41 protein-coding genes and 2 pseudogenes (1 of these 43 running past the window's edge) are annotated in these 57671 nt (G+C 50.0%); 26 read left to right on the top strand and 17 right to left on the bottom strand.

Annotated elements, in window-relative coordinates; translation table 11 throughout:
- The 4 genes from AXA67_01760 to AXA67_01745 all read right to left on the bottom strand — a co-directional run.
- Positions 1-947: the 5' portion of a primosomal protein N' (replication factor Y) - superfamily II helicase gene (locus tag AXA67_01760; protein KXJ39507.1), read on the bottom strand. It extends 217 nt beyond the left edge of the window; 947 of the gene's 1164 nt are visible here — the first part of the coding sequence; it begins with the start codon at positions 945-947; its stop codon lies off the left edge, out of view.
- Positions 948-1152: 205 nt separating this feature from the next.
- On the bottom strand, positions 1153-2223 hold the full coding sequence (locus AXA67_01755; protein ID KXJ39506.1) for an antifreeze protein: 1071 nt from the start codon (positions 2221-2223) through the stop codon (positions 1153-1155).
- 12 nt (positions 2224-2235) lie between these two features.
- Entirely contained in the window at positions 2236-3372 is a 1137-nt protein-coding gene (locus AXA67_01750; GenBank protein ID KXJ39505.1) for a tellurium resistance protein, read from the bottom strand.
- Between the two features lie 17 nt (positions 3373-3389).
- Entirely contained in the window at positions 3390-4229 is an 840-nt protein-coding gene (locus AXA67_01745) for a hypothetical protein (protein ID KXJ39504.1), read from the bottom strand.
- Between the two features lie 308 nt (positions 4230-4537).
- On the opposite strand from AXA67_01745, the gene AXA67_01740 reads away from it, so the two are divergent.
- Positions 4538-4717, top strand: a complete 180-nt coding sequence (locus AXA67_01740) for a hypothetical protein (GenBank protein ID KXJ39503.1) — start codon at positions 4538-4540, stop codon at positions 4715-4717.
- Between the two features lie 211 nt (positions 4718-4928).
- On the opposite strand, the gene AXA67_01735 is transcribed toward AXA67_01740, so the two are convergent.
- Positions 4929-5519 carry a hypothetical protein gene (locus tag AXA67_01735; GenBank protein KXJ39502.1) on the bottom strand — a complete coding sequence of 197 codons (591 nt, stop codon included), beginning with the start codon at positions 5517-5519 and terminating at the stop codon, positions 4929-4931.
- A 379-nt stretch (positions 5520-5898) separates the two neighbouring features.
- On the opposite strand from AXA67_01735, the pseudogene AXA67_01730 reads away from it, so the two are divergent.
- Positions 5899-6389: pseudogene (locus AXA67_01730) on the top strand (transposase).
- On the top strand, positions 6386-6895 hold the full coding sequence (locus AXA67_01725) for a hypothetical protein (protein KXJ39501.1): 510 nt from the start codon (positions 6386-6388) through the stop codon (positions 6893-6895). The pseudogene AXA67_01730 and the gene AXA67_01725 overlap by 4 nt, the downstream one beginning before the upstream one ends.
- Positions 6896-7143: 248 nt before the next feature.
- Here AXA67_01725 and AXA67_01720 read toward each other — a convergent pair whose 3' ends face one another.
- Together AXA67_01720 and AXA67_01715 are read right to left on the bottom strand one after the other, a co-directional pair.
- Positions 7144-7746 (bottom strand): methyltransferase type 11, encoded by a 603-nt coding sequence (locus AXA67_01720; protein ID KXJ39509.1) that lies wholly within the window; start codon positions 7744-7746, stop codon positions 7144-7146.
- A gap of 189 nt (positions 7747-7935) precedes the next feature.
- On the bottom strand, positions 7936-8721 hold the full coding sequence (locus AXA67_01715; GenBank protein ID KXJ39500.1) for a hypothetical protein: 786 nt from the start codon (positions 8719-8721) through the stop codon (positions 7936-7938).
- Positions 8722-8977: 256 nt separating this feature from the next.
- Between AXA67_01715 and AXA67_01710 the strand changes: the two genes are divergently transcribed.
- A complete protein-coding gene (locus AXA67_01710; GenBank protein ID KXJ39499.1) occupies positions 8978-10792 on the top strand; it encodes a hypothetical protein in 1815 nt (604 codons plus the stop codon).
- A gap of 93 nt (positions 10793-10885) precedes the next feature.
- Entirely contained in the window at positions 10886-13132 is a 2247-nt protein-coding gene (locus AXA67_01705; protein KXJ39498.1) for a penicillin-binding protein 1B, read from the top strand.
- Here AXA67_01705 and AXA67_01700 read toward each other — a convergent pair.
- The 3 genes from AXA67_01700 to AXA67_01690 are packed head-to-tail and all read right to left on the bottom strand — an operon-like array spanning position 13129 to position 14841.
- A complete protein-coding gene (locus tag AXA67_01700; GenBank protein ID KXJ39497.1) occupies positions 13129-13317 on the bottom strand; it encodes a hypothetical protein in 189 nt (62 codons plus the stop codon). The genes AXA67_01705 and AXA67_01700 overlap by 4 nt on opposite strands.
- A gap of 15 nt (positions 13318-13332) precedes the next feature.
- A complete protein-coding gene (hemH, locus tag AXA67_01695) occupies positions 13333-14289 on the bottom strand; it encodes a ferrochelatase (protein ID KXJ39496.1) in 957 nt (318 codons plus the stop codon).
- A gap of 3 nt (positions 14290-14292) precedes the next feature.
- The gene (locus AXA67_01690; protein ID KXJ39508.1) at positions 14293-14841 is read right to left on the bottom strand and encodes a GTP cyclohydrolase I; all 549 of its coding nucleotides are present in this window, start codon (positions 14839-14841) and stop codon (positions 14293-14295) included.
- Positions 14842-14966: 125 nt separating this feature from the next.
- Between AXA67_01690 and AXA67_01685 the strand changes: the two genes are divergently transcribed.
- The 12 genes from AXA67_01685 to AXA67_01630 all read left to right on the top strand — a co-directional run bounded on the left by AXA67_01685 (position 14967) and on the right by AXA67_01630 (position 42123).
- Positions 14967-15527: an aldehyde-activating protein gene (locus AXA67_01685; protein ID KXJ39495.1), complete on the top strand. Its 561-nt coding sequence runs from the start codon at positions 14967-14969 to the stop codon at positions 15525-15527.
- 304 nt (positions 15528-15831) lie between these two features.
- Positions 15832-20277 carry a hypothetical protein gene (locus AXA67_01680; protein ID KXJ39494.1) on the top strand — a complete coding sequence of 1482 codons (4446 nt, stop codon included), beginning with the start codon at positions 15832-15834 and terminating at the stop codon, positions 20275-20277.
- Between the two features lie 97 nt (positions 20278-20374).
- On the top strand, positions 20375-22525 hold the full coding sequence (locus tag AXA67_01675; GenBank protein ID KXJ39493.1) for a hypothetical protein: 2151 nt from the start codon (positions 20375-20377) through the stop codon (positions 22523-22525).
- Positions 22526-22858: 333 nt separating this feature from the next.
- Positions 22859-24880, top strand: coding sequence for a hypothetical protein (locus tag AXA67_01670; GenBank protein KXJ39492.1), 2022 nt, complete (start codon positions 22859-22861; stop codon positions 24878-24880).
- A 249-nt stretch (positions 24881-25129) separates the two neighbouring features.
- The gene (locus AXA67_01665; GenBank protein ID KXJ39491.1) at positions 25130-26890 is read left to right on the top strand and encodes a hypothetical protein; all 1761 of its coding nucleotides are present in this window, start codon (positions 25130-25132) and stop codon (positions 26888-26890) included.
- A gap of 378 nt (positions 26891-27268) precedes the next feature.
- Positions 27269-27643, top strand: coding sequence for a hypothetical protein (locus tag AXA67_01660; protein KXJ39490.1), 375 nt, complete (start codon positions 27269-27271; stop codon positions 27641-27643).
- 48 nt (positions 27644-27691) lie between these two features.
- On the top strand, positions 27692-29455 hold the full coding sequence (locus tag AXA67_01655; GenBank protein ID KXJ39489.1) for a hypothetical protein: 1764 nt from the start codon (positions 27692-27694) through the stop codon (positions 29453-29455).
- Positions 29456-29827: 372 nt separating this feature from the next.
- Complete coding sequence (locus AXA67_01650) at positions 29828-31597, top strand: hypothetical protein (GenBank protein ID KXJ39488.1); 1770 nt, start codon at positions 29828-29830, stop codon at positions 31595-31597.
- A gap of 249 nt (positions 31598-31846) precedes the next feature.
- Entirely contained in the window at positions 31847-34453 is a 2607-nt protein-coding gene (locus tag AXA67_01645; protein ID KXJ39487.1) for a hypothetical protein, read from the top strand.
- A 20-nt stretch (positions 34454-34473) separates the two neighbouring features.
- Positions 34474-35646, top strand: coding sequence for a hypothetical protein (locus tag AXA67_01640; protein ID KXJ39486.1), 1173 nt, complete (start codon positions 34474-34476; stop codon positions 35644-35646).
- Complete coding sequence (locus tag AXA67_01635; protein KXJ39485.1) at positions 35646-38693, top strand: hypothetical protein; 3048 nt, start codon at positions 35646-35648, stop codon at positions 38691-38693. The genes AXA67_01640 and AXA67_01635 overlap by 1 nt, the downstream gene beginning before the upstream one ends.
- Positions 38683-42123, top strand: coding sequence for a hypothetical protein (locus AXA67_01630; GenBank protein ID KXJ39484.1), 3441 nt, complete (start codon positions 38683-38685; stop codon positions 42121-42123). Before AXA67_01635 ends, AXA67_01630 begins: the two co-directional genes overlap by 11 nt.
- Positions 42124-42127: 4 nt before the next feature.
- Here AXA67_01630 and AXA67_01625 read toward each other — a convergent pair whose 3' ends face one another.
- The gene (locus AXA67_01625) at positions 42128-42508 is read right to left on the bottom strand and encodes a pterin dehydratase (protein ID KXJ39483.1); all 381 of its coding nucleotides are present in this window, start codon (positions 42506-42508) and stop codon (positions 42128-42130) included.
- Positions 42509-42607: 99 nt separating this feature from the next.
- Entirely contained in the window at positions 42608-43456 is an 849-nt protein-coding gene (locus tag AXA67_01620) for a dihydropteroate synthase (protein KXJ39482.1), read from the bottom strand.
- Positions 43457-43534: 78 nt separating this feature from the next.
- Here AXA67_01620 and AXA67_01615 point away from each other — a divergent pair, with 78 nt between their 5' ends.
- From AXA67_01615 to AXA67_01575, 9 genes and pseudogenes are all read left to right on the top strand, one after another.
- Positions 43535-44944: a dihydropteroate synthase gene (locus AXA67_01615; protein ID KXJ39481.1), complete on the top strand. Its 1410-nt coding sequence runs from the start codon at positions 43535-43537 to the stop codon at positions 44942-44944.
- Entirely contained in the window at positions 44941-45507 is a 567-nt protein-coding gene (locus AXA67_01610; GenBank protein KXJ39480.1) for a tetrahydromethanopterin synthesis protein, read from the top strand. The genes AXA67_01615 and AXA67_01610 overlap by 4 nt, the downstream gene beginning before the upstream one ends.
- Positions 45504-46187 carry a hypothetical protein gene (locus AXA67_01605; protein ID KXJ39479.1) on the top strand — a complete coding sequence of 228 codons (684 nt, stop codon included), beginning with the start codon at positions 45504-45506 and terminating at the stop codon, positions 46185-46187. Before AXA67_01610 ends, AXA67_01605 begins: the two co-directional genes overlap by 4 nt.
- Positions 46187-47212, top strand: coding sequence for a dihydroorotate dehydrogenase (locus AXA67_01600; GenBank protein ID KXJ39478.1), 1026 nt, complete (start codon positions 46187-46189; stop codon positions 47210-47212). The genes AXA67_01605 and AXA67_01600 overlap by 1 nt, the downstream gene beginning before the upstream one ends.
- Before the next feature lie 282 nt (positions 47213-47494).
- The gene (locus tag AXA67_01595) at positions 47495-47737 is read left to right on the top strand and encodes a hypothetical protein (protein ID KXJ39477.1); all 243 of its coding nucleotides are present in this window, start codon (positions 47495-47497) and stop codon (positions 47735-47737) included.
- A gap of 56 nt (positions 47738-47793) precedes the next feature.
- Complete coding sequence (locus tag AXA67_01590; protein KXJ39476.1) at positions 47794-49566, top strand: oxaloacetate decarboxylase; 1773 nt, start codon at positions 47794-47796, stop codon at positions 49564-49566.
- A gap of 18 nt (positions 49567-49584) precedes the next feature.
- Complete coding sequence (locus AXA67_01585; GenBank protein KXJ39475.1) at positions 49585-50712, top strand: glutaconyl-CoA decarboxylase subunit beta; 1128 nt, start codon at positions 49585-49587, stop codon at positions 50710-50712.
- Positions 50713-50714: 2 nt separating this feature from the next.
- Positions 50715-51092, top strand: a pseudogene (locus AXA67_01580) (chromosome condensation protein CrcB).
- 323 nt (positions 51093-51415) lie between these two features.
- Complete coding sequence (locus tag AXA67_01575) at positions 51416-51718, top strand: hypothetical protein (GenBank protein KXJ39474.1); 303 nt, start codon at positions 51416-51418, stop codon at positions 51716-51718.
- Between the two features lie 114 nt (positions 51719-51832).
- Here AXA67_01575 and trpC read toward each other — a convergent pair whose 3' ends face one another.
- From trpC to AXA67_01550, 5 genes are all read right to left on the bottom strand, one after another.
- Positions 51833-52636 carry an indole-3-glycerol-phosphate synthase gene (trpC, locus tag AXA67_01570; protein ID KXJ39473.1) on the bottom strand — a complete coding sequence of 268 codons (804 nt, stop codon included), beginning with the start codon at positions 52634-52636 and terminating at the stop codon, positions 51833-51835.
- 47 nt (positions 52637-52683) lie between these two features.
- On the bottom strand, positions 52684-53712 hold the full coding sequence (gene trpD / locus AXA67_01565; GenBank protein KXJ39472.1) for an anthranilate phosphoribosyltransferase: 1029 nt from the start codon (positions 53710-53712) through the stop codon (positions 52684-52686).
- Positions 53712-54296, bottom strand: a complete 585-nt coding sequence (locus tag AXA67_01560) for an anthranilate synthase (protein KXJ39471.1) — start codon at positions 54294-54296, stop codon at positions 53712-53714. Before AXA67_01560 ends, trpD begins: the two co-directional genes overlap by 1 nt.
- Entirely contained in the window at positions 54293-55771 is a 1479-nt protein-coding gene (locus AXA67_01555) for an anthranilate synthase (protein ID KXJ39470.1), read from the bottom strand. The genes AXA67_01560 and AXA67_01555 overlap by 4 nt, the downstream gene beginning before the upstream one ends.
- Positions 55772-55931: 160 nt before the next feature.
- The gene (locus AXA67_01550) at positions 55932-56606 is read right to left on the bottom strand and encodes a ribulose phosphate epimerase (GenBank protein ID KXJ39469.1); all 675 of its coding nucleotides are present in this window, start codon (positions 56604-56606) and stop codon (positions 55932-55934) included.
- Between the last annotated feature and the right edge of the window lie 1065 nt (positions 56607-57671).

Here is a 57671-nt window from a genome sequence, read left to right as displayed (position 1 = left end):
TAAGCGGCAATCCAAACCGGCAACAGGCAGTGTTTATAAGTGGTATGCGAATGGCGGGTGCGTTTGTGATGGATTTGCTGGAGGTCACCGCCAATATCAAAGCGGATGTCTTGGTCAATGATTTGATCCATGATTCGCCGGGCTTGATCGAATCCTTCATCTAGTTGGACTTGATAGACTTCACTTTCAAAACCACTGAGATAGCGTGGATCAAAGGGCACCAGGTTCTCCAGATCCCAGGGACTGATTCGGTCCAGTATTTGACGGGGCAGGGTGCGGCTGGCACCGATTAATACATCGTCAAAAAAACGGCTGACCATGCCGCTGACGGGATACCAGCGGATTTTTTGCACTTGCTGCAAGCGCCTGACGGGTCGGCCATTTTCGATGACGGTTACTTCGCGGGTTTCGTAATAGATAATGCCCCGCGCGCCGCTATAAGTGGTTTCGGTGTGGCTGTCGTAGGTCCAAAAAGGAAGGTATAAACCGGCGAGTTGCCCTTCTTCCCGGGCGAATTTCTTAAGGCTTGAAGGGGCAAACCACAGGCTTTTAAGCCAATGTCTGAAATACTGCCGGGCTTCTTTTTGCCCGATTTTAAAAGGCAACAACGATTTTGGGGAGATGGGGCGAAGCGCTTCCGGTTCGATAATGACGGGGCTGTCGCAAAATGGACAATGGCCGGCATGGAGTGATTCTTTGAATTGAAAGGACGCGCCGCAGGCGGTGCATTGGATTTGCGGTGGCGGTGTCTGATCCGGCGTCTTGGCGATGATTTCCAATGCTTGGTGGAAATCATATTCGGTAATAGGTTGAGGATCTTCTTCAATTTGGTTTTCATGGCCACAATGGGGGCAGATTAATAGCCGTTCCCCGGGGGAATAAACCAGCGCCGCGCCACATTGCTGGCAGGGAAAGCGAGTGCCGGTAATTTTGGGTTGGTCAGGCATTCTTAATGGAAATAAAAAGTCAGTTTTTGTTCACTGCAGAGACGCGGAGGGCGCAGAGAAATTTTATATTCGATTTCGTGTCGTCATTCCGAGCGTTAACGGGGAGTCTTGATGTACAGCGATCAAGATTTCCTCTGATAGTTGAAGATTGGAATTAGTAATATTAATAAGCTAATAACTCCGCGCCTCTGCGGTGAAACCTTATTTACGGCAAAGGCGGCGGTTGCCTGGGAAATAACGGGGCAAGTTGGGAGACTTTCCTGGCGGGTGTCCATTCTTCCAAGGATGGCGTCCATACCAAAGTGTCTGGTCGAATGTCTCCGTTGTGGATTTTTTCTGCCACGGTGGCGGCATCCAGTGGCCCGAGACGCTTGCCTTCCTGGGCGATAAAAAAGGTTTCCGAGGTTGGCAGTGGCGGTGGCTGGGTGGGAGAAGACTGGGAAAGTTGGTCGCCCAACTGTTTGCCCATAGCTATGCCCGCACCCATTGCCAGCCCTTCGGAAGCACCGCCTCCGGGAGTCAGGGAGCGGGCGGCTTGAAATTGGGTGTACTGGCGCATATTGCCGACAATACCCATGCTGCTGCGTTGGTCCAGGGCTTTTTCCACTTCGTTTGGCAGGGAGATGTTTTCCACCAGTAGCTTGGTCAGCTCCAGACCGTATTCGGCAAATTCGGGCTGCAGTTTAGCGGTGATGAATTCCCCCAGATCATCATAGTTGGCGGCCAGATCCAGGACGGGGATATTGGCGCTTCCAAGTATGGAGGCAAACCGGGAGGCAATTAAATTACGAAGCTGGCCCGTGATTTCATCGGTTTGAAAGTGGCCGTCAGTGCCGACGATTTCCTTGAGGAAGGTGATGGGCTCCTTGATTCTCAGCCCGTATGTCCCAAATGCCCGCAGCCTAACGGCTCCGAATTCCGGATCGCGCAGCATGACCGGATGTTTGGTGCCCCATTTGAGATCGGTAAAGCGGCGCATGTTGAGAAAATAGACATCCACCTTGAATGGGCTTTTGAAACCGTGGGGCCAGTTCTCCAAGGTGCTGAGAATGGGCATGTTGTTGGTTTCAAGCTTGTACAGCCCGGGTTCGTAAATGTCGGCGATTCGGCCTTCATTCACTAGCACCGCCACTTGGGATTCGCGGACGGTAAGCATGGCGCCGTATTTAATGGCGTGGTCGTGGCGCTCGAAACGGTAAACCAAGGTATCGTTACTGTCGTCAGTCCACTCGATGACATCGACAAATTCACCAAACAGCCAGTCAAACAAACCCATGATGACTTTCCTTTATGAAGACGCGGGTTGGTTGGGAGTGGTATGGGAGCGGGCCGCAGACAGCGCTTGACGTAGCTCGGTTTCGCACTTTTGCAATTCCACCAGTGCCTCGGAACGTTTGCGTTTACCTTCGTCGGCAATTTTTAGACTTTCTTCGATGGTTTCAATCAAGGTGCGGTTGGCCTTTTTCACCGATTCGATATCAAACACGCCTCGTTCCAGTTGTTTGCGGGTTTCCGCATTGGCGGTTTTAAGACTTTCGGCGGTGGACTCCAACAATTCGTTGGTCAAATCCGTGGCCGACTTGAGGGTGCTGGCGGCCTCACCGGAGCGGTAAATGGTAACTGCCAGCGCCAATTGCTGACGCCACAAGGGAATGGTATTGACAATCGTGGAGCTGATTTTGTTGACCAGCCCTTTGTCGTTTTCTTGCACCATGCGGATGCTGGGAAGGCTTTGCATGGCGACTTGGCGGGTCAGGCGCAGGTCGTGGATGCGGCGTTCCAGTTCGTCGCGGGCGGTGCGCAGGTCTTTGAGTTCCTGGGCATCGAGGACTTCGCCGCTGCTGTCGACTTCCTGTTGCTTGGCGGGGATGATTTCCTCGTCCAGTTGCCGCAGTTTTTCCTCTCCCGCCGCGATATAGCGGTCCAATTCCTTGAGATAGCCCAGGTTGGCTTCGTAAAGCCGGTCGAGGGAAGTGATATCAGTGAGCAGGGTGGTTTTGTGTTCTTCCAGTTTGTCCACCGTGCTGTCGATTTGCTTGCGGACTTCTTCATAGCGCTGCAAAAATTTGACCACGGGCCGGGCCTTGCCAAACAGACGGGCGAAAAATCCCGGTTTTTTGTTGAGATTCAATTCATCCAGATCGAAACCGCGCAGGGTGGCGACCATATTATTGAGATCCGCGCCCACCGGTCCGATATCTTTGTTTTTGACCCGTTCCAGCATGTGGTCGGAGACTTCGGTCAGTTTTTCCTGTGCCTGGCTGCCAAAGAATAAAATCGATTTGGTGTCATGGATGTCGATTTCCTTAACTTTTAGCTCAATGGCTTGTTTTTCCTCTGGTGGCGCTGTGGTCAACGTCAGCGGTTGGTCGGTAAAGACTTCGCTGCCTGCCAGGGTGGTGGGGTTGGAAGTGGATTCGTTCATGCTTTCCTCCTTTCGTATCAGGGTTTTAATAACCCTTCCTGTTTTAATCGGGTTTGCAGCACCTCGATTTGTACATCCAGGTCAAACAACTCGTTTTCCAGGAGTTTTTGTTGTTGTTGCTGGAAGACTTGTTCAATGGTTTCCAGTAATTGACGGAAATTTTGTTCCAATTGGGGAGATTCCGCCTGCCGATGGGTTCTGGCATAGCCTTCTGTCACCTTGCGGGCGCCATCCAGATAGACTTTCAAAAACTTTCTCGCCCGTCGCAAATCGGTAGGATCGTGGGCGATTTCATCGAGGATTTGCTGGGCTATCTCCAAAATACGTTCAATACGTTCGTTAAATTCGCGGTTTTGGATTTGCCGGTTTGCCGCTTCAATCTGTTCCAGAAGGGTTTCCGCTTCTTCAATGGCAGCGGCGGCTTCTGCATCCTGGATCCCAAAGTTTTTGGGCAGTCGGGCGCGGGCATCGAAGCCATAGTTTAAATACATCCCCCACAGAGCACCCAGTCCAAATGCGGGAACAATCCACAGTGAATATCCAGCGCCCAGCCATGATAGGGCCGCCGTGGTCCCTGCCACCAAAAGGGCCGCCCGGGTTTTGAATTTCGTTTTTTTACCTAACACCATGTGGCGTGGTTTATGTTCTTCTTCAAGCCCTTGTTGCAACCACCTGGCCGCGAGGCAATATAGAACGTAGCCGGTAGTATTGACAATCACGCCATAAAGATCGCCTCGTACCAACGAGATTAAAGCGCCAGGCACTAGAGGGAAGGGTAATAAGTAGAGTAATAGGCCCCTGGGAATCCTGGGTTTACGGGGTTTGCGAACAAAGATTTCTGGTTTGCTATCAGTCATCGGGCAGTCAAGGGATTTATCGGGGCATTCTCAACTCGTGCTTCCAGCATGGTTTGGCAGCTGACAGTGCTGATTGTTGCAAATAGAAGCAACAAACCCAACAATTTGCGCAATGTTTTTGGTGGATGCATGTCTAATGTTTTGTTAGTAAATTTGAATATTGGTCATTCTAACATCCGCTGTCTAGTCTCTGGAGGGAAAGGGGATAATCACAAATCAGACTACCCTGAATTTAAGGATGTCAGGTTTTGGAAAAGTAAAACCCGGTAATAGAATAGATCTTATTTTGATAAATGGGGTTGAAGCTTATGTTTTGGCGTGTCATGACTTCAATTGCCTTGCTGGTAGCCAGCTGGATACTCATGGTGTTGGTGGATAATACACCAGGTCGCTTGGGATGGCGGGAAGCCTTAATTATCCCAATTGTGATTTATGCCGCGTGGCAGGGCGCCAAAGAGTTAATGGAATGGTACCGGCAAGAAGGCTAATGATACTCGTTAAAAGAACGTTGTCTCAATGCAATGCTCCTTATTAAGGAAATGCTGAATTATTCATCCGTGAATTTTCAGCCTCTAAAAAACGAAAAGTGCGTTATGCAAAATCAATCGTTTGATGCGCTTGATATTGGCGATACTTCATTGTGCCACAGGATTCGCTGAATGATTCAGCGAATCCTGAAATGTTACAGGTTGGTGTTTGTTATCGATGTGATTTGGAACGACGAAAGCCCAATACACCAAAAATGGTCGGGCCAAAGAGCCAGGCTGCAGCAGGTATGGGGACTGCTTGAACTTCATCAATCACCACCAGGCCGTGACTGGTTTCAAATTGTATGGATGTTTGACTCAAGTTAAATGCCTTGCTGCAATAATTGACATTAGTGCATCCTAATAAAACCTGCATATAGTAAGGCATGACGGTGGTGTGGGCAGCCCCCCATCCTTCCGTTTGTGAATTTTGGGAAAGCATTGAGTAAATATTAGCTGTGGCGATGTATTCATAAGGGTCATCGCCGATATAGCCGCCTCCTACTCTATAATTTAAAAACACCGGGGATGACGAGGTGAAATTATTGAGCAGGGGGCTGCCTGAATTGAATGTCATGGAAAAGGAAGATACCTCACCTTTAGAGGATTCAATCCACCCGTTATTGTCACTGTCAAAGCCGGTAAAAGAGCCGGTCACCGTAGATCCTTGGACAAATCCATTTTGGCTGAAATTATAAGTGGCGGCATTTGCCGCAAAGCACCATAAAATAGCCGTTATGATTGTGGCTAAGCGTAATATCATTGCTGATCTCCAAAAATATTGTCCAAATTGAGCGTTGCAGAAAATTGACTTATCTGCTTTGGATTACAGCAAAGTTTGCGCCAACATTTGTAACTCTTTGAAAATAAACAATAATATTGTATTGTTTCAAAATCTATAATAAAAAGATCGCGCAATATGTAAAGTAAATCTTACATTCCGATCCAATTTTGGACTTAAGAAAGAGGTATTTTTGTAATTTTTTTTACACGACTTCTGAGTTTTGTTGTGTGATATTTCAGATTATCTCTATAACCTCATCTGCTCGTCATAAAGAGGCCTCCCTGTGTCAGCCTAGTTGTCCATCTGGTAATCTGGAATTCCAGAATGGAATTTCCCAGGGGGCTGGAGAGAGCAAGCGATGCGATATCCGAAGGAGAGAAAGGAAGCGGTGCTGAAGAAGATGCTGCCACCGAACAATAATACGATCCGTGAAATTGCCCGGAAAGAGGGCATCAGCGAAGCGACCTTGTACAACTGGCGCAAGGCGGCACGTGCTGAGGGCAGGTTACTTCCTGATGGAGACAGTACGCCGGAAGGTTGGAGTGCATCGGACAAGTTTTCAGCGGTGGTAGAGACGGCGGCGATGATGAGATGGAGCTGTCGGAATACTGCCGCAGGCGGGGCCTGTATCCGGCCCAGATCCAGCAATGGCGTCAGGCCTGTGAGCAGGCCAATGATTGGGATCGGAGCCAGAGCAAACGGTTATCCGAAGCCCGCAAGGCGGATGAGAAGCGGATCAAGGTCTTGGAGCGGGAGCTTCGGCAGAAAGAGAAAGCCCTGGCTGAAACGGCAGCCTTGCTGGTGCTGTCAAAAAAACTCTTTGGCGTCTGGGGGGACGAGGAAAAATGACCAGCATCCCGGATCGCCACCGAATTTTGAAGCTGGTCGAGGAAGCCGAATCCCGGGGAGCCAGGCGCACCAAGGTCTGTGATCTGTTGGGCATTCATGCCCGCACCCTGTCGAGATGGCAGGACGATACCGGAAAGATCAAACCTGATGGGCGCGTGGAGGCCGACCGTCCGACCCCAGCCAATAACCTGAGCGAAGAAGAACGCCAAAGGATTCTGGCGGTGTGCAATCTTCCCCAGTATGCTCACCTGCCGCCCAGTCAGATTGTGCCTGCCTTGGCGGATGAGGGGATCTATATCGCCTCGGAATCCACCTTTTACCGGATGCTGAGGGAGACCGACCAACTGCACCACCGCAGCCTGAAATATGTGCCAGCCTTCCCCCTGAAGCTCTTTGAGGGCCTGGAAGATACCCGGCAGTGGGCATGCTTTCGTTCAATGGTACAACGAACAGCATCGCCACAGCGCTCTGAAGTTTGTTACTCCGGGACAAAGACATCGGGGTGAGGACAAGGCCATTCTGGAAGCCCGTCAGGTCGTCTATGAACTAGCCAAACAACGTCATCCAGCAAGATGGAGTGGGAAGATACGCAACTGGAAGCCTGCCGGTGAAGTTTGGTTGAACCCGCAAAACGGGGAAACCAAATCACCAGAAGTTAGAGATTTGGCTGCATGAAAAAAATGACAACCATGTTGACAAACACCGAGCGCCTGCCCTTACTAACCTACTATTTTTAGAGGTTTTCAAAAGAAAACTAACTGGTCTGATGCGGTATTGCCTCAATTAAGCGAAAGGAGGTACTGCGCAGCTGTTTTAAAATTACCACCTCTTTTACCCCGGCGCCGGCTTGTTGCAGAACTTCCTGGAAATCTTCCCAATAGGTTACCCGGCCGAAATGAATCGTAGTGACTCGGTGGAGAATGGGTTTTATTTTTTCTGCAAGCGGCGATGGGCGGTCATGGAAAGTTTGGGTGAAATAGACGCTTCCATTGGCTCGCAGCAGAGACAACACATGCTTCAAAGCAGCTATAGGGTCGGGTAGCAACATAAAACTACCGCTGAAATACACCGCATCGTAGGGACCACCTTGATGATCGTATACTGACTCCAAACGCACACTGACATGATCACTTAAACCCGCCTTGGCCAGGGTTTTCTCACAACGTTCCAGATAATCGGCGTCGATATCCAAACCTGTAACTTGCAAATTCTTCTCAAGAATTAAATTTGCATTGGCCGCCACTGCGCCACCCGTGCCAATACCGACATCAAGGACTTCAGCCCCTTCCGGTAATCGTTCTAGAACCGCCTGGTACCAGTCGATAGTAAGTTTGGCAAAGGTATGATCATAGATGATCCCTCTTAAGGTACTGACTAGATTATTACGCGTTGTTAAAACTGCAGCTTGACTTGAATTTCCATTCATAATCTTATATCTTTTAGTTATAGTTATTAACCAATCAAATCAAGGCGAAGTATACTTGCCGAAAAATGAACTGACAAAATTCTTTTAGATTTCAGCCAGAATAAATTATTCAGTGTTTCCTTAACTCAAGAACAGAGACTGAAAAACCTCCTCAAATTGAAGGTCAATTTCTGGTAATACGGCAGCGATATCGTTTTCTTTCATTCCCAAGTGGATCATAAAAGGCTCGAGCGTATAATACTGCTCTTCCAACTTTTCCTCGCTATCAATATCCTTCAGAGCCAGAAGACTGGACACCGTGGTCAAAGCCGTTTCTTGTGGATACTTCTCGGCTTTCTCTGGCTGCCCATGCCACTTCATCGTTTCAACAAACACTTCGGGCAGATGCCAACGCGCCGCCAATTCAGACCCTACCTCGTAATGGTCAAAGCCATAGCTGAGACGTTCAGCTTCAGTTTCCTCCATCCCCTCGGAATCAGCCAGCAACAAAGCCGCTCTTGCCAATTCGGGTATTCTCGAATAGATCACCAACCGCCCAATCTCGTGCAACAAAGCGCTAATATAAACCGCTCTCAAAGTCCGCGACTGCGGGTGCCGAACCCCCAAATTGCGGGCAAATAACGCACAACGCACGCTTACCCGCCAAAATTCACGCATACTCATGAGTTTATTGGGCAGTTTACTGAAGCGGTCGACAATCACCGTCGCCAACACCAAGTCCCGCAATTCAGTCATCCCAATGAGTGAGATTGCATGGGAAATCGAATCGATTCGAGCGGGGAAACCATAAAAAGCGCTATTGACCAGTCTTAATAACCGGGCCGCCAGGCCTGGATCATGCTTGATCACCTCTTCCGCATCCTTGACTGTTTTGGCGGGATCGTCAATTATCTCACTGATTTTCAAGAAAATCTCGGGAGGCGATGCCAGTCTCACATCTCCTGCCAGGATTTCCCTAACTGTTAACGAACCCGCATTCTCCAGATCATTTATAGCGTTCATAGTCTGCATTTATGTAAGGTTAAATTTAAAATCTTATTCGGCTGAATAACTTGGCTCTACCAGTTAAAATAGGCTATAACTAGTAAAAAAACAAAAAACTAACAAATTCTGTCATTACCTAAATTACTTTATGACTAAATCGATCAACCATCTCCATAAGATGATCCTCGTTGCCGAACCCAACGAGCATCATCGTGCTCAGATTGAAAGCATATTTTCTGAGTATGGCTTTGATCGAGTTTACAGTGTTGCCGACGGGATTCGTTTAAAAGCAGTTCTGAAAAAATTCCAAAAAAAATTTGAATCCATTGGGTTAATCATTCTCAGTTACGACCTTCCCAACTGCAACATTGCCGATCTTTGCAGTGCCTTAGCTGATGAGCACACAGAGCTTAAAGTACCGGTAATTGTCCTCACCAATCATATAGATGCAGACGACCCTAACTTAAAAAAATTGGCCGATCTGAGGCCACAAGGCGTCACCCTGGTTGAAAAACCCATTCGGGCACAAGATTTTATGCCTCTGGTCTATCTGGCGCTGGTTTTAAAAAGTGAAAGAGATGCGGCCCATCAGTTACAAGAAAGAGCCCTCACAGAGCTGGCTGAGCATAAAATTCTGGAAGCGCGACTTAAATATTTGGTTTTGCACGATGAGCTGACAGGTGTCGGCAACCGGCGCAGCCTGGAACAGGCCTTGCATTTGGCCATTCATCATTGCCATACCTACAAACAATGTGGCGCCCTTCTTTATTTGGATATTGACCGATTCAACGTCATTAATGACATTGAAGGACACGATGTCGGAGACAGGTTATTAGCTGAATTGGTCGGCCTGATCCGGAGCATTCTGCGCGGTAAGGTTAACATTGCGCGAATCGGCGCCGATGAATTTTGCATTTTTTTATCCAATGCCAGCAAAGACGAAGCCCATCACACCGCAGAACTGATTCGTAAAGAGGTTGAAGACTCCTTTAAATTCGCCACGCCAAATGACTTTTACCATGTCACCGTCAGCATTGGCATCGCCCTGCTCACGCCCTCCTTGAATATTCATCATCCGAGTGAACTGATTGCCAAGGCCCATCAAGCCTGCTATATCGCCAAAAAACACGGTAGAAATCTGGTTAATCTATACAACTCCAAAGATATTGCCGCCACCCATTTTAACGATGTGCAATGGGTCCCCCTGCTTCGCGATGCATTGAAGTTTGACCGTTTTTTTCTCACATTTCAGCCGGTCATCCGAATTGCCGATGGCGTGATCAGCCACTACGAAGTACTGCTCCGTATGCGTGACGAAAGCGGCAAGGTCTATACGCCAGATATTTTTATCCCCGTCGCCGAGCGTATGGGTTTGATTCATAACATTGATATGTGGGTCATAGAACACGCGGTTGATTTTCTCGCCAGCCTGTCGCCTAAGCAAGAACATGTCACCCTGACGATTAATCTCTCCGGTTTCGCTTTTCAAAACCATCAATTATTTCCTTTTCTCCAAGAAAAGATTAAATCCGCTTGGATCTCCCCTAAACGACTCATCTTTGAAATCACTGAAACCGCCACTATCGCTAATTTTGAGCAAACCCGAAGGATGATTGCCAAACTTCGTTCCTTCGGCTGTGGATTTGCATTGGATGATTTTGGCTCGGGTTTCAGCTCGTTTGAGTACCTCAAAAATTTCCCGGTGGATTTCATCAAGATCGACGGTCAATTTATCTTAAATCTACTCAATGATGAAACAGACCAAGTCCTGGTAAAAGCGATGGTGGAAATTGCTCACAAACTGGGCAAACAGGTCATTGCAGAATTTATCGAAACCCCGCAAGTCCTAAGTATTGTTAAAACGCTGGGCGTCGATTATGCCCAAGGATTTCTACTCGGCCAACCGGAAGAAAAACTCCTTGACCAGACCATTCTCTCTCTGGTCAAATATTTGCCAGAAAATTCGACTAATCTACAAATCTTTAATCCATAATTCCTCCTGATGCCCCCTAGATCGCGTGCGTCAAAAAAGCGCCGCCGTTCGCCGCGTGTCAAAGCAAATCCTGTCAAAAGTTGGCTAAAGAAATTGCTTTGGCAAGGCTTGGCCGCCGCCTTATTCGGGTTTGTTGTTTATCTGGGTTACCTGAATTATACCGTGCGCCACCAATTTGAAGGCCGGCGTTGGGCGCTCCCGGCATCGGTCTACGCGGCGCCGCTGGAACTCTATCAAGGGAAAACCCTGTCGCCATCGCAACTGGAACGACTATTGGGCCAGCTCAATTATCGCCGGGACCGGCAACTTAGCAGTCAGGCCAGCTTTTACCGCAAAGGTTCGCGACTTTTTGTCCGTACCCGCGCCTTCCATTTTCCCGATGGAGATCAACCCAGCCTTCGTGTCAGCCTGCGTTTTCGAGGCGCCCAAATCAGCAGTGTTTACGATTTGGAACAGGAAACCCAGCTTCCCTTACTCCGCCTTGACCCTGTTCAAATCGGCAGTTTCTATCCCGGAAGAAAAGAAGACCGGACCCTTATCAAGCTGGAACAAGCCCCCCAAATTCTGATTGATGCCTTATTGGCGGTAGAAGACCGCAATTTCTACCAGCACCATGGCATTTCCCCCCGCGCCATCGCCAGGGCCTTATGGGCGGATATTAAAGCGGGACGCGTGGTTCAGGGGGGGAGCACGATTACCCAGCAATTGGTGAAAAATTTTTTTCTGAGCCCAGAAAGAAGCATCCTGCGCAAAATCAATGAAGCCTTGATGGCCCTGATCCTGGAAGCCCGCTATTCCAAGGATGAAATTCTCGAAGCCTATCTCAATGAAATCTATTTAGGTCAAGATGGCGCGCGCTCGATTCACGGGTTTGGACTGGCCAGCGAATTTTATTTCAGCCGCCCTTTGTCTGACCTGGAACCGCACCACATTGCCCTGTTGGTAGGACTGGTGCGCGGCCCTATCTATTACAATCCACGCACCCATCCCAAAAGAGCCATCCGGCGCCGGAATCTGGTTTTGGATCTACTCTACCGCCAAGGGAAAATCGACGCTAAAACCCTGGCCCAGGCAAAACGCAAGCCTTTGGATGTAACCCCTTATTTTCATCGCCCCAGCGCCCGGCACCCTGCTTTTTTGGATCTGGTGAAAAGACAACTGGGTCTGGAATACCAGGAAGAAGATTTAACCTCGGAAGGATTAAAGATTTTCACCTCACTGGACACTCAAATTCAGGATGCCCTGGAACAGGTTGCCAAACGAACCCTCAAAGGTCTGGAAAAAGGTTATCGCTTAAAGCAACTGGAAACCTCTGTCATCGTTACCCAGCAAGGCAGCGGCGAAATCGTCGCTTTGATTGGCGGCCGCGATCCCCGCAACGCGGGGTTTAATCGCGCGCTGGACAGCGTGCGTCCAGTTGGCTCTTTAATCAAGCCCGCGGTTTATCTCACCGCCCTGGAACAACCGGAGCGATACACCATTGTCTCGCCCCTGGAAGACAAACCCGTTACCCTCAAAAATCCTGATGGCAGTGTTTGGCGACCGAAAAATTATGATCATAAGACCCACGGCACTGTCCCCTTATATCAAGCGCTCGTCCATTCCTATAATCTGGCAACCATTCATCTGGGTCTCAAACTGGGCTTATCCCATATTGCCCAAACCCTGCATCGACTTGGCGTGGAACGGTCGGTAAAACTCTATCCTTCCATGTTACTGGGCGCGGCTTCCATGACCCCATTGGATGTGACGCAGATGTACCAGACCCTGGCCAATCAGGGTTTTGCGACCCCTTTGCGGGCTATCCACGCAGTGCTTTCCAACGACAATGAACCACTGCAACGTTATCCGCTTACCATAAGGCAAACCATCGACCCGGCGCCGGTTTTTATTCTCAATACCATTCTTCAACAAGTGGTTCGGGAAGGCACCGGTGCCAGTGCCTACAGTATCTTGCCAAAAGATTTCACCGTTGCCGGAAAAACCGGAACCACCAATGACTTACGCGATAGCTGGTTTGCCGGTTTCAGCGGAGATTATTTGGCGGTCGCCTGGATTGGCCATGATGACAATCGTCCCACCCGTTTGACTGGCGCACGGGGCGCGCTACAACTTTGGGCCCTGCTGATGCGGAAGATCTCGCGCCAGCCTTTATTGCTGACCCAGCCTGATGATATCGAGTGGGTATGGATTGATACCGCTACCAGGCTCAGAGCTGATGAAACATGCCCTCATGCACGCCGGCTTCCCTTTGTGATCGGATCGGCGCCAAAGGAAACTTCACCTTGTATGAGCTCGTTTCCAACTTCCCCCAAACGCTGGTTTGAAAACTGGTTTTAGCGTTTCCGGTCAATGGTGGTTCCCAGCACCAAAATTGATGCCCCTATCACCGCCGCGATCAGCGCCGTTTGTTTGCTGGCGGAAAAGAGATACAAGGCGCCGTAACCGCCTATTGCCGCCCCCAGGCCGCTAAAAGCCATCGCCCGCATGACCCGGCACAAAGCACAATCTCGATGATAATTCATAAGATGACATCCAATTTAGTATTTACGCACACGGTTATCGATTATCCGCGCCACCATTTCAGCATGTTTCGCCTGTGCATTTAACGCTGGAATATAACGGTATTGCCGTCCGCCTGCCCCGAGAAAAATCTCGCGGTTGGTTTGCGCGATTTCCTCCAGGGTTTCCAAACAATCCACGGCAAACCCGGGGCACACCACATCCACCTTTTTAATTCCTTGGCTAGGAAGTCCCTTTAGCACCTCCACGCAATAAGGTTGCAGCCATTGGGTCGGCCCAAAGCGGGACTGGAAAACAATTTGCCAATCCGATTTGGATAACCCTAGTTTGCTGGCGATTAATTTACCACTGATCATGCATTGGTTGTAATAAGGGTCGCCCTGACGCCGGCTTTTTTCCGGTAATCCATGAAAAGAAATCAACAATCGGTCAGGCTTTCCATTTTGCTGCCAGTAATCTCTGATCGAATCTGCGACTGCTTCAATATAGGCAGGCTCGGCATGGTAATCCGACAAAAAATAAAAGGAAGGTTGCTCAGGCCAGCGAGAAAGCACATCACTCACTTTGTCAAAGACGGATCCTGTCGTGGTCTGAGAATATTGCGGATACAAAGGCAGAATAAAAAAACTTTGGCATCCTTGTTGTTTCAATTGGTTGAATGCATTTTCGATATCCGGCTGGCCGTAGCGCATAGCCACCGCTACCACCCACCCTTGTTGGCGCAGCTTTTCGGCCAATGCTGATGTATGTACCGCCAAAGGAGAACCCTCCGGCATCCAAATTTTCCGGTAGGCTTTTGCTGTTGCCCAGGACCTGATTATAGAGATAACGGTATAAAGAAGCGGCAACCACAACATGCGGGGCAGCGGGACGACCCGCTCATCCCCCAAAAATTCGCGCAAATACCGGCGCAATGCTTTTGCCGTGGGCGCCGATGGCGTTCCCAAGTTGACTAGGATTACCCCAAGGGACATGGACTATAGGGGACGATTGATCAAATTTAGAAATTCAGAACGCGTACTGAACTGGTCGCGGAAAACCCCAAGCATGGAAGAGGTTGTCATTACCGAATTCTGCTTTTCCACGCCGCGCATCATCATACACAAATGCTTCGCTTCGATGACCACCGCCACCCCCCGGGGATGGATGGCCGATTGAATGGCATCGGCAATCTGTTTGGTCAGCTTTTCCTGAATTTGCAGCCGGCGGGCGTACATCTCCACAATCCGGGCCACCTTCGACAAGCCGATGACTTTACCCCTGGGCAAATAGCCAACATGGCACTTGCCAATGAAGGGCAATAAATGGTGCTCACACAACGAATACAATTCAATATTGCGGACAATCACCATGTCTTCGGTATCGGCTTCAAAAATGGCATCGTTCAATACGTTCTCCAACGACTGATGATAGCCGCTATTAAGATACCTAAATGCCGCCGCCGCTCTTTTAGGCGTATCCACCAAACCCTCGCGGGAGATATCTTCTCCGATAGTCTCGATGAGGTCGGCAAATAGTTTTTCCATTTTCATCTTGCAATCACTCATGGTTTCTCCAAGGGCTAACTAGTATACCCGGTTTCTTGATTTGACATTCCTGCCACAGGATTTAAGCTACTTAATTCACATTTTTTCATAACAAGGAGTGACGCATGAGTGAACGTATTGTTTTTCGCAGTGGCGAATCTTTGGTTGCAGGCGGCCCCCCAGGTACCGCCGCGGAACCCGAAGTCATTATTGGTGAACTGGATGGCCCCGTCGGCACAGCCCTGGCCACATTGACCGGCGACCAAGTGCAAGGCCACAGCCGGGTATTTGCCATCCTTAATACAGATATTCAGGTACGTCCTTTGACTTTGATGGTGAGTAAAGTCACCGTCAAGGGAAAAATGGCCAACCGCTACACCAACATTTTGATGGGAACAGTACAAGCAGCCATCGCCAACGGCGTACTAGACGCGGTCCGCGCTGGTGATATCCCCAAGGAAAAGGCTAATGACCTTGGAATCATTGTGTCCGTCTGGCTGAATCCCATGGTGGGAAAAGAAGATTATGAGTGTGACCATAAAGCTATGTTCGATATTCATCGCAAAGCCATGGCCCAAGCCATTCATAAAGCCATGAACAATCAACCGGACATCGACTGGTTGCTGGAAAATCAGGATAAAATCACCCACAAATACTATCAGATGGGGCTGGAAGGAAAAATTTAGCGTCTTCTGACACGAAAGATTCTTTCAAGTCATCATAAGGAATTTAGACCAGGCAAGGATGCCTCCTTCACTTCCAAGTGAACCACGCATGAAAACTTTTTCCGGGTTAGCCACTCACCTATTTGCAAGGTTTGTTGCATTTACCGGCTGTTCATCTATGATTCTTAAGTAAGGTCACTCGAGTCCTCTCCAGATGAAACACCAGCGGGCATTCCTTGCACAATGTCGTACTTGCCCTTCCTCTTCTGAAAATGCTTGGTTTTTTTCGAGCATAAATCATTCTAAATTTTTCCTAATATTTCTTTTGCTTGTTAGTCTCTGGGGAAACCTGGCCATAGCCAATGGCGGGCACATTCCCTTTGCCCATCTTTCTCTCAAAGACGGCCTGTCTCAAGCTGCCGTTCACGCAATCGCCCAAGATAAAACCGGCTTTATGTGGTTTGGCACCCAGGAAGGATTAAACCGGTATGACGGTTATCGGTTTACTGTCTATCAAGCGGACGAAGACAATCCCCGTAGCTTATCGAGTAGCTGGATTTCCGCTCTTCTAGTAGATCGAGACGGTACCTTATGGATTGGAACCAATGGTGGGGGCGTAAACAAGCTTGCCGCCGGCTCTCAAATTTTTGAGCATTTCCTCCATGACCCTGAAGATCCCAACAGTCTGAGCCACAATCGAATCCGATCCCTGTTCCAAGACACTTCAGGGGTCATCTGGATTGGCACCGATGGCGGTGGTCTCAATCGATATGACCCAGTCACTGGGACTTTCACCCGTTATCTGCATAATCCCCATGATCCTAATAGTTTAAGCAATGACCGGGTCAGAAGCATTTGCGAAGACCGCAATGGCTTTATATGGATAGCCACTGATGGCGGCGGACTGAACAAATTCGATCCCAGCAATGGTAATTTCACCCATTTCCGGCACCGGCCCGATGACCGCCACAGTCTGAGCGAAGACCGGGTAAGAGTCGTTTTTACCGATCGGGAAAATCACCTGTGGATTGGGACTTATCAAGGAGGACTCAACCGTTTAAACCCAGACAGTGAAAATTTTATCCACTACCTTCATCAGCCCGATAACCCCGGTTCTCTCACGTCAGGCATAGTGCGCACTATTTTTCAAGACCGTATTGGCAGGCTCTGGATTGGCACCGACGGCGGGCTCTCCCGTTGGCAACCTGATTCTGACACCTTTGTCCGGTATGTGCATAATCCCAGCAATCCGATGAGCCTCAGCGACAATCGGGTCATCTCCCTATTTCAGGACCGCGGCGGGGTGCTTTGGGTTGGCACTTACCGCGGTTTAAACAAATGGAATGCCGTGACAGGCAGCTTTGAGTTATTTCAATCCAATCCAAAAGATATCAATAGTCTGAGTAGTAATATTGTCACTGCTTTCCATCAAGCCAGTGCCAATAAAATCTGGGTGGGCACTTTCGGCGGGGGCTTGAATCTTTTTGACCAAGCTAGCCATCAATTCCGGCACTTTCGCCATAATCCGCTCGATTCCAACAGTCTTAGTGACGATAGAGTCATGTCGTTATGGGTGGACAACCAAGGAAATTTATGGATTGGCAGCATGGGGGGCGGATTGGATCAATATAATCCTGATACCCAGCGCTTTAGACATTATCGTCATAATCCGAGTAATCCAAACAGTTTAAGCGCCAACGGGGTCACCGCCATCTATCAAGATAGCCATGGCCTGCTTTGGGTCGGGACTTATGGCGGGGGATTAAATGTGTTCGATCCTAAGGCCGGTTCTTTTCTCCACTTTCGTCACAACCCTTTAGATCCGGAAAGCTTAAGCAATGACCAAGTATTGATCATTACCGAAGATGTCCAAGGAGAACTATGGATAGGCACGGATGGCGGAGGTTTAAACCGGTTTAAACGGGACACAAAGACTTTTTTCCATTACCTACACGACCCGGATAATCCCAATAGTTTGAGCAGCAACCGAATCTGGTCCATATATAGTCAGCCAGACGGCGCCCTATGGATTGGTACGAGTGAGGGAGGACTGAATTATTGGAAAGGCTCGGACCGTCAGCAAGGCATCGTGACCTTCACCCACTTCACCAAACAGGACGGGTTGCCCAGTAACGCCATTCTGGGGATTTTAGGAGATGATGAGGGAAACCTTTGGATTAGCAGCAACCGGGGCTTATCGCGTTTCAATCCTGTGACCGGCAAAATAAAAAACTTTGACAGCAGCGATGGACTGCAAGGAGAAGACTTTAACCAAGGCGCCTATTTCCGTGCTCGAAATGGCGAGATGTTTTTTGGCGGATCCAACGGATTCAACGCCTTTGATCCCAAATCCATTCAAGACAATCACTATGTTCCCCCTGTGGTCATTACCGGTTTTTACAAATTCAACGAGCCGGTGTTAACCAATGGCCAGCTCAAACAAGCCAAAAAAATCCAAATCGGACATCGTGATTATATGATTGGCTTTGAATTTACCGCCCTGGATTTTACCGAAACCGACAAGAACCAATACCAATACAAACTAGAAGGATTCGACCGGGATTGGGTCCAGGCTGGCGTTTTGAGGCGTGCTACCTATACCAATTTGGAACCGGGCAATTACGTCTTCCGTGTCAAAGCCAGCAATAATGATGGGGTTTGGAATGAAAGTGGGGCTGCGATTAAACTTTATGTCGCCCCCGCACCGTGGTTCACCTGGTGGGCCTATTGCACTTACTTATTTGTTTTCATGACTTTGATCTGGTATGCATGGCGAACTCACTCCAAACGACTGACGCAGAAGATGGAGTGGCAAAAAGTGCAGGCCGCCAATAAGGCGAAAAGTGAATTCATCGCTACCATCAGCCACGAAATCCGCACCCCATTAAATGGCGTATTGGGAATGGCGTCCCTACTTTTAGAGACCCAGCTTGAGCCAAGGCAGAAACGTTTCATTAAAACTATCAAGCGTTCGGCGGAATCGCTACTGGGTTTGGTGAACGATATTCTTGATTTCTCAAAAATCGAAGCGGGAAAAATTGAACTGGAAAAGGTGGATTTCGACATCCGCAAAGAGGCGGAAGAAACCTTGGAGTTGTTGGCTGAAATGGCACACTCGAAAAACCTAGAACTCATCTGCGCTATTCCCTCCAACATCCCTACCCAGGTCCAAGGAGACCCGCTAAGGCTTAAGCAAATCCTCACCAATCTAGTGAGCAACGCCATTAAATTCACCCATGAAGGGGAAGTGACAGTACGCATGCACTTGCTCTCAGAAAATGAATATCACTATCACTTTCGATTTGAGATACAAGACACCGGTATTGGCCTTGATGAAAAGGCAAAAGCCCAGATTTTCAAATCTTTTACCCAAGCCGATAGTTCTACTACCCGTAAATATGGCGGCACCGGACTGGGTTTAACCATTGCCAAAAAATTGGCCCAGGCGATGGGCGGAAAAATCGGTGTTGACAGCACTCAAGGCGTCGGATCAACCTTTTGGTTCACTGCATTCTTAAACAAACCGGCAAAGCCCAGCCCACCGTTGTTCGACGCGCAGCTCCAGAAGAAACGGATTCTAATTGTAGAAGACAATCAATCACTTAGTGCTTTTCTGCAGCACCAACTCTCACTTTGGGAAATAGATGCCAAAACCTGCACCAGTGGTTCAGAGGCCATAGCGACATTGTATGAAGGGACTCAAGCTCATCAGGCTTTCGACGCAGTGCTGATTGATCAAAATATCCACAATATGGATTGTGTGAACCTCATTCGTATTATCCAATCCACCCCTGATCTTTCAGGCCTGGCGATTATTTTGATGATCCCGCTGGGTCAAGATCAAAACTCTTTAGTCCAGCAATATGGCATCCACGCGGTTATTACCAAACCCATCCACTTGCACGTTTTATGGCATTGCTTAAAGGACCTTTTTAGCCCCCGTCGGGAACTAGAAAACACAGCCCCTGACCTCCTTGAAGGCAAGGTTTTGCTGGCCGATGATAATGTGACTAATCAGGAAGTCGCCCGCATCATCCTAGAAAGTTTTGGCTGTGAAGTCACCACTGTGGATAATGGCGTTGAAGTATTGAAAGCTTGCGCCAAAACCCATTTCGATTTAATTTTAATGGACTGTTTGATGCCGGAAATGGACGGACTGGAAGCCACTAGGCAATTACGCCTTCAAGAACAATCTACCTCAAAACATATACCCATCATTGCCCTGACCGCCGGCGCAGTGGAAGAAAACCGGCGCCGTTGCCTGGAAGCGGGCATGGATGATTTTATGAGCAAACCTTTCAAGCCAGAAAAGTTAAGACAACTTTTAGAGCGCTGGCTTCACATTCAAGAAGGGAATGTTACTCATCTGCCGAGCCCACCAAACCAAGACGTTAATCAAGAAGATCACACCGACCACCTGATTGATGAAAAAGCATTGAACCTCATCCGAACCTTACAAAGGCCCGGCAAACCCGATTTGGTCAAGCATGTTGCTGAAATTTATCTGCGAAATACCCCGGCGTTACTAAAAGCCCTTACAATTGCCGCTAGAGAGAATGATTTGGAACAACTGGAACAAGCCGCTCATTCCCTGAAAAGCAGCAGTGCTCATATTGGCGCTACCTCGTTGGCCTCTTTGGCGAGAGAAATCGAGGAGCGTAGCCGAAAGAAAAACTTAGAAGGCATATCAGAACTGGTAATGCTTGCCAATCAAAATTACAATGAAATCAAGAAAGTGCTAGAAAAAACGATTCTGAAAGGGGCGGCTTAATGAATAGATTGGCCTTCACCTGATGAAGCCTTAGTTCCCTGGAAGCAAAGACTGACAAATAAAGTACTCAAGTAAAAACTCATAGTGGATTTAATCTGTGGATAATCTGTCACCCATCACAAAATCCGTATCCAAAGATTCACTCAATGGACGCGTCTTGATTGTGGATGATGACGATATGGTGCGCCTGTTGACACGCCAAGCTCTGGAAGAACTAAACCTTGACATCAAGGAAGCCAGCAACGGCGTTGAATGTTTGCAACACTTCAAACACGCACAATTTGACCTTGTCCTTCTGGATCTGAAAATGCCGGAAATGGATGGCTTTGAAGTCTGCGCCAAGTTACGCCAAATGCCTGGAGGGAAAGATACTGCAATTCTGGTCATCACTGGCCTTGATGATCACCGCTCCATCCACAGAGCTTATGAGTTAGGGGCGACTGATTTTATTACCAAACCCATCAACTGGCCGATTTTGGTTCAAAGAATTCGCTATATTCTCCGGGCCCAAAAAAACCTTTTTGCGCTGCGCGAAAATGAATTTACTCTTTCCGAAGCGCAACGCCTCGCAAAGCTAGGTAACTGGGATTGGAATATTCTCGACGGCACCACCCGCTGGTCAGAAGAAGCCCTACGGATTCTCGGCCGTCGTGGACGGCTTTCCTACGATGATTTTATTGAAGCTGTTCACCCAGATGACCGCAAACTGGTAAATGATGCGTTTGGCAATGCCCTAAAAAAAGGCGGTTCCTACACCATCGAGCACCGAATTCTGCATCCAGACGGTAGCGAGAAAATCGTGACTTCCCAAGGCCTGGTGGTACTGGATGAACTAGGAAGACCCACCCGCTTCCACAACGTTATCCAAGACATCACCAAACGCAAACGGGCCGAGGAACAAATCCACCGTCTGTCTTATTACAATGAACGCACCGGACTGCCCAATCGAAACTTGTTTACGGAACAAACCAACCGGGCCCTGCTGATTGCCCAAGACCGGGGCCAAGAAGTCTCTCTCATTTTACTCAATCTTGACCGCTTCAAACGCATCAACGACTCGCTAGGACATACCATTGGTGACGACCTGCTCAAATACCTGGCCCAACGAATTTCGGACGCTTTGCACGATTCAGGGCTGGTAAAAAACTATCTCAACCGGGAAAACGGTTCGTACTTTTTAGCTCACGTCAACGGCGATGAATTTTTGATTACCCTGCGGGGCACACCCAATTCATCCAGAGTCGCCAATTTTACCCGTAACCTTCTCAAACAGCTTTCCAGACCCATCAAATTGAATGGCCGGGAAATTTATATCACTGCCAGCGCTGGTATCGCCATTTATCCCAGCGATAGCCAAAACCTATCGGAATTGCTGAAAAACGCTGACATCGCCCTCTCCCATGCGAAAAAAGCAGGCGGCAATTGTTTCCGCTTCTATGCGGCGGAAATGAATTCCCGCGCTCTCGAGCGACTGAGCTTGGAATCTAGGCTCAACCGGGCCCTGGAAAAAGACGAACTCAAGGTGTTCTATCAACCTCAAATTGAACTGGCCACAGGCAAAATGGTTGGCATGGAAGCCTTGCTGCGCTGGCAATTACCTGATGGCACCATTGTTTCACCGGCAGATTTCATTCCCCTTGCGGAAGAAACCGGCCTGATTGTGCCCATTGGCGCATGGGTATTGAGCACAGCTTGCAGTCAACTAGCCACCTGGAAAACCTTGGGTTATCAACCGGTTCAGATCGCCGTCAATCTTTCACCCAGGCAATTTAGTGACAAAAGGCTTGTGGAGACTGTACGTTCAGCGCTTCGGGTCAGCAGCATTCAACCGGATTTCATTGAATTGGAGCTGACCGAAAGCACCATCATGCAAGATGCCGATACAGCGCGGAAGATTTTGCAAAAGCTGAAATCTCTCGGGATTAAATTGGCTATCGATGATTTCGGCACCGGCTATTCCTCTATGAATTATCTGAAATACTTCCCCCTCGATAGCATCAAGATTGATCGCAGCTTCATAAGGGATTTAGACGTGGATCAGTGTAATATCGCCATCGTCAAAGCCATTATTGCCCTCAGTCACGGGCTAGGACTCACCACCATATGTGAAGGGGTGGAAACCGAAGAACAGCGTCAATTGTTAAAAGAACTGGGCTCGGATCAAATTCAAGGTTTTCTGATAAGCCGTCCCCTACCCGCCGACCAAATTGTCACTTTTCTAGACAAAACAACGACTTCATTAGCCTAAACACCATGATAGAGAATATCCCTTCAATTCATACCGAACGATGGCAGAATACATCCTCTGTCTAAAAGCACACTCTTTGGAATCCTAAGTTTCTCTTGATCCGCCGAATTTTTTCAAATTCCCCCGAAATTTCTTCTTTATAGCTGAAATACGCCGAATTTTACTTCTCGAAATCAAAATTGCCTCTAAACAGCAATACAAACAAAAACTAAGTTATTGTTTTTTGGAGTCTTATTGTCTCTAACTGCTGCCTTTTATTCATTGGCATGGCGTTTGCTTTTCCCAAGATAGATTTTAGAAATCGCGACAACATTTCATTTGGGAGAAACAACCATGCAGAAGCCATCTAAAACAAACAAAGCTCTTTTGGCAAGTACGTTGCTTTGCCTTGGACTTAACTCCACGATTTTGCTGGCGGACAATTCAGTCATAGTAAAAGGTAAGGATTTGGAAACCGTGAAGGCTGCGGTTCGTTCCGTGGGCGGCACCATTACCCATGAACTAGGCGTGATTCGGGCGGTGGGAGCAAAACTAACCGATGATCAGCTTAAACGCTTGCGGACCCTGGCGGGAATTCAGAAGATCTATAACGACGGTGGAATTAAAACCAATGGCGACTCCACACCAGCGTGTTCAGTAACAGGCAAGCCAAAAATTAAATTTAAAAAGGGCAATGTCATTTCTTGGGAGATAGCAAATACCGGTGACAACGATATCCATCTTGAAAGTGCCATGATCCTCTGGCCTACCACCAATGGCAATCTGGTTAAAATTAATTATTCAGGATCCACTATCTTCCGTAGTTCATCCCCAGCCCCTTCTATTACCGTCAATGCGACCGATTGGATGGGGGACCTCGAAGACCGGGAAATCGAGGATGAAGACCGTGCAAGGATTACCTTCCAATTTGATCGGAAACCAAACAAAGATCCTCAAAACTATGAAATTCGCCTGTTCTTTAAGGAGGGTTGCAGCGTTGAATTCCCGGTCCCTCCCTCGGTGCTTTTCGACGGCGATAGCGATAGAGGGGCAAAACGCAGCTTTGTGGCCTCCCAAGTAGGCGCCTCCAGGCTCCACGATGAAGGAATCGACGGCAGTGGCATTACCGTTGCCGTGATCGACACCGGCATCTGGGCGGGTGAAGGTTGGGCGAAATACCTGCGCAACGATGCTTATGGAAGTAATCGCTTGCTTGCTCAGTATGATGCTCTGACGGGAAAACCTTTAAAAAACAACGCCGACAGCGATGCTAATGGCCATGGCAGTCACGTTTCCAGCATTATCGTCAGCAGCCGGCGTAAAAATGGTGAATTCAATGGTATTGCCCCCAACGCCAACCTGATTTCGGTACGGGCTTTTGACCGCAATGGCGAAGGAAGTTATGCCAATGCCATCCGCGCTCTCGATTGGGTCGTCACCCATAAAGACGACTACAACATCCGGGCGGTGAACCTGTCTTTCAGCGCCCCTCCCCAATCTTATTATTGGGATGACCCCATCAATCAAGCAGTAATGGCGGCCTGGCAGGCTGGAATAGTGGTGGTGGCCTCAGCCGGCAACAAAGGGCCAGATCCCATGACCATAGGCGTACCAGGCAATGTCCCCTATGTCATTACCGTGGGTGCGACCACCGACAACATGACTCCGAAAGATCCTTCCGACGATACCTTGGCGACCTTTTCTTCCGCCGGTCCGACTTTCGAGGGCTTCGTCAAACCCGAAATGCTAGCGCCAGGTGGACACATTCGCGGCCTGATGAAAGCAAAAAGCCGGCTGGAACAACTCCATCCCCAATTCTACGATGGCAATAGCTATTACACCATGTCCGGCACCTCCCAGTCGGCCGCTGTGGTGACTGGTATCGTCGCCTTGCTGCTGCAAGCCGATCCCAATCTCAGCCCAGACGATGTCAAATGCCGATTGATGGCTTCCGCCCACCCGGCAACCGATGGCAATGGCAGACTGGCTTATTCCATATTTCAACAAGGCGCAGGCATGGTGGACGCTTATAAGGCCGTCCACAGTACGGTAAGCGGCTGTGCCAACCAAGGATTGGATATCGAGGCAGATTTGGCAGGAACGGCGCATTTTGGTGGCGCGGCCAATCGGGATGAAAACGGTAACTATTACATCATGGGCCTGGATGGCTACCTTTGGAGTGATGGCTATCTGTGGTCGGATGGTTATCTTTGGAGCGACGGTTATTTATGGTCCGATGGCTACCTCTGGTCAGACGGGTATCTCTGGAGCGATGGTTATCTGTGGTCCGATGGTTACTTGTGGTCAGACAGTTATGTTTGGAGTGCCAGTCTCTCCGAAACCGCCTCGATTAATGCTTGGGTTCCACAAGAATAACCATACAAACCCGGTAGTACGCATGCTCTCTCCCTAGCACTTTCCTCCCATCTTTGCCCCGGCCCTGCCGGGGTTTTTTTTATGTGAGACAGTTCACAAAATAACAAATACATTCCAGGCGAAGTCAGCCACTATTCAGCATTTCCATCTAGAATTGAATTCGTACCATTATTTGGCAAATAAAATTTGTCTATAATCTTTGAGAACTCTATTCTATCAACCCAAAATATATTAATAAGGGAGGAAATAATGCAAATTGCTACATCGTTAATTAAGTCTCGCGCTGCTCATACACTGAAAATTCTCGTAAGTGCCGGGCTTTTGAGCAGCGCTTCTATTGTGAACGTGCAAGCCGGCCAAAATGCCTTACATTCAGTTATTATTCAGGGTAATAATCTAGCTTCCTTAAAAGCGGCAATTGAAAAAACCGGCGCTACCATTACCCATGAACTGGGGGTAATCAATTCCGTTGCTCTTTCCGCCACTGATGCTCAGATAGAAGCATTAAAGCATTCTGGCGTGGTACAAAAGATTTATGACAATCGGACAACCAAAATCAACCGGAGGAATCGGGATAAGTTCCATTCTAATGGTTCTGAGGAATCCACTTCCGATAAAACCACGCCTATTGCTGCCGCCACTTTAGTATCCGCCGACCGTGTCCATGAGGAAGGGATTACCGGTAAAGGAGTAACTATCGCGTTTGTCGATACTGGTATCGTTCCCTGGAAGAATATAGTTAAGAATAAGAGACATTATCGCATCCCTATGCAATATGATGCGATTCACGATCAGGAATTCGTGCGTAACAACCGCAAGAATATCGACTTTAACGGCCACGGTACCCATATTACTTCTATTGCCGCAAGCCTGAAGTTAAATAGAAAGACCGGCAAATACGAAGGAATTGCTCCGGGGGTCGATATCGTCCCAGTCAAGGCGTTCTCAAACGAAGGCGTAGGCACTTATGCCGATGTGATCCGGGGCATCTCTTGGGTTGTCGAACATAAAGACGACTATAACATCCGGGTCATGAACTTGTCCTTCAGCGCACCGCCCAAGTCCTTCTATTGGGACGATCCCCTCAACCAAGCCGTTATGGCCGCCTGGCAAGCTGGGATCGTGGTGGTAGCCTCTGCCGGCAATAAGGGTCCCGATCCCATGACCGTGGGCGTCCCGGGTAATGTTCCTTACGTGATTACCACAGGCGCCGTCACCGACAATTACACACCTTCCAACCCTAATGATGACCGTCTGACCAAATTCTCATCTGCCGGCCCTACTTTTGAAGGCTTTATCAAGCCCGAGGTGGTCGCTCCAGGTGGGCATATCAAAGCGACCATGGGCAGATTCACCAAAATCGCCAAAGACCATCCTGAATTCAATGACGGCAAATACTTCACCATGTCCGGCACTTCACAATCAGCGGCGGTAACTTCTGGCATTGTCGCATTAATCCTCGATGCTGACCCCACGCTCAGTCCGGATGACGTCAAATGCCGACTCATGGCCTCGGCAAAGGGTCCCCGTTGGTCGGATGGTTCGCCCGCGTTTTCCATCTTTCAAATGGGCGCGGGCTTGGTGGATGCCTATGAAGCTGTCCACAGCTCGGAAACCGGTTGCGCCAACCGGGGTATGGATGTTGCCGCGGATTTGGCCGGTGAAAAACACTATGCCGGAATGGCGCGCCGCGACGCCGAAGGCAATTTCTATCTGGAAGGTCACGAAGACTATGTCTGGAATGGCAGCTTCCTGTGGGGGGATAGTTTCCTTTGGGGTGACAGCTTCTTGTGGGGCGATAGTTTCCTCTGGGGTGACAGCTTCCTGTGGGGAGATAGTTTCCTGTGGGGCGATAGCTTCCTCTGGGGTGACAGCTTCTTGTGGGGCGATAGCTTCCTCTGGGGTGACAGCTTCTTGTGGGGCGATAGTTTCCTCTGGGGCGATAGCTTCCTGTGGGGAGACAGTCTTACCGATCCAATTACCATCAACCGCTGGGTATCTCAAGAGTAAACCCTACCTATAGGGGGCGCTATATGCGCCCCCTTTCCTTCCCTCCTTCCCCACTTACTTCCCATTTTTAAAATATCCCCTTCTAAAAATCCTCCGTTTTTTCTCCTGAGTAACTCCGAATATTTCTACAAATCCACCAAAAATTACGCTGATACGCCAAATTTTTCCTGCCTGAATCCACCCTTATAAATATTCCGCTTCATCGTCATTCCGATACGCGTCTCAACTTTCTTCACAAACAAAATATTTTCCTTTTTTATCAAACACTTAATGACGAACCTAATTCAAAAAACATACAAACCTTAGCTCTCCAAACAGTCTGGCACAGCCATTGCTTTTATCTAGGGCAATAGCAGTCAAAAATTTCAGGAGAACACAATGAGCTTCTTGAATCTAGTTAAAGTCATTGGATGTATCGGCGTCATAGGTTTTACCTATGTCCCTGACAGCTTGGCCGAAACCCCGTTGCGTTTCAAGCTCGACCCGGTGCTGATAGCCAAAGCGGAACAAGCAACTCCTGAACTCATTGAAGTCCTTGTCACCTTTAAAAACATGCCGGGAAGTGAAGAAATCAATTTTATTGAAGGGTTGGGTGGAGAAATCTATCGCAGTTATGGGCGGATGCCAATGCAAGCCATCCGTATCCCAGCTTATGCATTATCGGTGTTAGCCAACAGTCGAATGATAGAGTCGGTTAGCACGGATCGGGTCATCACCCAATCTCGTCTGATTGCCAACGCAACCGTCAAATAGCCCTTTTTTGCTTCTTTTTTAACACAACCTCAGGAGAATAAAGAAAAAATGTCACAGTCATTCAAAGCCAAAACCCCTAACAAGCTGGCACTCATGACCGGAATTGGCCTGTTAACCGCTTCCTTACTATGCACGACTCCCACCTTGGCAGACCATAATTCGGTGGTAATCGTGCAAGGGAACGATATAGAGCAAGTCAAATCCGCTGTCGCTAAGGTGGGAGGCAAAATCGTTGATGAAATCAAATTAATCAACGCCTTGGGCGTCGTGCTTTCGGATGAGCAACAACAGCGGTTGCGGTCAATGAAGGGCGTCATCCATTTGTATCAAGATCGCAAACTTGAAACTGCGGGCAAGAAAAACAAATCTTATGATTTGAGTTCTTTATTCTCTGGTTCCTCCACGTCCTCAACCAAGGACAGCGGTTCGTCCTGGAGCTTTTATCCCGCTACCCATTATCCAGAGCAAATCGGCGCCACTCAGTTACACCAGGAAGGCATTACCGGTGAAGGGGTAACTATTGCCGTGCTGGATACAGGAGTGCGGACTTTCATGGCCTTAGGCAAAGATGCCTCAGGCAACGACCGTGCAACCATCCACTATGACGCGATTAACGATCAAATCATCAAGTCGAGTTTCCTAGACACAGTATGGGATTCAGACAACAATGGCCACGGTACCCATATCAGTAGCATTGCCGTGAGCAGCGGCAAATCGACCGACGGTAACTATAACGGGGTTGCTCCAGGCGCTGGGTTGGTGGTCGTCAAAGCTTTTGATGAAGAAGGCCGCGGCACTTACATGGATGTCATCAAAGGCATCGACTGGGTCGTTGCCAACAAGAAAAAATACGGGATCAAAGTCCTCAATCTCTCCTTCAGCGCCCCGCCCCGCTCCCGTTATTGGGATGACCCTCTCAATCAAGCGGTGATGGCCGCCTGGAAAGCGGGAATTGTGGTAGTGACCTCGGCGGGTAACCGCGGCCCCGATCCCATGACCGTCGGCGTGCCTGGCAACGTGCCCTATGTCATTACCGTAGGCGCTACCACCGATAACTACACGCCCAACGACCCTTCCGATGATCGCTTGACGACATTTTCTTCCGTTGGACCCACTCATGAAGGATTTATCAAACCGGAGATTGTCGCTCCGGGCGGGCACATGCAAGGGATGATGGAAAAATGGGACCGGCTAGCGGAAGCTCATCCCGAATTCTACGATGAAAATTACGTGTTTTTTACCATGTCGGGCACTTCGCAATCTACCGCGGTGATCTCAGGGGTTGCCGCATTGATCCTGCAAGCCAATCCTAACCTGAGCCCGGATGATGTGAAGTGCAAACTGATGGCCGCTGCCCGCGGACCCCGCTGGTCAGACGGCTCACCGGCATTCTCCATTTTTCAAATGGGTGCCGGGTTGGTTAATGCCTATGCTGCGGTTCACAGCGCTGAAACTGGCTGCGCTAACCGGGGCATGGATATCGCCGCCGATTTGGCCGGGGAAAAGCATTATGCCGGCATGGCCCGTCAAGATGCCGAAGGCAATTTTTATCTCGAAGGCTATGAGGGCTATGTATGGAACGGCAGCTTTCTTTGGGGCGACAGCTTCTTGTGGGGCGATAGTTTCCTTTGGGGTGACAGCTTCCTGTGGGGCGATAGTTTTCTGTGGGGGGATAGCTTCTTGTGGGGTGACAGTTTCCTCTGGGGAGATAGTTTCTTATGGGGCGATAGCTTCCTCTGGGGCGACAGCTTCTTATGGGGTGACTCGCTTACCGAACCTGTAGATATCAACGTTTGGGTGCCACAAGAATAGATTGCACTAATTTGCGCAAAGGCAAGGACGCCAGACACCGTTAGAGAGCTTTGGTGTCGACACTCCGCCCGGCTTCGGCCGGGCTTTTTTTATAAAAACGACTCAAAACGGCCATTCAATTAAGAAATAAAATTCGGCACGCCAAAAATTCATTCCATGACGCGCCGAATTTTAAGATGAATCCGCCGCATTTTCCCCGCAAATCCACCGTTTTTTTATTCTCTCTCATTTCGATAATCCAAGAAAATAAAATCATAAAAATATCAAAGGCTTAAATAACTTGGCATGAAGATTGATTCAGTAATGGCAAGCGTAAAAATTTGAACCCTAGCCCAACAGAATTCAAAGCACTCGAAACCACTGGAGATTGATATGTTGAACCTACCCCCTTTTAAGCAGAAGATCCAAAATATTGGTTCTGCCTCAAAATGTCTGGCAGCCAGTATTACCTTAGGCATCATGCTGGCAAGTACACCCCCTGCGTTTGCAGGTTCCGGAGCATCGAAAATCAATGAGCGGGCGATTCAAGCCAGCGAACAGAATCCCAATGCTATGATCGACTTGATTGTCACCTACCGGCAAACACCAGGTAAAGCCGACCGGGACTTTATTAAACAAAAGGGGGGATCGATTCGCCGCGAATTTCATTTGATCAAAGGCCACGCCATCACTGTCCCTGCGCAAGCGCTCAAAGGTTTGGAGAAAAATCCCAACATCCAGCACGTGAGCCTGGACGAGCCCGTCAGCGGAGCTGCGACGACAATCGCTGACGGTCAAGTCGTCCTCACCGAAAGCAGTACACCCATCACTGGCAGTTTTCCTTCGTCGGTACTGGATGGCACCAAAGGCTTGGGTAACGTTTCTTATACCGGCGCCGGCGTCAGAGTGGCGGTGCTAGATACCGGCGTCAAAAGCCATGGGGACTTGAGCCCCGCTGGAACTTATTCCTTGGTTGGACCAACCTCCGATGATGGCTTCGGCCATGGCAATCATGTCGGCGGTATTATCGCAGGCACCGGCAGTAAATCCGGCGGGCTGTATCGTGGCGTGGCTCCCGATGCGGAAGTGTATTATGTCAAAGTCCTGGACGATGCCGGACAAGGGCTGAGCTCCGATGTGATTGCCGGACTCGATTATGCCTTGTGGTTGAATCAGAATTTTTGGCATATCCGGGTGATCAATATGTCTTTAGGGCATCCGGTATATGAATCCGCCGCTGACGATCCTTTGGTCCAAGCCGTCAACGCCATTTGGGACAGCGGCGTGGTCGTGGTCTGCTCGGCGGGCAATGCAGGCCGTAACGGTTACGGCACCATCACCAGCCCAGGCAACTCCCCCAAAGTCATTACCGTTGGATCACTGACCACTTGGGGTGACAATGAGCCTGGGAATGATATCGTTTCTACCTTCTCTTCCCGCGGCCCGACTCGGATCGACCGCTATGTCAAACCGGACCTGATTGCCCACGGCAACCGGGTCATTTCTGCCAATGCCGTTCGCTCGTACATGGAAAAAAATTATCCAGAGCTATTGATTAAAGCGCCTAAGGCGAAAAAAGCAGAATATTATCAACTCTCCGGCACCAGCATGGCCGCTGCTGTCGTCACCGGAGCCGTCGCCTTGATGCTGGAAAAAGACCCAACTCTGACGCCAGATACCATCAAGGCCCGCTTAATGCGTTCAGCCAGAAAAGTCGATTTTTCCGACGTATTTGCCACTGGCGCGGGCGTCCTCAATATCGAAGGCGCGTTAGCAGAGGCTGGCAACGTTTCCCAAGCCCCCTCCCCCAAAGTCAAGCGTGATGACGCCAGCGGCCGCATGGCCTTCCAAGAAACAGGCAAATTGTGGGGCAATCAACAATTTGCCCTAGGCTATCTGTGGTCCGACGGGATTCTCTGGGCGAAGGGCACTGTAGATTCCCAAGGTTATCTCTGGAGTGACGGTTATCTCTGGTCTGATGGCTATTTATGGTCCGACGGATACCTTTGGAGCGATGGTTATCTCTGGAGCGACGGATACCTCTGGAGCGATGGTTACTTGTGGTCCGACGGCTATCTATGGAGCGATGGTTATCTCTGGTCAGATAATAGCACCAGTAGCGACAGTACTACGATTGCCGATAATGTCCTGATGGCTGACTGATTCTCCTCCTCCCCCCCCCCAGCAGCCTTGATGCCCCGTTGATTCATTCGGCGGGGCTTTTTTGTCGGCAAACTACGCAATCCTTCTCAAGGGCTCACGCTCTTTATTTACTCCTGTCCTCAGCAAAAAAAACGCTTTGAACTATCTTTAAATATATGTTTAATAAGAGGCTAGAGTCAAAGTTAAGTTGACTCTTTCGCAAAATAGGTCTACACGAATTTGATTAGGGGGTGTTGTTTGACCAATACAATGACAGAGAGCAAACAATCTCTGATTGTCAAGCATCTGGCAATTTTATTGAACCTCGGATGTTTTTTTTCAGGCCCGACCTCCGCTGAAGAAGCCCAACCTGAACCTGCTATCGAATCTGAACCCATGGAACTTGAAGCCATGGTGATTACCGGCACGCATATCGCCCGCCCCGATCTCGAAGGCAGCATGCCGGTAGCCGTAATCAGCCAAGCAGATATTGAACGTTCCGGTGCTACGACGCTCAAGGACGTATTTCGGGATCTGATCTACAGCACTGGCGGAATCGTTGACGAGCAATTCACACAAGGATTTGCGCCGGCATCGGCCGGTATCAGCTTGCGTGGTTTAGGGATGACCCGTACCCTGGTTCTCATTGATGGCCGCCGGGTGCCGCTGTTTCCGTTCGGCCAAAGCACTTTTCAAAATGGCCAGGAAAACGGCCAAACCTTTGTCGACATTAACCTGATTCCCCTGGCATCTGTAGAACGCATCGAAATACTCAAAGACAGCGCATCGGCAATTTATGGCGCCGATGCGGTTGCCGGGGTGGTCAACATCATCACCCGCAAGGATTACCAAGGCATTTCCGTCTCCGGCCAATACGGAATCACTACCCGGGCCGATGGTCAAGACGGGCGCGTGAGCCTAGCAGCCGGCGGTGCCTGGCGGAAAACCCGCGCCACCATGACCTTTGACTACACCAATCGCGACCAGATCTGGGCCAAGGATCGCGATATCAGTGATTCTGCCAACGGCGAAATCGATGATCGCAGCAATGCCGGCAATCCAGGTACCTTCATCCACGACTTGAGCAGTGCTTCGCCGGACATGCAGCCTGATTCGCGCTGCGCGGCGGAAAATATCGTCGGCCCATTTTGTAAATTCGACTTTGCCCGGCATGTCACTTTGGTTCCGGGGATGCAAAGAACTGGGCTGTCCACCGCTTTCGAGCAGGATTTTAGCGAAAATTTCGGCTTTTATACCCGGCTCATGTACACCCACGTCACATCCAAACGCGCCCTAGCCCCGGCCCCGATTAACGATCTTTTGATAGCAAGTCCAGATAATCCGAACAACCCCTTTCCTGGCGAAGTGGTTGGTGTTATCTACCGCTTCAATGAACTGGGCCCGCGGGTGGACAAGTTTGAAAATGACTTTTTCAACTTTGTTTCGGGGTTGACCGCATCTTATAAAAGCTGGGATTTTGAAATCTCCGGCGGGTTTGGCTGGATTGACGCCCGTAACAAAGGCATCTCAGGCTATGCCACCCAAACACAACTGCAAAAAGCGGTGGACAACGGCGCCCTCAATCCCTTCGGCGCCAGCCCCAACTTTGATCCCGGTAGCGTTAGGGTGCGCCCGAAACGCAAAGGCACTTCCAAACTCCATTATGTGGATTTCAAAAGCACCGGTTCCATTGTGGATTTGCCGGCAGGACCTTTACAAGTCGCCTTAGGCGGCGTCTATCGCAAGGAAGATTTTGCCGATAAATTCGACGCTATCACTCAAAGCGGCGATGTCGTGGGGATAGGTGGCACCTCTGCCCAGGGGGACCGAAATGTCAAATCGGTTTATCTGGAATTTTCCATTCCAGTGCTGGCCAGCCTGGAATTTCAAGCCGCCGCCCGCTACGATCACTACAGTGATTTCGGCGGCACCGCCAATCCTAAATTAGCGCTACGCTGGCAGCCCTTTCACAATCTGGTCTTGCGGGGCAGTTGGGGGACAGGCTTCAAAGCACCCGCCCTCCACGAATTATACAGCGGGGACATTGTCGGCTTTGACTCGGTTTTTGATTCCACGGGATGCCGGCAAGCCAAACAGTCGGGCGACCCCGATGCCATTGACCGGTTTTGCAATAACGTTCAGGAAGTGCAAGTCACTACTAAGGGCAACAAAGACCTGGATGCGGAAAAATCGGAAAGCTTCAACGCCGGTGTAGTTTGGGACATTACGGATTGGTGGAATCTGACCGTGGATTTCTGGCATATTAAAAATGAGGATGCGGTGATCAGTAATGCCCAATATATCGTCGATAATGCTGACCGATTTTCCAATTTGGTTACCCGCAGTTCCAAATCCAATGCCCTGAAAGCTATCGTGAGTCCATTCCAGAATATCGGCGAGCAAAAACTCTGGGGACTGGATTTCGACAGCCGGGTAATTTGGGGCTGGGATCGGTTCGGCGATATCGGCGTCGGCGTCGCTGCCAGTTACCTGGGTTCCTATAAACAAAGACTGGCGCCGGGGCAAAAATCGGTTCAACTGGCTGGGTTCGACGGCAATCCCGAGTGGCGGGTAAAAACCACCCTGTCGTGGGAAAAATCCGACTATTCGGCATTTGTGAATGTGAACTATATCGACAGTTACAAACGCCGCAAAGGCGATCAAACCGACAAAGTCAAATCCTGGACCACGGTGGATCTTCAATTAGGCTGGACTCCCAGCTTCAGCCGCGGAACCAAGGTGAGCATCGGGCTGGATAACGCTTTTGATCGTGATCCACCAAAGGATCCGTTTCTGGAAGGCTGGCCGTTTTTCAACCGGGCGCTCCACGATCCTCGGGGACGTTTCGCCTATCTTCGCTTGCAACATGAATTTTAAGGCATGATGGAATCTGCTGAATGAGACCTTATGTCTTACTGGTTGAAACCCAGGGACGCATCCTTAGCGAGTTGGGACCAAGCAATACCAATCAATTGCCATGGGAAAGCTTGCTTGTCCATGACACAGAAGCGGCTCTTGAAATTTTGCGCCTCCGCCGGGTCGCCGTTGTTGTTGTTAATTGCGGTTCGGACTTACCATCTATGGAAGCGCTGTTTTCCCAGATCAAGGCATTCGATCAGACGATTATCCGTCTGGGACTGGCGGCCAAGGAAAAACAGCTTTGCGATACCCCCTCTTCCGTTCAACAAATCCTTGCTGCAAAGTGCCGGAAAGAGGATATCCTTGGCGCCATCGAAAGCGCTCTGCAAGTCCATGAAAAATTACAGGCCAACCCCAACTTGGCCTCCTTCATCTCCCAATTACATCACCTGCCCACGCCGCCCGCCTTGTATTTCAGCTTGAGAGACGAGCTGGAATCCCCCAATGGCAGCCTGAAAGGGATCGCCAACCTTCTGGCAAAGGATACGGCGTTGACAGCGCGAATACTTCGAATTGCCAATTCTGGATTCTATGCTCGTCCGAGAAGAATCTGCGAGCTTCACGAAGCAGTCGGCCTAATTGGCATTGATCTGGTGTTGGGAATCGTGCTCGCCGCCCACTTGTTCGACCGCCTTCCTATCCCCGGATTAAATCTGGATGATCTATGGAAGCACAATTTCGCCGTGGCCAAAATTGCCCACCATATTGCCAAGTCCAACCACACTGACCCTTCTTTGCTCCACGCCGCGCACCTGGCGGGTTTGCTGCATGATTTAGGCGCCTTGGTGCTACTGGCCAATGTTCCGGGTCATTACCAATCGTTGATGCGCCGCGCGCAGGGCGATGAACAGTCACTCGTTCAATTGGAGCGGGAAGAACTCGGCGCAGGGCATCCAGAAATTGGCGCCGTTGTGCTCACCCTTTGGAATTTGCCGGAAATCGTGGCACTGGCGGTCGGTTCCCATCACGATTTAAACGATCAAACATTCCCCCAGGCAAATCCTGTCAGCCAAGCGGTTTTTCTGGCTGAATCACTCGTGACGGAATTCGCCCAACAGAGCAGGAACCCGCAAACCACTGTTGTGGACACCCCCCTAAAACAACAATGGCGGATTGAGTGCGAACCGCTTTTAGCTGCGGCGTTAAAATAATGAACGCGACGATTCCCCAAGATGGCGGCACCCTACACCCATCATCGCCCAATACCCAAAAGCCGTTTTACGATTTCCATCCTTTGCGGTTTTTTCTGCAAGCAGCGTTGACTCTGACCGGCGCTGAGGCGGGTTCTTTATGGCTTCGAGACCCGATCCGTAATCCTATTCACACTTCAATACTCCAGGAAGGAGATCCCCCTTTTTTGCCACAATTTGACAATCCTCAACTTCTCGAGCGCTGGATTGCTGAATTAGGTCCGAAAAATGAACCTCGCGATCATGGCGTTTTCAAGCCAAATAGCAACAATGCCGGCATGGATTTGAATGAAAGCGGCTTAATCTTAAAGCTGCTGCCTGAGATTCTTAGAATCCAGACATCCTATTTGTCTCAACCGCGGCAACGGCGTCATTCCGATCATAAAAGCGCCATTGCCAGTCCCGAATTCTGGCTCGGCCTGCGCTTTGCCAATGACCTGCAGTGCTTTAAGGCATTTGAAGCATTAAATTCACGTTCATCCAGCAGCAACCTCTGGCCAAGCCTTCCCATCGCCGCCCAAATGGCGTTTGAGAATCACAAACTCGCTACTTTGATGCGGGATCCGGTCTGCCAGTTACCGGGGCGGGTTGAATTTCACGCCTGCTTATCTTCTTGCTTGCAAAAAGAAAGCGCCCGTCAAGGCCAATTGGGCCTGATTCTTATCAACCCGGACGAATTTGGGGTAATCAACCAGCGATATGGCCAGGAACAAGGCGATTCAACCCTGCGGGCTATTGCCGCCAAGATTCTCAGCGGCTTGCGGCAATCCGATCTAGTGTTTCGCTACGGCGGCGCTATCTTTGCCGTTATTTTGGAAGCTTCCGACGCCCAACGGACCCAAAAGGTGGGTGAAAAATTGTTGAATCTCCTGAGCGGTCCTTATCTGGAGGGAAAAATTCAGCTTTCCTTTAGTATCGGAATCCATAGCTTTGATGGCCGCACCGACAATGGGGAAACCGATATCAACGACTTTTTGCAAAAAGCCGATCACGCCCTCAATGTGGCCAAACTTTCCGGTGGTGGCCGGGTGGTTCTCTGGCAACCTGGGGAATTTGATTCCATCCAAAGTTATGACCGCCTCAGCGGTATATTCACGGCCGATAGCGAGAGAGACTACCGCAACATGCTGTTGCTCTGGGACACGATTTCCACCATCTCTGCCAACGAGGATATGCAAGGGATTGCCAGCGAATTCATCGAGCGCGTTGCCGCCGTATTTCAGTTTTCCCGCGCTGCCCTTTTCACCCATGACGACCAAGAAGCACCGGCCGTCATTGCCGGTGTATATGGCAAAGACAGCCACGGCAAGCCCAATTCAGCGCATTCCTTTCCGTTATCCGGCAAACAAAAAGAATTGCTGAAAATTACCCGGCAACGAAAAAAAATCGAACGCATTAAATGGGGGAAAAAAAACCAGTCACATGTAGCCTATGCCTTTCCTCTCACGGCCAGGGATGTCTTTTTAGGCTGGGTGTACTTGGAAGGGGTCGATGATGTGTTGCAGTTAGACTCATCCGACCTGGTTTTCCTGGATGCGCTCGCCAAACAAGTCGCTATCGCCATCGACCGGGCCCGCTTAGCTGCCGACTGGAAATCGGAAAAACAGCGGGAAAGTCAACAATTAAAGCAGGAAGTCGAAGCACTTCGTCAAGCCCTACCCCAAGCGAGACTAGTCTATCGTTCCCCGCAATTGCAATCGGTGCTAGAAACCATCAAAACCGTCGCCCCTACCGATGTGACTGTCTTGATTACAGGAGAAAGCGGCACCGGGAAAGAAGTCATGGCTCGAACCCTGCACGAGCATAGCCTGCGCCAGGATAATCCTTTCATTACTGTTGATTGTGGTGCTATCGCCCCCACCTTGCTGGAAGCGGAGCTCTTTGGCCACGTCAAAGGCGCCTATACTGGGGCGGATTCTGCATCCGAAGGCCGAATCATGCAAGCCAACGGGGGCACCCTATTTTTGGATGAAATCGGCGAGTTACCATTGGATGTGCAAGCCAAATTGCTTCGTTTTGTGCAAGAAAAAGAAATTACACCGGTGGGAGGCGGCAAAACCAGAAATGTCGATGTCCGTATTGTAGCTGCCACCAATAGAAACCTGTTTCAAGAAGTGGCTAAAGGCCGGTTTCGCCAGGATTTGTATTATCGCCTGCAAGTGGTCACCGTCACCGTCCCGCCGCTACGGGAGCGCCCGGACGATATCCTCCCCCTGGCAAGATTTTTTGTGGAAAAATTCGCGCTTCAATATGGCAAAGCCAAGCTGCGATTGGCGCCAGATACTGAATCATTATTGCTGGCCCACTCTTGGCCTGGTAATGTCCGCGAGTTGCACAACACCCTGCTGCGAGCCGTGGTGATGGCCCAATCGGAAATCATAGCGCCTACCGACTTGCAACTTGTCGATGACAGCAAACATACCAGCCCGCCGGCCATTCCTGAAAAAGAAGTTTTTATCCCATCCTCCATCGCTGCGGCTGAGACCCGTCAGCCCGCTTTTGATAATTTATCAAAACAAAACACGCATCTTTCGCCTGCGCATGAAGATCCTTGGGAAGCGCTACGCCGGGCATTAAGCGATCAACTAACCGCCGTGCTCTCTTCCGAACATGGCGCGCCCGTGCCTCTGGGCCGTTGGCTCGTAGAAGATTTGGTCATCGAGGCCGACAAACAGCATCGGCATATCGCCAGAAGGGCTTGTAAAGCCTTGGGGATGGCGGAAACCACCTTTCGCCGTCATCTGGAGAAGGTCAACCGGGAAACCAGTTTGGGGCTGGTCACCCGAACAACCCATTGGCGGAAAATCCAGCCCTGTTTGGAAAGTCTGGTTCGAACGGCTTCGCTCTCGGACACCCCCAAGATTGCCGAAAACGCGCGGCGGATGTTGCTTCATATCATTGCAGAACAAGTTGCAGATAATACGCAATTAGGTGCCAAACTGATGGGTGTATCGGTACCTACCTATCGCAAGTCCATTAAAACCTTGAACGCCGCCCATGAGATTTAATTGGCCAGTTCATTTGACCAAAGAGCGCGCTTTACCCACTGGGGGTTCCCGTATTCTAGGTTGCCAGAGGCAATTTTGGCGCTTGTGGTTCGCCACTGTCTTGGGCTTTTCCCTGTTATCTGTTCTGTTGCTGGTTCCGATTCTAGGACATGCCAACCACGCAACTACACCAAACATACTCGTCAACGACAAGCGAAATTTATTATTTTCCCGCCTATCCGTTGACGATGGCCTCTCTCAGGCTGGCATCAACAGCATTACTCAGGATCGATTTGGCTATATTTGGATTGGCACCCAAGAGGGATTGAACCGCTACGATGGCAATGACATCGTCGTTTTTGAATACGATGGCGACAATCCAAACTCCCTATCCAATAACTGGATATGGGATATTTTCGTCGATCGCGAAGGCAATCTATGGGTTGGCACGGACGGTGGCGGACTGGACCGGTATGATCCTGAAACCGAAAGTTTTTTCCATTTCCGCCATGACCCTGACAATCCCGACAGTTTGAGTAACAACCGGGTCAGGGTCATTCACCAAGATCACCGGGGATTCTTGTGGATCGGCACCGATGGGGGTGGACTAGATCGCCTTGATCCTAACACCGGGGAATTCCGCCACTTTTCCCAACTCCTAGGCGAACAAAGTGGTCTGCCCAGCGACAGTATCCTGGCTATTCACGAGGACCGCCAAGGCATTCTATGGATTGGCACCAATGGTGGCGGCCTGGCGGCTTTCAATCCGGATGCCAAAAAAATCACGCTCTATCGTCATGATCCAGGAAATCCCGGAAGTTTGGGAAACGATTATGTCCGGGTGATTTACGAAGACAAGGATGGGATGCTTTTAATTGGCACTTATGAAGGGGGATTGAGCGTTTTCCACCGAGAGAGTAACGATTTTACCGTATATCGCCATATCCCAAGCGACCCTAACAGCCTTGGTCACAATAGGATCCGTGACATTTTGCAAGATGCCGACGGAGACTACTGGATTGCCACCGACGACGGGCTCTCAGAATGGCGTAAACACGAAGGCCGATTTATTACCTATCGGAATGATCCGACAGATATCAGAAGCCTCAGCGACAACCGGGTGGTCTCCCTATTTCAAGACCGGGGCGGTGTCCTGTGGGTTGGGACTTTCAACGGTTTAAACCGCTGGAACTACACCAGTGACGCTTTTCGCTATATTCAGCAAGCAAGCACGCTGGTTCGTATCAGTAGCAACATCGTCACCGCTATCGATGGGGATCGACAAGGAAACATCTGGGTGGGGACTTATGGCGGGGGACTCAATAAAATTGATCTAGACGAGAAAAAAACCACGGTATATCGCTATCAGGAAAACAATCCGCACAGCTTGACCGACAACCGGGTCATGTCGGTATTCGTCGATGAAAGGGACATTGTTTGGATTGGCACCCGCAATGGCGGACTCAACCGGTTAGATCCCGTCACTGGTGCCATGAAAGCGTTTAAGCATCAGCGCAACGATCCCAACGCCATCAGTGCCAATAGCATCACCGCCATTTATGGCGAAGCCAATGGTATTTTATGGATCGGAACCTATGGCGGCGGTCTCAACCGCTTCGACACTCATACCCATACTTTCACCATTTATCGTCATGATCCGGAAAATCCCAGCAGCATTGGCAGTGATCGCGTGGTGGATATTTATCGGGACAGCCAAGGCACCCTTTGGATCGGCACGGAAGGCGGCGGTCTGAACCGATTTGATGACGTTTCCGGGACTTTTGTCCGTTATCAGCATCAAGACGATAATCCAGACAGCCTCAGCAACAATGTCGCCTGGAAAATCTGGGAGGGAAGGGATGGGTCGCTCTGGATTGCCACCCATGGTGGTGGATTAAATCAGCTAACGTTAGAGCAAAGACTGAGTGGACGAATTGCTTTTAAGAAATATCGTAAAAGCGATGGATTAATCAGCGATACCATTTTAGGCATGCTGGAAGACAACGGCGGCCATCTCTGGTTAAGCAGTAATCGTGGACTGATGCGCTTTCAACCCGGCGGAACCAGCAGGATTTTCAATCATTTGAATGGCTTAAAAAACAGCGAATTCAATTTCAACGCCCAATACAAATCCCCTGCTGGTGATATGTTTTTCGGCAGCGCCAATGGGCTGTTGATATTTCATCCCAACCAAATCAGGACCAATCTCCATAGACCCGAAATTGCCGTCACCGTTTACAACAGAAAGGGACCTTTACTCCGCCGTTACAGTATCCAGCCCAAAGAAAAGCCTTTACGCCTAGGTTATAAAGACGATTTGATCAGTTTCCGTTTCTCAGCCTTGGATTTCGCCGCTCCCACCAAGAACCGCTATCTATATAAGTTGGAAGGTTTTGACAAAGAATGGACTGATCCAGGGAATAACAGACAAGCAACCTATACCAATCTAGCACCGGGAAATTACCGATTTCTAGTCAAAGCTTCTAACAATGACGGTGTGTGGAACGAAGAAGGCGCGCTTATTCCTCTCACCGTCCTGCCGCCACCTTGGAAAACGGTGTGGGCTTATATTACCTACATCTTGATGGCTTTGTCCCTGATTATGTATTTTCTTTATAAACAACGGCAGAAGCTTAAAATCGCGGCTAAACAAAAGGAAGAACTGGAACAATTGGTCGCTGAGCGCACCAATGAATTGGCCGAACGCAATGCCCAGCTGGAAAAACTCAATGAGCAGCTGAAAAAAGCCAGCTCGACTGACTCTCTGACCGGCCTGAAAAACCGCCGCTTCCTGGACGATTTTATTGAGGCGGAAATCAGCGCCATCGATCGCCAATTGACGGATCTAGGAGGGGAGAAAAACGCGTCCCAACAGGTGGATATCGCCCCGGGCTTGGTCTTTATGATGATTGATTTAGACGGCTTTAAGTTGATCAATGACACTTTTGGGCATCATGCGGGGGATGAAGCCTTAAAGCAAGTCCGCGATATCCTTCAATCTTGCTGCCGGGAGTCGGATATCATCATCCGTTGGGGAGGTGATGAATTTCTCATCATTGGCCGCAATACCAGCGCCAACAATGCCGAAAAACTGGCAGAAAGAATCCGCCAGCGGCTCGCACAACATCCTTACCGGCTGGGCGGCGACGCCATCGGCCGCATGTCAGGATCCATCGGTTTTGCCTTGTATCCGTTCGTGCCGTTGACCCCTGGTTTTTGCACCTGGGAGAAAATCATCGCCATTGCCGACCGGGGCGCCTATATTGCCAAGGAAAACGGGCGAGATGCTTGGGTGGGCATACTCGGGAACAAGCAAACGACGATGGAAGACCTTTCAGACTTAAAGCATAATCTGCCACAGTTAATCCAAAAGTGCCGCATAAAAATCCGCACGTCTATTCAGGGAGAACTTAACCTCTCAAGCAAACAAGCTTCCCAAGTAGCCCGTTGAAACATTAATCGTACTTAATATATTTGAATCTTGGATCATCGGGCGTGCCTTCTAATGCACTTCCCTCTTCCGGGCGCCACATCACCACTTCCTCGATTTTTTTCGCCAATTCAAAATCCTTATCGGTGATGCCCTTGGTCGAATGGGTAACTAATTTTACAATGACAAAGGCATAGGAAACAGTCAGATCCGGATGGTGAAACGCGGCTTCCGCCAAATGGCCGACAACATTTACCACCATTAAGGTTCCCTTCCAACCGGCAGTCTTGTACTTGCGCCGTATCCACCCTTTTTCATAATACCAATGGGGCAGTTCTTCTTTCAGTCTGGCTTCAATTTCTGATTCAGAATAGGTTTCTTCAGGCCCTCGTTTTCGCCAACCCATGATGCACCTCCTGAAGTGATTAATGCCAGCATAAAAAGTTCTCGTCCTCTTGCTATACCCAAAAACCTACCACTAGAGTCAGGATTAATGCAAGTACTTTTATCGGGATTGCTTGATTGACCAAGTTACTTCCAAGGCCTGTCTGTTTTCCTTCACATCGTGAACCCGGAATATTTTTACGCCTGCCAAAACGCCCAAAGTAGTGGTCGCCACGGTGGCGGAAACCAATTCCTTAGGATCTGAAATCTCCAAAATACTGCCCATGAACCGCTTGCGGCTGGCGCCTAAAAGTACTGGAAAACCGGCAGCGACGAAACGTTCCAAATGGGCCAGTAGCTTGAGGTTGTCTATTTTCCGCTTCCCAAAACCGATGCCAGGGTCCAGGATTAGATTTTCTGGGGGAATACCTTGAGATTGGGCAATTTCGGCCCGTTGCGACAAAAAATCCAGAACTTCCGCTACGACGTCTTCGTAGCCGGGATTATCTTGCATGGTTTTGGGAGAGCCATGCATATGCATCAGCACCATGCACGCCCCATGCTCTGCCACCAGTTGAAACATGGCAGGATCATCCCGGCCAGCGGAGACATCGTTGATAATCACAGCACCTGCTTTGAGGGCCGCTTCGGCTACCTGGGACAAAGTTGTGTCAATGCTGATGGACACGCCGGAAGGCAATGCTGGCACAAGCGATTCCATCACCGGCAAAACCCGCCGCAATTGTTCTTCCGCCGGTACCCGCTCCGACCCTGGGCGGGTGGATTCTCCACCTACGTCAATCACTTCGGCGCCCGCTTCCACCATGGCGAGCGCCTGTTTCAATGCGGCATCGGCTGCGGCATATTGGCCGCCGTCGGAAAAGCTGTCCGGGGTGACATTCAGTATCCCCATAATCATGGGCTTTTCCTGTTTTAAGCGCTGAGAAAAAAGCAATTTGGCGCTATTCATGGCAGATCGTTAACGGCATTACTCGAAAAAACCCTGTGAATGGTAGCATATTCCTAATTCAACTCTAACGATAGGCACATGGCAGACCAGCCGGAACATATTCTTTTCCTCACCGGCAAACTGGCGGAAAAGCAGCTGCGCCAGATCCTGAAGGCCATGGAACCGGAATTTGAATACACCGTCCATCAGCTGGGTTTGACAGTCGCGGCGCTGATGACTTCCGACATGATTCGCCGCCGTCTGAAGGATACCTTCGGCGCGGATAGAATCCTGGTGCCCGGCCGCTGCCGGGGGGATTTGCAGCAGCTTTCCCAGGATTTGGGCATCCCGGTGGAAAGAGGACCTAATGAATTGAAAGACCTGCCGGCATTTTTCGGCCATGCGGAAGTGGTTCCGGATTTGTCCCGCTATGACATCAAGATTTTCGCCGAATTGACCGAAGCCCCCAACATGACCATTGAGGAAATCCTCAAACAAGCCCAATGGTACCGGGATCACGGCGCTGATGTCATTGATGTGGGCTGCCTGCCCAACACCCCTTTCCCCCACCTGGAAGAAACTTTCCAGGCGCTGAAAGCCGAAGGCTTCTCCACCAGCATTGACTCCCTCAATCCGGACGATTTGCTGCGGGGCGGCCAGGCCGGCGCCGACTTTATGCTCAGCCTACACAAAGATACCCTGTGGATTGCCGAACAAGTCGATACCATTCCTATCGTCATTCCCCAGCCCCCCACGGATCTAGACAGCTTAGATGAAGCCGTAGAAATACTGGAACGCATGGGCAAATCCTATATCCTCGACCCGATTTTGGAACCCATTCATTTTGGCTTTGCCGCCTCCATCGTCCGTTACCATGAAGTGCGAAAACGCTATCCCGAGGCGGAAATCTTGATGGGCGTGGGTAATTTGACCGAACTCACCCACGCTGACACCGTTGGAATCAACGGCATGCTTTTAGGCATCTGCAGCGAACTAAACATTCACTATATTCTCGCCACCCAGGTCAGCGGCCACGCCCGACGCGCCATCCCCGAGGCGGATCTGGCCCGGCGCATTCTCTATTACTCGCGAGAACACAATACACTACCTAAACATATTCACCCAGGACTCATGTGTCTCCACGAACCCAAGCCTTTCCCGTATAATTTCGCAGAGGTCCAAGAATTGGCGGGCATGATCCGCGACCCCAGTTACCGTATTCAAATCACAGAAGAAGGCATTCACATTTTCAACCGCGACGGTCTTCATACCGCAAGCGACCCGTTTGAGCTCTTCCCCAAGCTCGGCGTGGAAGAAGACGGGGGACACGCTTTTTATTTGGGAGTGGAACTGGCCCGCGCCCAAATCGCCTGGCAACTGGGAAAGCGCTACACGCAAGATGAAATGCTCGATTGGGGGTGCGCGGTGGACCCGCTGGAAGAAGCCAAGGTGGACCCTCACACATACAAAGAAGCCGGAACCACGCTCAAAAAGAAACCCAAAAAATGATTCTCGAAACCATTGTCACCACCACCAACCCAAAAGGTGACCCCCACATTGCACCCATGGGCATCCACACCTACGAAGATCAATGGATCATTTTACCGTTCCGCCCGTCCCGCACCCTGGATAACATCCTGGCCACGGGTTTCGCCATCATCAATGCCACCGATGACGTACGTATTTTCGCCGGTTGTTTGACGGACAAGCGTGATTGGCCGCTGGTCCCCGCCGATACCATCCCCGGGGTGCGCCTGCGGAATACGCTGTCCCATTATGAGCTGGCATTGAATCGGGTGGAAGAAGATGCCACCCGGCCAAAACTCTTTTGCCGCTGCATCCGGCAGGCCACTCATAGCCCCTTTAAAGGCTTTAACCGGGCCCAATGCGCGGTGTTGGAGGCCGCCATACTAGTTAGCCGCCTTGACCGTTTGCCCTGGGAGAAAATCACCCGGGAAATCGCTTATCTCGAAATTGCCATCAACAAAACCGCGGGGCCCAGAGAACAAGAAGCCTGGGGCTGGCTGATGGAAAAAATCAATCGTTATCAGAAGGAACAAGCCATTTCATGACTGCTCTGCTCGCCAGTGTCGCCAACCTGGAGGAAGCCCGGCTCGCAGCGCAAGCCGGTGTTGATTTGATTGATCTGAAAAATCCTCAACAAGGGGCGCTCGGCGCTTTAGCGCTGGATGAAATAACCCGTATCGTACAGGCACTCCCAAACCATCAAATCAGCGCCACTATCGGAGACCAGCCCCTGCAGCCAGAGTCCATTGTGGAAGCGGTTAAAACCACCGGCGCCACCGGTGTCGATTTCATAAAAATTGGTTTTTTCCCGGGAGGCGATATGGATGGCACCCTACGTATGCTCAAGCCTCTTGCCCAGGATTTGGCCTTGATTGCCGTACTGTTCGCCGACTACTTGATTGCCCTGCCTCTGATAGAGGCGTTGGCAAAGTCGGGGTTTACCGGCGTCATGCTAGATACCGCCCGCAAGAAACAAGGACCCCTGACCAAACTCCGGCCTTTGCCTTTTTTGCAGCATTTTATCGACAAGGCCCGGGAACAAGCACTACTCACTGGATTGGCCGGCTCCCTCCGATTTGAAGATATTTCCGCGCTATTGGCCTTGGAACCGGATTACCTGGGGTTCCGCGGCGCATTATGCGATCAACAGCAACGAGGCAACCCATTGAATTATCAAAAATTACAGCAAATTAGGGACGCCATTCCCCGGGAAAACAATCCATAATGGATTGGTATCGCCTGGCTCAACCCTGGCTTTTCCGTCTCGACCCGGAAACTGCCCACCATTTCACCTTGAACGCTTTGGACTGGGCAGCCAAGTTGGGGCCACTCAACCCCTTGCGGCAAAAATTTCCACCCGCCGACATTAAAGTCATGGGCCTGAGTTTCCCCAACTGCGTGGGCCTGGCCGCCGGTTTGGACAAAAACGGCGACCATATACCAGGGCTGGCACAATTGGGCTTTGGCTTTATCGAAGTCGGCACCGTCACCCCCAGGCCGCAACCCGGCAACCCGCCGCCCAGGCTCTTTCGCATTCCCCAGGCGGAAGCCTTGATCAACCGCATGGGCTTCAATAATCAAGGTGTTGACCATATGGTGGCCAATCTCAGAAAACTGGATAGGCGGGATTTCATTCTCGGTGTCAACCTGGGGAAAAACAAAGACACCCCCCAGGAAAAAGCCGCCGAGGATTATCTGACAGGGTTGGAAAAGGTGTACTGCCTGGCCGATTATGTCACCATCAATATATCCTCCCCCAATACTCCGGGGCTTCGGGACCTGCAACACGGCAAAGCGCTGGATCACCTGCTAAGTCAATTGCTTGAGCGGCGGCAACAATTAACCGAACAACAGGGCAAACGCCTGCCCATCGCCGTCAAAATCGCCCCGGATCTCACGGAAAAGCAACTCGAAGAACAAACTGCACTATTTTTGCATCACAAAATTGATGCCGTCATCGCCACCAACACCACCCTCGACCATTCCCCTGTGCAATCATTCCCTCATGGCGAAGAGCCAGGCGGACTCAGCGGCCGCCCGCTATCCAAAAAATCCACTGAAATCATTCGCCGGCTTCATACATTATTGGGGGACCGAATCCCCATTATCGGCTGCGGCGGCATCCTAAGCGCCGAAGACGCCAATGCCAAATTCGAGGCAGGCGCCAAATTAGTCCAACTCTACACAGGACTCATTTACCGGGGACCAAGGCTGGCCGGAGAAATAATCAGGACATGTCCCAAGCAATAATTACTGGGTCAGATCAAAGGAGCTGCAATCCACCCGCGGACTGTAAAGGAAATCAGGAAAAAACAAGGTGTAACAACATTGAAGGGCGAGTGTGTCGGCCTTTTGGGATAGAGGCGGATGTCGGCCCTGATCACAAATCATACTGTTGCAATCTCAATTGGACTAAAGTCTGGATTCTTTCCTGTAATGTATATTTTTGCCCTCTACAATGGTAAATTTATAAACCTTTGTGTCTTCCTGTTGGCTAGATAGTCGATAACTTACAATAAGTTAGCAAAAAATATGAGCGAAATGTTCAATGCAGGGCTGGAACTGATGGTGATTGGCATGGGGATTGTGTTTGTATTCCTGGCCATGTTGGTCGCCTTTGTCAGCTTAATGTCATTTCTTTTGACGGCCTTCTTCCCACAAGATCATGAATCTCCAGGCACATCCAGATCCATCCCTGTTTCCCACAACCAAGAAGACGAAGATATCATTGCCGTCATAAGCGCGGCGGTACATCGCTATCGGGAAGGAAAATGATTCTAAATGCCAACAGAACCATTTGTAACCAATAATCAATAAAGGGCCTTTTATCCATGACCAAGCCGTTGGGTATCACCGAAGTTGTATTGCGTGACGCGCATCAATCCTTGCTTGCCACCCGCTTCCGCCTGGAGGATATGCTGCCGATTTGCCCCAAGCTCGACCAGGTGGGATTCTGGTCTATGGAAGCTTGGGGAGGCGCGACTTTCGATGCCTGCATCCGCTTCCTCGGCGAAGACCCTTGGGAGAGATTGCGGGCTTTTAAAAAAGCGCTGCCGAATACGCCGTTGCAAATGCTGCTCAGAGGGCAGAATCTCTTGGGCTACCGGCATTATGCCGACGATGTGGTGGATGCCTTTGTCGAACGGGCGGCGCTGAATGGGATTGACGTTTTTCGTATCTTCGACGCACTGAATGACCTGCGCAATATCGAACACGCTGTCAAGGCAGTCATCGCTTCTGGCAAACACGCCCAGGGCACCATGTCCTATACCGTCAGCCCGGTTCATACCATCGATACCTGGCTGGAGCTGGCCCGGCGGATTGAGGATATGGGCGCCCACTCGGTGTGCATCAAGGACATGGCCGGCCTGCTGAATCCCCATGTGGCTTCCGAGCTGGTCAGCCGTCTCAAGGAAGCCATTGATATTCCCGTTCACCTGCATTGCCACGCCACCACCGGGTTGAGTGTGGCTACATTTTATGCCGCTGCTGAAGCGGGCATCGACAACCTCGATACCGCCGTTTCCTCCATGAGCATGACTTATAGCCACAGCCCTACGGAGACTTTGATTGCGATTTTTCAAGGTCACGAGCGGGATACGGGTCTGGATTTGGAATTAGTCGAGGAAATCGGCCTGTATTTCCGTGAAATCCGGAAAAAGTACGCCAAGTTCGAAGGCGCGCTCAAGGGCGTGGACAGCCGTATTCTGGTGGCCCAGGTGCCAGGCGGCATGTTGACCAACATGGAGAACCAACTGAAAGAACAGAATGCCGCAGACAAGTTGGACGAAGTCCTTGAGGAAATCCCCCGGGTACGCAAGGATCTGGGCTATATCCCCTTGGTCACACCCTCTTCTCAGATCGTCGGCACCCAGGCAGTGATAAACGTCTTATCCGGAGAAAGATACAAAACCATCACCAAAGAAGTGCAAGCTTTGCTGAGAGGGGAATACGGCGCAACGCCCGCGCCGGTGGACAAAGATTTGCAGGAACGGGTGCTGCAAGGGGAGAAACCGATCACCTGCCGCCCCGCTGACTTACTGGAACCGGAACTGGAAAAACAAACCGCCGAGCTAAAGCGGTTGGCCCAGGAGCACGGTGTCAAGCTGGCGGATAACGAAATCGAAGATGTTCTGATTTATACCCTATTCCCGCAAGTGGGCTGGAAATTTATTCAAGAACGGGGCAATCCCGCCGCCTTCGAACCGCCGCCTCAGGCCGAAGCCTCTCCAGAAACGTCCAAACCCGTCCAAACGGCGACTTCCCCTTCAGCACCTGCGGCTTATACTGTGGTCGTCAACAACAAGGCCTATCAAGTTCAGGTAGCGCCAAGTGGCAGTGTCACAACTATCGAACCCGCCGCCACCTCCCTGCCTGCAGCTTCCCATGGAGAAACCACGATTACCGCGCCCATGGCCGGGACAGTGCTCAGGGTACTGGTCTCCCAGGGAGATCTGGTGACGGAAGGCGACGTGGTGGTGATGATGGAAGCGATGAAAATGGAAACGGAAGTCCGCGCCAAACAAAGCGGCACCGTGCAATCGGTGTTGGTAAGGGAAGGCGATGCCGTGGCCGTGGACGATACATTGATCACTTTGGGCTAACAGGAAAAACAATAACTCATGGAAAAATTGACCCTGCTTTGGCAAAGCACCGGCCTGGCTAATTTCACCCCAGGCCAGGCGTTGATGATTGCGATAGGATTCTTATTACTATATTTGGCCATCCGCAAAGGCTTCGAGCCTTTGTTGTTGCTTCCCATCGGCTTTGGTGCGGTACTCAGCAATATTCCTGTGGCGGGAATTTCCGATGAAGGCGGCATTCTTCATTATCTTTATTACGGGATCAAAACTGGCGTTTTTCCGTTATTAATTTTCATGGGTGTCGGTGCCCTCACTGACTTCGGCCCTATGTTGGCCAATCCCAGGACATTACTCTTGGGAGCGGCAGCGCAATTCGGTATATTCGGCACGCTAATTGGCGCTATCGCTATCAACGCCATCCCAGGCATGGATTTCACCCTGAAGGATGCGGCCGCCATTGCCATAATCGGCGGTGCCGACGGCCCTACTTCGATTTACGTAGCCTCCAAACTCGCCCCCCATTTGCTTGGGCCCATTGCCGTGGCATCTTATTCCTACATGGCCTTGGTGCCCCTGATCCAGCCGCCCATCATGCGCCTGCTCACTACGGAGAAAGAGCGTAATCTTGAAATGCTCCAGCTTAGAACCGTCAGCAAACTGGAAAAGATTATCTTTCCGTTGATGCTGATTCTTCTTACCGCGCTGCTTCTACCCTCGGCCGCGCCTCTGATAGGCATGTTTGCCCTCGGTAACCTCATGCGCGAGAGCGGCGTGGTTGAACGTTTGAGCAAAACTGCGCAAAATGAATTAATAAACATCGTCACCATTTTTCTAGGGCTCTCCGTGGGTTCCAAACTCAACGCGGAAGCCTTTTTGAGAATGGAGACTTTGGGAATATTAGTGTTGGGCGCCATTGCCTTTTCCCTGGGAACCGCCACTGGACTTCTTATGGCCAAGTTGATGAATAAAGTGGGTAAGACCCCAATCAACCCTTTAATCGGTGCTGCCGGCGTTTCCGCCGTCCCCATGGCGGCGCGCGTGGCCAACAAGGTCGGGCTGGAAAGCAACCCCCATAATTTCCTGCTGATGCACGCCATGGGTCCCAATGTCGCCGGCGTTATCGGCTCGGCAGTAGCAGCGGGGATTTTACTTTCACTGGTGCCATGACCCTGCTCCAGGCTTTCGCCATCATGATAGGCGGAGCCTCGGGGGCCCTGTTGCGTTTTCTTGTTTCCAGCGGTGTCTATCAATGGTTGGGACGGGATTTTCCCTACGGTACCCTGGCTGTCAATATCATTGGCTCGTTTCTCATTGGTCTGTTGAGCGAAGGCCTTTTGGCGGAACCGGTCGGGCGCCTGGCGGCTGCCTACCGACCCGCCCTGCTGGTGGGATTTTTGGGCGCCTTCACGACATTTTCCACTTTTTCCCTGGAAACCCTGTCTTTAATTGAACAGGGGCAATTATTCCGCGCCTTGACCAATGTTCTCGCCAGCGTGGCTTTATGCCTTGCCGCGGTCACACTTGGGGTGGTAATGGGGCGCAGTTTGATATTACTGCCGGAAGCATTGCTACCACCGCACACCTTCCCCTATGGGCAAATCCTTCTCAATCTCCTGGGGGCATTTTTACTGGGATTCATTTTTATCCTGGCCACCCGCCATACTTCCCTCCACCCGGAATGGCGGGCCGCGACGTTAATCACCTTACTAGGATTATTTGCCATGGCTTCCGGGCTTTACTTGATTTTTCATTTACTGGAAAGCGGAGACGAGTTCAGTCACAATTGGTCTAAACCTTTAATTCTGTTTTCACTCAATTTCCTCCTTTGCAGCTTTGGGGTTTGGTTGGGCTTGACCGCCGGGAGAATGTCATGACGCAATATCGGATGGCTCGCGTTTATACTTTGGAAGGGGAATCCCCGATCGACAAAATTCTCGGCTTTCTCCACGATGATGAAAAAGTCATTGGCGTGACTTTGATCCGCGCCATTGCCGGTTATGGCAAATCAGGGCAGCTACACACGACTTCTTTACTCTCGCTATCACTGCAATTGCCACTTATCATTGAGTTTTTTGACCAGGAAGACCGTGTCCTTGAAATTATTCCCAAGCTCCGGGACAAGTTCGACCTGAGGCATATTGTCAGCTGGCCGATTGAAGTGGATGAACCTTAGGCTAAATGCCCTCAAGCAATATTTGTAAGCAGCTATGAATATACGGCCCGGATTTTCCTAAAAACTAAATATTATCAGTGTGTTACAGACAAATTAACAGGTTTTAGATCCTATTTATAGTAAAAATAATTCTTTCAGCTTCTCCCCAGGGTCCTGTGCGCGCATAAATGACTCTCCCACTAAAAAAGCATGGACCCCCGCTTGCCGCATCTTTTTAACATCTTCGGGCGTGTGAATGCCGCTTTCAGTTACCACCAATTTTCCTTTCGGAATCAAAGGCAATAGCTGTAACGTATTGTCTAAACTAGTTTCAAAAGTACGAAGATTACGATTGTTAATACCCAAGATTGCCTGATCCAATTCCATCGCCCTTTCCAATTCATGCGCGTCATGGACTTCAACCAGGACAGCCAGGGACAATTCGTCCGCCAATTGGGCTAAATCTTGCATTAAGGCATCTTCTAAAGCCGCCACAATAAGAAGAATGGCATCGGCTTGGATTGCCTTGGCTTCATAGACTTGATAGGGATCAATCATAAAGTCCTTGCGCAGCACCGGCAGCCCCGAGGTCGTTTTAGCCAGCTGCAAATAAGCTTCCGAGCCCTGAAAATAGGTCTTATCCGTCAGTACCGACATACACGCGGCACCCGCGCGGGCATAACTGTGGGCGATTTCCCTGGGATCAAAATTTTCCCGAATAACGCCCTGGCTGGGCGAGGCTTTTTTGACTTCGGCAATCACTGCAGGCTGGCCGCTTTCAATCTTCCGCTCCAGCGCTCCCTGAAAATCCGCAGGGATACCCATCCCTTCAGCGATTTCCCTTATTTCATTGAGGGGCATGCGGCGCTTGCGTTGCGAGACTTCTTCCTCCTTGGTGGCTAAAATCTTTTGCAAGATATCAGCGGGTTGCTGGGACATAATGATTACCTTGTTTCACAAAAATAACAAAATTCATTGAACCAAATCTAAACCAACTTCGGCTGGGCCTGGGTCCACTCGATCAAAGCGGTGAGTTTTTTTTGGGCCAGTCCCTTTGCCAAAATCTCCCTGGCCTTTTCCACGCCTTGCGCCAGATCATCGCTTAAGTCAGCCGCATAGATTGCAGCGCCCGCATTCAAAGCCACAATATCCCGGGCAGAACCTGGATTACCCGATAACACCGAAGTCAGAATTTCCTTGCTTTCATCCACGTTGCCCACTTTCAGGGCTGTCAACGGGGCGCGCTCGAAGCCAAATTGCTCCGGTGTGACTTGATAAGTCTGTATCTGTCCTGCCTGTAATTCGGCTACCAGGGTAGGAGAGGCCAGGCTGATTTCATCCAGGCCATCTTCCGCATGTACCACTAGCACATGACGGCTCCCCAGATTCCTCAACACTTGGGCCAAAAGTTCCACATAACGCGAGTCAAACACCCCCAAAAGCTGATAAGGCGCGGAGGCGGGATTGAGAAGCGGTCCAAGCAAATTGAACAGCGTCCGAACCCCCAGTTGACGGCGCACGGAGGCAACATGCTTCATGGCGCCGTGATGACGGGGCGCATAAAGAAAACCGACACCAATTTCCTCAATACATTGCTTCACTTGCGCCGGGGTTAAATCCAGGTTGACGCCTAAGGCTTCCAGCACATCCGCGCTGCCACTGCGGCTGGAAACAGAACGATTGCCATGTTTGGCCACTTGCCCACCCGCCGCAGCGACGACAAAGGCCGCCGTGGTGGAAATATTGAAAGTGCCGGCGCTGTCTCCGCCGGTACCGCAGGTGTCAATTAAATGCTCCCCAGATACCTGTATTTTAAGCGCTTTTTCCCGCAATACCTCTACCGCCGCGGTGATTTCATCGACACGCTCGCCTTTGGCCCGCAGCGCCACTAAAAATCCTGCCACTTGAACTTCCGATGCCTCTCCAGACATGATTCGCGCCATAATCTGGCACATCTCTGTCCGGCTGAGATCGTTTCCATCCAACAATTTTTGTATGGCTGCCTGGATTTCCATTAGCTTTCCAGAAAATTGCGCAGTAAGTCGTGGCCATGTTGGGTGAGGATAGATTCCGGATGGAATTGGACACCTTCGATAGCATATTCCTTGTGGCGAAGTCCCATAATCTCCTCAAATTCGCCGTACTTGTCTTCAGTCCAAGCGGTAATTTCCAAACACTGCGGCAGGCTGTCACGGGCTACCACGAGAGAGTGGTAACGGGTGGCTTCAAAGGGATTTTCCAGCTCTCTGAACACCCCTTGGTTGTGATGATGCACTAACGACGTCTTCCCATGCATGATGGTTTTGGCATGAATGATTCGGCCACCGAATGCCACTCCAATGCTTTGATGTCCCAAACACACGCCTAAAATAGGTAGCCTGCCTTTGAAATAGTCAATGGCCGCCACCGAAATCCCCGCTTCTTTCGGGGTACAAGGGCCAGGGGAAATAACCAAGCGGTCCGGCGCAAGGCTTTCGATGGCTTCAACCGTCACTTGGTCATTCCGCACCACCTTCACCTCCGCGCCCAGTTCCCCCAAATATTGAACCAGGTTGTAGGTGAATGAATCGTAATTATCTATCATTACTACCCGGTTCATGTGGTTAACCCTCCTGCCGCTTGAGCCACTGCCCGGAATAAGGCACGCCCTTTATTCATCGTCTCTTCCCATTCCTTGCGCGGAACAGAATCATAGACAATCCCGGCGCCGGCTTGAACGTGGAGGGTATCGTCCTTGATCACTGCAGTACGGATAGCAATGGCTGTATCCAGATTGCCCGACCAGCCAATATAACCCACCGCGCCGGAATAGATGCCCCGCTTTACCGGTTCAAGTTCTGCAATAATCTCCATCGCCCTGATTTTGGGGGCCCCGGAAACCGTACCCGCCGGGAAGGTGGCCGCCAAGACGTCATAAGCGTCCAATCCCGGGGATAATTTCCCCACTACATTGGACACAATGTGCATGACGTGGGAATAACGCTCGACAATCATTTCATCGGTAACCTTCACGCTGCCCACTTCCGCTACCCGCCCCACATCGTTACGACCCAGATCTATCAACATGAGATGTTCGGCCAGCTCTTTGGGGTCCGACAACAATTCTTCTTCCAGTGCCTTGTCTTCCTCAGGCGTTGCGCCTCTGGGCCGGGTTCCGGCAATGGGACGCACAGTGACTGTATTATCTTCCAGACGCACTAAAATTTCAGGAGAAGAACCGACAATATGGGTATCCTCCAAATCCAAATGATACATATAAGGTGATGGGTTCAAACAACGCAACGCCCTATAAACGCTTAAAGGGTCCCCCCGGTATGGAATCGACAGCCGCTGCGACAACACCACCTGCATGACGTCACCGGCCACAATATACTCCTTGATCCGCTTAACTGCCTGCTCAAAACCCTCCTGGGTAAAGCCGGAAACAAAATCCGCTTCACTAATTGCACGCGCCGATGACTCCTGGGGATAAGAAAAACTTTCCCGCAACCGATTGACCCACATTGCCAGCCGTGATTCCGCTCTGGATAAGGCATCGGGTTCATTGGGATCGGCGTGGGTAATCAACTGCAATTTACCAGAGACATTGTCAAATACCACTAAATCTTCGGATACCATCAACAAAATATCCGCTGATTTCAAAGGGTCCGGCTTGGCGCCTGCGCCTGCCAGCTTGGGCTCGATAAATCCGATGGTTTCGTAGCCAAAATAACCCACCAATCCACCGCTAAAACGGGGCATTTCGGGCAAATGGGGGGTTTTGTAACGAGTGGCGAAATCCTTAATCCAGACAAGCGGATTCCGCACTTCTGTGGTTTCTAGAACGTCTCTGCCTCGCAATACCTGAACCGTATTGCCATGTACTTTGATTACCCGCCGGGCAGGCAAGCCAATAATGGAATATCGCCCCCATTGCTCGCCCCCATGGACTGATTCAAAAAGATAGGTATAGGGCTTTGCCGCCAGTTTCAAATAGGCGCTTAAAGGCGTGTCTAAATCGGCGAGGACTTCCCGGGTGACGGGAATGCGGTTGTAACCCTGTTTCGCCAGTTCGTCGAATTGCTCGGGCGTCATGTTGCTCCTTCCAAAAATATACGTTCTTCAAAAAGCTGGAATTCAGTTTTTAGATAAAACCGGTCCAGAAAACAAGAATTAAATAGCGATAGTTAAGTCGCCCATCGCCATCGCTCGTATAAATCAGAAGTATGCAACATAATATGAGCTTAGAACCTGTTTAACCTCTTACTTTCGCAATTTCAGCCCGCATGGCGTCGATCACCGCCTTGTAATCAGACTGTCCATAGATGGCAGATCCGGCAACGAATGTATCGGCGCCCGCGGCTGCCACAGCGCCGATATTATCGACTTTAATGCCGCCATCGACTTCCAAGCGAATATCCCGTCCGCTTTCATCAATGCGCTTGCGCGCATCTTTGATTTTGTCGAGCACATAGGGAATAAAAGACTGGCCACCAAAACCAGGGTTCACGGACATCAACAAAATCATGTCTATTTTTTCCATGACATAATCCAGGTAGTCCAAGGGGGTTGCAGGATTAAACACCAGCCCCGCCTTACAGCCATTGTCACGGATCAATTGCAGGCTACGGTCAATATGATCGGAAGCTTCCGGATGAAAAGTAATGATCGAAGCGCCGGCTTTGGCAAAATCAGGAATAATCCGATCCACCGGCTTGACCATCAAATGCACGTCAATAGGAGCAGTCACCCCGTGTTTACGCAGCGCCTCACATACCAGCGGACCAATCGTCAAATTTGGCACATAGTGATTATCCATCACGTCAAAATGCACAATATCGGCGCCCGCCGCCAAGGCGTTATCTACTTCCTCTCCAAGCCGGGCAAAATCAGCAGAAAGAATCGATGGGGCAATCCAGGGTGCTTGCATGAAACCACTCCTAATTATCATTATCTAAATTTGAGAAACATGATTTTAACGGATTTTTACACCTTTTTCAGCCTAGCCCGAGGAGAAAACAGGGCTCCGTGATCTATTCAAGCTGGGGCAGGTGGTCTGCTTCGAAAAATGCCATTAATACTTTCTTGCCGCGCAATCCTGCAGTGCAAGAAAGTCCTACCCAAACCTCCCTGCTTGACGCTCGCCCGGCTGCGAAAGTCCACTGGACTTTCGGTCCGGGATTGCCCCTGTAGGCGCCACACCGGCCTCCCTGCCGGCGAGGCTTTCGAATCAGCCCCCTCCAATTAATCCTTTACGTGTTTAAATGATGCGGTCCTGGAGGAGAAAAATCCTTTACTTGCGTGACCGCATTAAATTCTAATGATCACAAACTTATCCCTCAAAGCGACCGTGGCTAATCCCGCTCACTGGTTTCAAATTTCAACACCCTTAGCAGGTAAAACCGAAAACAACTAACGAAATCTAGCGAAGGTATAACCAAATTGAGGAACCAGTGATCTTTCCTTTATCTAAGGTTCCTCATGCATTCGTTGTCATAGTAATCTTACCTTGGCTCTATTCGTTAAAAACTTAAGATAACCTGTTATTTTCCCCTATTTCCCTTAAAGCAATATGTTTTCGTTATGTTTTTCTAACAAACAAAATAATGGGCAACAAGAATTAAAAAACACCTAAATATAGTTGATACCGCTCCTGCAACAAGCAATGTTGTATTCAAAAATACTACGAACAAATTGACCAGCTATTGACAATTTGATTCTGAAGCCTTGGATTTTACATATTCTTATTGTTTATGTTATAAAGACTAGTAGAGGAATTTCTGATTATAATCAAATCCTTATATAACTCATGAGACCCTCATCAACAATGAGTACTATGAGGAATAAAAAATATGCTTAAAAAAACACTCTGCTTCACCTCCGCGCTAGTCAGCGCTACTCTGCCTTTAAAACTTCTTCATGCGGATAACTTTACATTTACCGATATCTCCCCGGCTATCGAAAAATTAAACACCATTCCGGAAAATAGCTGGAT

Source organism: Methylothermaceae bacteria B42 (assembly GCA_001566965.1).
Classification (GTDB): domain Bacteria; phylum Pseudomonadota; class Gammaproteobacteria; order Methylococcales; family Methylothermaceae; genus Methylohalobius.
This window is presented reverse-complemented; position numbering and strand designations above follow the sequence as displayed.

What these genes read in the sequence shown, in the direction of transcription:
- AXA67_01550 (KXJ39469.1), bottom strand. Translation starts at nt 56,606, where the DNA reads ATGCAAGCACCCTGGATTGCCCCATCGATTCTTTCTGCTGATTTTGCC.
- AXA67_01605 (KXJ39479.1), top strand. Translation starts at nt 45,504, where the DNA reads ATGACTGCTCTGCTCGCCAGTGTCGCCAACCTGGAGGAAGCCCGGCTC.
- AXA67_01700 (KXJ39497.1), bottom strand. Translation starts at nt 13,317, where the DNA reads ATGAATTATCATCGAGATTGTGCTTTGTGCCGGGTCATGCGGGCGATG.
- trpD (KXJ39472.1), bottom strand. Translation starts at nt 53,712, where the DNA reads ATGGAAATCCAGGCAGCCATACAAAAATTGTTGGATGGAAACGATCTC.
- AXA67_01640 (KXJ39486.1), top strand. Translation starts at nt 34,474, where the DNA reads ATGAGACCTTATGTCTTACTGGTTGAAACCCAGGGACGCATCCTTAGC.
- AXA67_01635 (KXJ39485.1), top strand. Translation starts at nt 35,646, where the DNA reads ATGAACGCGACGATTCCCCAAGATGGCGGCACCCTACACCCATCATCG.
- AXA67_01645 (KXJ39487.1), top strand. Translation starts at nt 31,847, where the DNA reads ATGACAGAGAGCAAACAATCTCTGATTGTCAAGCATCTGGCAATTTTA.
- AXA67_01610 (KXJ39480.1), top strand. Translation starts at nt 44,941, where the DNA reads ATGATTCTCGAAACCATTGTCACCACCACCAACCCAAAAGGTGACCCC.
- AXA67_01740 (KXJ39503.1), top strand. Translation starts at nt 4,538, where the DNA reads ATGTTTTGGCGTGTCATGACTTCAATTGCCTTGCTGGTAGCCAGCTGG.
- AXA67_01575 (KXJ39474.1), top strand. Translation starts at nt 51,416, where the DNA reads ATGACGCAATATCGGATGGCTCGCGTTTATACTTTGGAAGGGGAATCC.
- AXA67_01625 (KXJ39483.1), bottom strand. Translation starts at nt 42,508, where the DNA reads ATGGGTTGGCGAAAACGAGGGCCTGAAGAAACCTATTCTGAATCAGAA.
- AXA67_01685 (KXJ39495.1), top strand. Translation starts at nt 14,967, where the DNA reads ATGAGTGAACGTATTGTTTTTCGCAGTGGCGAATCTTTGGTTGCAGGC.
- AXA67_01595 (KXJ39477.1), top strand. Translation starts at nt 47,495, where the DNA reads ATGAGCGAAATGTTCAATGCAGGGCTGGAACTGATGGTGATTGGCATG.
- AXA67_01660 (KXJ39490.1), top strand. Translation starts at nt 27,269, where the DNA reads ATGAGCTTCTTGAATCTAGTTAAAGTCATTGGATGTATCGGCGTCATA.
- AXA67_01600 (KXJ39478.1), top strand. Translation starts at nt 46,187, where the DNA reads ATGGATTGGTATCGCCTGGCTCAACCCTGGCTTTTCCGTCTCGACCCG.
- AXA67_01690 (KXJ39508.1), bottom strand. Translation starts at nt 14,841, where the DNA reads ATGGAAAAACTATTTGCCGACCTCATCGAGACTATCGGAGAAGATATC.
- AXA67_01655 (KXJ39489.1), top strand. Translation starts at nt 27,692, where the DNA reads ATGTCACAGTCATTCAAAGCCAAAACCCCTAACAAGCTGGCACTCATG.
- AXA67_01555 (KXJ39470.1), bottom strand. Translation starts at nt 55,771, where the DNA reads ATGACGCCCGAGCAATTCGACGAACTGGCGAAACAGGGTTACAACCGC.
- AXA67_01725 (KXJ39501.1), top strand. Translation starts at nt 6,386, where the DNA reads ATGACCAGCATCCCGGATCGCCACCGAATTTTGAAGCTGGTCGAGGAA.
- AXA67_01560 (KXJ39471.1), bottom strand. Translation starts at nt 54,296, where the DNA reads ATGAACCGGGTAGTAATGATAGATAATTACGATTCATTCACCTACAAC.
- AXA67_01585 (KXJ39475.1), top strand. Translation starts at nt 49,585, where the DNA reads ATGGAAAAATTGACCCTGCTTTGGCAAAGCACCGGCCTGGCTAATTTC.
- AXA67_01710 (KXJ39499.1), top strand. Translation starts at nt 8,978, where the DNA reads ATGATCCTCGTTGCCGAACCCAACGAGCATCATCGTGCTCAGATTGAA.
- AXA67_01665 (KXJ39491.1), top strand. Translation starts at nt 25,130, where the DNA reads ATGCAAATTGCTACATCGTTAATTAAGTCTCGCGCTGCTCATACACTG.
- AXA67_01670 (KXJ39492.1), top strand. Translation starts at nt 22,859, where the DNA reads ATGCAGAAGCCATCTAAAACAAACAAAGCTCTTTTGGCAAGTACGTTG.
- AXA67_01590 (KXJ39476.1), top strand. Translation starts at nt 47,794, where the DNA reads ATGACCAAGCCGTTGGGTATCACCGAAGTTGTATTGCGTGACGCGCAT.
- AXA67_01615 (KXJ39481.1), top strand. Translation starts at nt 43,535, where the DNA reads ATGGCAGACCAGCCGGAACATATTCTTTTCCTCACCGGCAAACTGGCG.
- AXA67_01755 (KXJ39506.1), bottom strand. Translation starts at nt 2,223, where the DNA reads ATGGGTTTGTTTGACTGGCTGTTTGGTGAATTTGTCGATGTCATCGAG.
- AXA67_01620 (KXJ39482.1), bottom strand. Translation starts at nt 43,456, where the DNA reads ATGAATAGCGCCAAATTGCTTTTTTCTCAGCGCTTAAAACAGGAAAAG.
- AXA67_01745 (KXJ39504.1), bottom strand. Translation starts at nt 4,229, where the DNA reads ATGACTGATAGCAAACCAGAAATCTTTGTTCGCAAACCCCGTAAACCC.
- AXA67_01750 (KXJ39505.1), bottom strand. Translation starts at nt 3,372, where the DNA reads ATGAACGAATCCACTTCCAACCCCACCACCCTGGCAGGCAGCGAAGTC.
- AXA67_01630 (KXJ39484.1), top strand. Translation starts at nt 38,683, where the DNA reads ATGAGATTTAATTGGCCAGTTCATTTGACCAAAGAGCGCGCTTTACCC.
- AXA67_01735 (KXJ39502.1), bottom strand. Translation starts at nt 5,519, where the DNA reads ATGATATTACGCTTAGCCACAATCATAACGGCTATTTTATGGTGCTTT.
- AXA67_01650 (KXJ39488.1), top strand. Translation starts at nt 29,828, where the DNA reads ATGTTGAACCTACCCCCTTTTAAGCAGAAGATCCAAAATATTGGTTCT.
- trpC (KXJ39473.1), bottom strand. Translation starts at nt 52,636, where the DNA reads ATGTCCCAGCAACCCGCTGATATCTTGCAAAAGATTTTAGCCACCAAG.
- hemH (KXJ39496.1), bottom strand. Translation starts at nt 14,289, where the DNA reads ATGTCCCTTGGGGTAATCCTAGTCAACTTGGGAACGCCATCGGCGCCC.